The organism is Caulobacter sp. SRI_008 (genome assembly GCF_057586355.1).
Map to the genome: position 1 here is coordinate 55,283 of NZ_JBYCZS010000005.1, position 55,950 is coordinate 111,232.

Consider the following 55,950-nt stretch of genomic DNA (forward strand, 5'->3'; position numbering starts at 1 on the left):
ATGATGGCCATGGCCCTGGCGGCCGTGATCGGCGGCTCGTTCAGCCGCATGGGCTACGCCAAGCGGATCGCCGCGGTCGGCGCGGCCGCGGCGGTGGTGCGCATCCTCGGCTTCGGCGTGCAGGCGGCCTGCGACGACGCCGTGTGGCTGAACGTGCTGCAATACGCCGTGCCGATCGCCGCCACCTGGTGGGGCCTGGCCCAGATCTTCCGCCAGAAGGTCATGCGCTACGTGGCCCTCGGCGCGCATCGCGACGACCTCCAGCCGATGGGAGCCGCCTCGTGATCGGCCCGGGGATGATCGAGCGCTACGTGCTGCGCAAGACGCTGGCCTCGCTGGGCGCGGCCCTGGCCGTGCTGGGCGCGCTGGTGATGCTGATCGCCTTCGTCGACATCAGCCGCAACGTCGGCACGCGATCGGAAGACGCGGGCTTTGGCCAACTGCTGTACCTGACCCTTCTGCAGGCCCCCGCCACCCTGCTGACCCTGACGCCGTTCATCTTCCTGTTCGGCACGCTGGGCGCGTTCGTCGGCCTCAACCGCCGCAGCGAGCTGATCGCCATGCGGGCGGCGGGCGTCTCGGCCTGGCGGTTCATCCTGCCGGCGGCGTTCGCGGCCTTCGCGATGGGCGTGGTGACCGTCACCCTGCTCAACCCGCTGACCGCGGCGATGAGCGCCCGCTTCGAGACCGAGCGCGACGCCCTGCTGGCCGGCTACCTCAAGGAAGCGCCCAAGGGCGCCTGGCTGCGCCAGGGCGACACCAAGCGCCAGATCGTCATCCGAGCCCGCATGCGCGACAGCGTGGGCGGCACGGTGCGCCTGCGCGGCGTGTCGTTCTTCGTCTACGACGTCCAGCCCAACGACACCCTGATCTTCAAGGAGCGCTACGAGGCGGCCGAAGCGCGGCTGGAGCCGGGCTTTTGGCGCCTGACCGGCGTCAGCGTGGCCACGCCGGGCGTCGGCGCCATGCGCACCGAAAGCGTCACCGTGCCGTCGGACCTCGACGAGCGCACGGCGGCCGACCGCTTCAAGAACCCGCAGGCCGTAGCCTTCTGGCGCCTGCCCGAGACCATCGCCCGCACCGAAGCCGCCGGCTTCTCGGCCACGCCGTTCAAGCTGCGCCTGCAGCAGATCCTGGCCACGCCGCTGCTGTTCGCGGCGATGTCGGTGCTGGCGGCGGCCTTTTCGCTGCGCCTGATGCGCCTGGGGGGCCTGGCGGCCCTGGCCGGCTCTGGCGTCGCGCTCGGTTTCGGCTTCTTCTTCTTCAACGAACTCTGCGGCGCGCTCGGCAAGGCCGATCTCCTGGGGCCGATCCTGGCCGCCTGGACCCCGCCGGCCGCGGCGCTTTTGGCGGGGCTGACCCTGCTTTGCTATACCGAGGATGGTTGAGTCTGTGACGCCGGCATCGAGGCCCCTGATGATCGATCTAAGCCCAGCGCCCGGCGCGGCGGTTCGCAAGCTGCTGATGGCCGGCGTCGCGTGGCTGGCGTTCGCCGCCAGCGGCGCGCACGCGGCCCAGCCGTCCCTGGCGAGCGTGCCCGAGGTTCCGGCCAAGCCGGCCGCGGCCGACGACGGCCTCGGCGACGACGGCTACTATCTCGAATCCGACCTGCTGATCCGCGACGACGTGGCCCAGACCATGACCGCCCAGGGATCGGTGGAGGTGCGCTACCAGGGCCGCGTGCTGCGCGCCCAGGAAGTGATCTACGACACCAAGACCGGCGTGGTCACCGCCCACGGCAAGGTGCAGCTGATCAACGCCGACGGCACGGCCCAGTTCGCCGACGACCTGACGCTGGACAAGGACATGCGCGCCGGCTTCGCGCGCAACTTCTCCACGCGCCTGGACAAGAACGTGAAGATCGCGGCCGCCACCGCCATCCGCCGCAACGAGCAGGTCACCGAACTCAACCAGGCGATCTACACCCCCTGCGACGTCTGCGCCGAGAAGCCGACCCCCACCTGGTCGATCGAGGCCGACAAGGTGGTGCAGGATAAGTCCAAGAAGATCGTCTACTACCACGGGGCCCGCATCCGCCTGTGGGGCGCGCCGCTGCTGTACCTGCCGCTGTTCTGGCACCCGGACCCGCAGGCCGAGCGCAGCTCGGGCTTCCTGACGCCGAAGGTCGGCCTCTCGAAGAAGCGCGGCCTGTCCTACCAGCAGCCCTATCTGCAGGTCATCTCGCCGTCTTCGGATGTCGTGCTAAGCCCTCAAATCAACACGAAAATTAATCCGTTCCTCAACGTCAATTACCGCAAGCGCTTCTACTCGGGCATGCTCGAGGCGCGCATGGGGGCGACGTACGAGAAGGAGTTCGACAACAAGGGCAACCGCTTCGGCGACGCGACCACCCGCAGCTACATCCTGGCCAAGGGCGCGTTCGACATCGACGAAAATTGGAAGTGGGGCTTCAGCGCCGAGCGCGCCTCCGACGCCCTGCTGTTCGACAAGTACGACATCAACGACGTCTACGAGCAGCGCGGCCTGTTCACGAGCGAGGATCACCGCCTGACCTCGCAGATCTACGCCTCGCGGCAGGACACGCGGTCGTGGTTCTCGGTCTCGGCCGTCTCGGTGCAGGGCCTGCGGGTCGTGGGCACCGATTCCACCACGGGCCTGGGCAACAAGTTCGAGAACAGCGGGGCCTTCCCGTTCATCGGCCCGCTGGTCGAAGGCCGCTGGGAGCCGGAATCGCCGGTGCTGTTCGGCCGCCTTCGCCTGCAAGGCTCGGGCGTGGTGCTGAACCGCTCCGAATCGCAATTCGGCGAGTCGCCCTACTCCTCGGCCATGCAGACGGCCTATCGTGGCCAGAACGGCGTCGACAGCGCCCGCGGCAGCTTCCAGGCCGACTGGCGCGCCAGCGCCGTGGTCGGTCCCGGCCTGCGTATCCAGCCCTTCGCCCAAGCCCGCGCCGACGCCTACAACATCAAGGGCGTCTATCTGACGACCGCGGCCCTGGCCGCCGGCGACGACGCTGAGATCAGCTATTCGCGCACCCTGGGCGTGGCCGGCGTCGACTTGAGCCTGCCGCTCTACAAGGGCCTGAAGAACGGCGGCAGCGTCATCATCGAGCCGATCGTGCAGCTGGCGACGGGCTCGGACAGCTCGCGCGTGCCCGTGGTCGTCGCCCGCGACGGGACCACGACCTACCTCTACAACGAGGACAGTTCGGCCTTCGAGTTCGACGAGACCAACCTGTTCCGCACCAACAAGTCGCCGGGCTTCGATCTCTACGAGGGCGGCACCCGGGCCAATGTGGGTGGTCGCGCGACCTTCACCACGGCCGACGGCCGCGGCGGCAGCATCCTGATCGGCCGCAGCTTCCGCACCGAGTACGACCCGCTGCTGCCGGAACGCACCGGCCTGCAGGAAAAGTCGTCCGACTGGATCGTGGCGGCCACGGTCACGCCGGTGAAGGGCGTCAACGCCTATGTCCGCACCCGCCTGGATTCGGACACCACCGAGATCAACCGCATCGAAACCGGCATGGACGCCTCCACGGCGCGCCTGCAGGGCTCGTTCCGCTATCTGAAGGACACGGTCGACTCCAACGGCGAGCGGCAGGAAAACTTCGAGACGCGGGGCCAGCTGAAGCTGACCAGCAAGTGGGCCCTGACGGCCTTTGGCCAGCTCGACCTGGTGGCCGAAACCTGGCGTCGCCGCGACCTGGGCGTCGCCTACACGGACGATTGCATCCGCATCGACATCATCTACCAACACGAAGACCGCTATAGCTCGACGGTGACGGGCCTGAAGCTCCAGCCCGACGAGTCGATCGTGGTCCGCCTAACCCTCGCCACATTGGGTGATACAGGGTACAGCGACTGATTATTCCATCGCGCCGGGGGGCGTGCGGGGGTCCGCACGCGTCCTTGTGGCGTATCGAGGCGCGACCGCCGACAGGCAGCTGGAAGGTCGTTGCGTCTCAACGGTTTGAAATCGAGGTCGATCGGCGACGGTCGGGCTCCAGAGGAACGACACTACCCATGCGGGCTGCGCGTAGCGTGACGACTTTTGCGGCCAGCGCCGCGTCCATCCTCGCCCTGACCGTGGCGGCCATGCCGGCCCACGCGCGTCAGGCCGCGCCCACCATCGACGCCCCCGCGGCGGCCCAGCCGGAAGCTCAGGCTCGCGCCAATCCGCTGTCGGAAAGCGTCGCGGCCGTGGTCAATGACGACATCATCTCGTCCTACGACCTGATGCAGCGCATGCGCCTGCTGATGATCACCTCGGGCATGCAGCCGACCCAGGAGAACCTGCCCCAGCTGGAGCAGGAAGCCCTGCGCTCGCTGATCGACGAGCGCGTTCAGCTCCAGGAGCTGCGCCGCGTCGAGAAGGAACAGAAGATCACGATCATCTCGACCGACAAGGAAGTCGACGAGGAGATCGGCAGCATCGCCCAGGGCAACAAGATGACGGCCCAGCAACTGCTGGACCAGCTGGCCGCCCAGGGCGTCAGCGCCGACACCTGGCGCTCCCAGATCCGCGCCGAGTCGAGCTGGCAGAACTGGATCAGCGGCCGCTACGGCTCGCGCCTGCGCATCGGCGAAGACCAGATCAAGGCCTTCCAGCGCCGCCTGGCCGAGTCGGCCAGCAAGCCGCAGTACCAGGTCAGCGAAGTGTTCATCGACGCCACCCGCGTCGGCGGTCCGGACGTGGCCCTGAACGGCGCCCGCCAGCTGGTGACCCAAATCCAGCAGGGCGCGCCCTTCCCGGCCGTGGCCCGTCAGTTCTCGGCCGCGGCGACCGCGGCCAACGGCGGCGACGCCGGCTGGGTCAGCCCCGGCGAAATGCCGGCCGAGGTCGACGCGGCCCTGGAACAGCTGCGCCCCGGCCAGCTGTCGGCCCCGATTGCGGTCAAGGACGGCGTCTACATCGTCTATCTGCGCGACAAGCGCTCGGGCGCCAAGGCGACCCTGGTCGACCTGAAGCAGGTGGCCGTGGCCCTGGCCAAGGACGCTCCGGAAGCCGACGTGCAGTCGGCCACCGCCCTGCTGGCCGGCCTGAAGCCCAAGCTGACCAGCTGCCAGACCCTCGAGGCCGAAGCCGGCAAGGTGGACGGCGTCGTGGCCGGCGACCTGGGCGAAGCCGAGATCGGCGATCTGGCCCCGGCCTTCCAGGAGGCCGCCAACGCCCTCAACGTCGGCCAGATCTCGGATCCGATCCGCACCGACGCCGGCCTGCACCTGATCGCGGTGTGCGGCAAGCGCCAGTCGGGCGCCGCGGCCCCGTCGCATGACCAGATCGAGAATCGCCTGCGGGGCCAGCAACTTGCGCTGATCTCCAAACGTTACCTGCGAGACCTGCGCAACTCCGCCACCATCGAGACCCGGTGAAGACAGACACCCTGGCCCTGAGCGTCGGCGATCCCGCCGGCGTCGGGCCCGAGATCATCGCCAAGGCCTGGGCGGCCCTCCGGGAGACCGGACCCGTGTTCATGGCCGTCGGTGATCTCCAGAGTCTGGCCGCGGCCGGCGGCGGGGTGAAGGTTCGCCCCGTGACCGGTCCGGTCGAGGCCGCCAGGGTCTTCGCCGACGCCCTGCCGGTGCTGGACCTGCCGCTGCAGTCGCCGGTGATCGCCGGCCAGCCCTCCAGCGCCCACGCCGCCCAGATCATCCGCTGTATCGAGACCGGCGCGGGCCTGGCCCTGTCGGGCGCGGTGGCGGGCCTGGTCACGGCGCCGATCGCCAAGGCCCCGCTGTACGAGGCCGGCTTCAAGTTTCCCGGCCATACCGAGTTCCTCGCCGAACTGACCGCTCCGGCGCCCTACGAGGGCGCGCGCGGGCCGGTGATGATGCTGACCGCCGGCGACCTGCGCGCCACCCTGGTGACGATCCACCAGTCGGTGGGCTCGGTGCCGGCCGCGCTCAGCGTCGAACGCATCGTCGAGGCGGGCCTGGTCACCGCCCAGGCCCTGAAGACCGATTTCGGGATCGCCGCGCCGCGCCTGGCGGTGGCCGCGCTCAACCCGCACGCCGGCGAAGGCGGAGCCCTGGGCCGCGAGGAGATCGACGTGATCATCCCTGCGGTGGAAGCCCTGCGCGCCCGCGGCGTCGACGCCCGCGGCCCCTCGCCGGCCGACAGCCTGTTCCACCCCGACGCCCGACGGACCTATGACGGGGTGCTGTGCATGTACCACGACCAGGCCCTGATCCCGGTGAAGATGCTCGACTTCTGGGGCGGGGTGAACGTGACCCTGGGCCTGCCGATCGTGCGCACCTCGCCCGACCACGGCACCGGCTTCGACATCGCCGGCCGCGGGATCGCCCGCCCCGACAGCCTGATCGCCGCCATCCACCTGGCCGCCCAGATCGCCGCTCGACGTAGCGCCAGCTAGGCTTTCGCGGCGTTTCGATCTAGACGGGGACCATGACGTCCCCTTCCCTCGCCGACCTGCCGCCGCTGCGTGAAGCGCTGGAGCGCCACGGCCTGCTGGCCCGCAAGAGCTTCGGCCAGCACTTCCTGCTCGACCTCAACATCACCCGCAAGATCGCGCGCCTGGCCGAGGTGGGCGAAGGCGACACGGTGATCGAGGTGGGCCCTGGCCCCGGCGGCCTGACGCGGGCCCTGCTGGAGACCGGCGCGCGGGTGATCGCCGTCGAGAAGGACAGCCGCTTCCTGCCGCTGCTGGGCGAGCTGTCCGAAGCCGCCGAGGGCCGCCTGACCCTGGTCGAGGGCGACGCCCTGCGGGCCGACATGGCCGCCCTGGCCGGCGGTCCGGCGCACATGGTCTCCAACCTCCCCTACAATGTCGGCACCCAGCTGCTGATCGACTGGCTGACCGGGCCTTTCCGCCCCCTGTCGATGACCCTGATGTTCCAGAAGGAGGTCGCCGACCGCATCGCCGCCCAGGACGGCGACGACGCCTACGGACGCCTGGCGGTGATCTCGCAGACGGTCTGCACGGCCAAGGTGGTCATGGACCTGCCGGCCCGCGCCTTCACGCCGCCTCCCAAGGTCGCTTCGGCCGTGGTGCGGCTGGTTCCGCTCGCGCCCGCGCCGGACAAGGCGATGGTCTCGGCGCTGGAGCGGGTGACCGCCGCGGCCTTCGGCCAGCGCCGCAAGATGCTGCGCTCGAGCCTCAAGCCCCTGGGCGGCGGCGCCCTGTGCGAAGCGGCCGGGATCGATCCGGACGCCCGGGCCGAGACCATCCCCGTCGATGGGTTCCAGGACCTGGCGCGAGCCCTGATCGCCGCCGGCTGAAGCTGAAGCGCTTGCCAAGCGGCGCGAGCGGGGGAATCAATCTCTGCATGCAGGCCTCGCCCGAGCAGCAGCACCTGGTCCTGGTCGTCGACGACGACGAGCTGGTGACGGAATTCGTCCGGTTCCGCCTGGAGACCGAGGGCTTCGCCGTCGAGGTGGCGCACAACGCCGAGGACGCCCTGGCCGCGGCCGTGCGCCGCCCGCCGCACCTTCTGCTGCTCGATGTCGGCCTGCCGGAGATCAACGGCCTGACCCTGCTGCGCCGGCTGCGGGTGGAAAAGCGGCTCAAGGACGTGCCGGCGATCATGATCACCGCCTCGGCCGCGGGCGCCAACGTCAAGGCCGCCATGGAGGCCGGCGCCGTCGGCTATGTGCTCAAGCCGTTTTCAGCCGACGACCTGTTGCAAAGGGTGCGCGCGGCGACCAAGAACCAGTCTCGCGTCTGGTTATGACGCATCGCGTACGGAGCCCCGCATGACGACCCGTCCCCTGGCCCTGGTGATCGACGACGACACCCTGATGCTGGAGTTCGTGTCGAGCGCGCTGACCGACGGCGGGTTCGACGTGCGGACGGCCGAGGACGCCCAGAGCCTGCTGACCGACGTGCACGACCGCAAGCCGGCCATCGTCTTCCTGGACGTGCGGATGCCCGGCGAGACCGGGATCGAGGTGCTGCGCCGCCTGCGGGTCAGCGACTGGGGCCGCGAGGTGCCGGTGGTGATCATGACCGGCGAGCGGCGCCTGGACCGCGTGGTCGAGGCCATGAGCGCCGGCGCCACCACCTACATGATGAAGCCGTTCACGCCCGCCCAGATCGTCATGCGGGCCAAGGAACTGATCCAGCCGCGCGAGAGCGGCAGCTTTCACTACTGACCTGCCGGGTCCCGCTTTCCGGGAAGCCCTTGGTCCGCTGCTTAAACTCCCCCAACCGCTTAATCCCCGCGAAGGCGGGGACCCAAGCTGACGTTCAGGATGGGGCGCGGCCGTTGATCACCTGCAGACTTGGCTTGGATCCCCGCCTGCGCGGGGATGCTCGGAGAATGGGGCCAGGACCTCAGATATCTTCCGCCAGCAGGTCGCCGACCAGGTTGCCGATCCAGGGGTTGCGCGAGCGCTTCTGGCGTTCGGCGTGGTAGATGTGAGCGAGATCCGCGTAGGCCTTGTCGAAGTCGTCGTTGAGCACGACGTAGTCGAACTTCTCCCAGGCGGCGACCTCGTCCTTGGCGCGCGACAGGCGCCGGGCGATGACTTCCTCGCTGTCCTGGCTGCGGGCGTGCAGGCGGCGGCTCATTTCGGCCAGGGACGGCGGCAGGATGTAGACCAGCACGCTGTCGGGACCGGCCTGGGCGTGCACCTTCATGGCGCCCTGGAAGTCGATGTCGAACAGCACGCTCTCGCCCTCGTCGAGCGCGGCCAGGATCGGGGCCTTGGGGCTGCCGTAGTAGTTGCCGTAGACCTCGGCCCACTCGAAGAAGGCGTCCTGGGCGATCATCTCCTGGAACTTGTCCTTGGAGACGAAGTGGTAGTCGCGGCCGTCGTGCTCGCCGGGACGCGGCTCGCGGGTGGTGGCGCTGATCGACAGGTGCAGGTCGCCGTGGTCGGCCACCAGGCGGCGGGTCAGCGAGGTCTTGCCGACGCCCGAGGGGGCCACCACCATCAGGAGGAGGCCGCGGTGCTTGCCCCCGTGCTTCTGGGCCGGGTTATTCGACATTCTGAACCTGTTCGCGAAACTGTTCGATCGTGGCCTTGAGTTCCAGGCCATGGGCGGTCAGCGCGGTCAGCGCCGACTTGCTGCAGAGGGTGTTGGCCTCGCGCATGAATTCCTGGGACAGGAAATCCAGGCGACGGCCCGAGGCGCCGTCGCTGGACAGCAGGGTGCGGGCGGCGGCGACGTGGCCGGCCAGGCGGTCGAGCTCCTCGCGGACGTCGGCCTTGACCGCCAGGGCGGCGGCTTCCTGGACGATGCGGTCCTGAGGGGCGCTTTCGCCGAGCAGTTCGGTCATGCGGCGCTCGAAGCGCTGCTTGAGGATCGAGGGCTGGCCCTCGGCCTCGGCGGCGGCAAGGCCGGTGAGGGTTTCGATGCGGTCGACGAGGCCGGCCAGCACAGGGGCGAGCGAAGCGCCCTCCTCCTGGCGCGCGGTCTTCAGGCCGTCGAGCGCCTGGGCCAGGCTGGCGGCCATGGCGGCCTCCAGGGCGGTGCGGGCCTCGGCGTCCTCGTCGTCCTCGCGGACCTCGATGACGCCGCGCAGGGCCAGCATGCCGTCGAGCGTGGGCTTGGCGACCATGCCGGTGGCGACATAGGGGCCGCCAGCCTTCAGATAGCGCTCCAAGACCTCGACATTGACCTGCGGGGCGGCGGAAGCCTCGGCCTTGCGGGCCTGGACGTTGACCGTGAGCTGGCCGCGCTGGAAGCGGCCTTGCGCCCCGTCGCGGGCGGCGCGGTCGAGGCCTTCGAAGCCCGGCGGGCCACGAAAGCGGGTCTCGAGGTTGCGGCCGTTGACGCTGCGGGCCTCGACGGCCCAGCTCCAGTCGCCCAGAGCGCCCTCGACGCGCGCGAACCCGGTCATGCCCGACAGCGCCATGCGATCAGCCTCCCGCCAGCGGCGTCGTCGCAGCCTTGGCCTGACGCTCGATCTTGCGCCACTGGGCCACGTTACGCTCGTGCTCTTCGTAGGTCTTGGCGAAGACGTGGCCGCCGGTGCCGTCGGCGACGAAGTAGAGCTCGTCGGTCTTGGGCGGGTTCAGCACGGCCGCCAGGGCCGCGCGGCCCGGATTGGCGATCGGCGTCGGCGGCAGGCCCGGGATCTTGTAGGTGTTGTAGGGCGTGAAGGTATCCAGCTCCGACCGGCGCAGGCCCCGGCCCAGGGGCCGGCCGCGGGTGATGCCGTAGATCACGGTCGGGTCGGTATCGAGCCGCATGCCCAGGCGCAGGCGGTTGATGAACAGGGCCGCGACGCGCGGACGCTCGCTGGCCAGGCCCGTCTCCTTCTCGACGATCGAGGCCAGGGTGACGGCCTCGTCCTTGGTCTGGAACGGCAGGCCCGCCTCGCGCTCGGCCCAGAGGGCGTTCAGCACCTTGTCGCGGTCGTCCATCATGCGCTGGAGAACGGCGGCCCGCTCCTCGCCGCGCTCGACCTGATAGGTCTCGGGCAGGACGGCGCCTTCCGGCGGGGTCGGCACGTCGCCGACCAGCACGTCGGAGCGCTGCAGGATCTCGACGACCATGTCCGAGGTCATGCCCTCGGGGATGGTCACCTGGTGGCGCACCACCTTGCCGTCGCGGACCATGGCCAGCACGGTCGACAGCGAGGCGCCGGAGGGGAATTCGTACTCGCCGGCCTTCAGCTTGCGGGCCGCGCGGGTGATCTGGGCGGCGGTCAGGAACAGCGAGGACGAACGGATCGCTCCGCCGGCTTCCAGCGCGCCGGCGATCTCGGAGACGCTGGCGCCGCGGCGCAGGACCACCGAGGTGTATTCGCCGTTCTTGGCCTTGGGGCCGGGTCCGCCATAGACGAACACCGCCCCGCCGACGACGACCAGCGCCGCGACCGCGGCGACCACCAGGCCGCCGCCGGCCATGGCGGCCAGGCGACGTCCCAGGGACGCGGTCTCCCGCTTGCGGGCGCTCGACGCCCGCTTGGGCGCTTGAGCCTTCTTCTGCGGACGCGGCGGCTTGCTCACGAGACTTGGCTCACGAGATTTTACGGAACACGACGGAGGCGTTGGTGCCGCCGAAGCCGAAGCTGTTGGACACGGCCACGTCGATCTTCTTCGGCACGGCCTTGTTGGGCGCCAGGTTCATCGGCACGTCGACGTCGGGATTGTCGAGGTTGATGGTCGGCGGGCAGATCTGGTCGCGGATGGCCAGGATCGAGAAGATCGACTCGATGGCGCCGGCCGCGCCCAGAAGGTGGCCGGTCATCGACTTGGTCGAGGACATCACCACGTTCTTGGCGTGATCGCCCAGGAAGCGGGCGACGGCGCCGGCTTCCAGGCCGTCGGCCATGGTCGAGGTGCCGTGGGCGTTGATGTAGTCGATGTCCGAGGGCTGGAGGCCCGCGTCCTTGACCGCCGCCGCCAGGGCCCGACCGCCGCCTTCGCCGTCATCGGCCGGGGCGGTGATGTGGTAGGCGTCGCCCGACAGGCCGTAGCCGACCACTTCGGCGTAGATCTTGGCGCCGCGCGCCTTGGCGTGCTCGTACTCTTCGAGAACCACGACACCGGCGCCCTCGCCCATGACGAAGCCGTCACGGTCCTTGTCGTAGGGGCGCGAGGCCTTTTCCGGGGTCTCGTTGAAGGCGGTGGCCACGGCGCGGCAGGCGATGAAGCCGGCGATACCGAGCTTGCAGACGGCCGCTTCGGCGCCGCCGGCGATCATCACGTCGGCGTCGCCGTACTTGATCAGGCGCGCGGCGTCGCCGATGGCGTGGGCGCCGGTGGCGCAGGCCGTCACGACCGCGTGGTTGGGGCCCTTGAAGCCGTACTTGATCGAGACCTGGCCCGAGATCAGGTTGATCAGGGCCGAGGAGATGAAGAACGGGCTGACGCGGCGCGGGCCCTTGGCTTCCAGCTCCAGGGCGGTGTCGGCGATCGTCGACAGGCCGCCGATGCCCGAACCCAGGATGACGCCGGTGCGCCACTTCTGCTCGTCGGTCTCGGGAACCCAGCCCGAATCCTTCACGGCTTCGTCCGCCGCGGCGATGCCGTAGAGGATGAAGTCGTCGACGCGCTTCTGGTCGCGCGGGCTCATGGTCTTGTCGGGGTCGAACGAGCCCTCGACGTCCGGACCGCCGCCGCCGCGACCATCGACCCGCGGCACCTCGCAGGCGACCTGACAGGCATAGTCGGTCGGGTCGAAAGCTGTGATGCGGCCCGCGCCCGATTTACCGGCCACGATGTTCTTCCAGGACACTTCGACGCCCTGGCCCAGAGGAGTCAGCAGGCCCAGCCCGGTGACGACGACTCTACGCATGGATTGCTCCCAACCTTCCGACGCGCCGTTCTCGGACGATAAGGCGAACCCCTACCGGCCGGTTGCGGCGCGAATCTTGGCCACATACGAAAACCGCCGCGCGCACGATGGCAAGAGCCCGTGCTGCGCGGCGGCTGATAGTCCTGTTCGCCCGCGAGGGTACGAACCCGACGCCCTTAGGCGCCGGTCTTTTCCGTGATGAACTTCACGGCGTCGCCAACCGTCTGGATGTGCTCGGCGGCGTCGTCCGGAATTTCGATGTCGAATTCTTCTTCGAACGCCATCACCAGCTCAACGTTGTCGAGGCTGTCGGCGCCCAGGTCGTCGATGAAGCTAGCCTTCTCGGTGACCTTCTCGGGATCGGCATCCAGGTGTTCGATGACGATCTTACGCACGCGCTCGAGAATGTCGGACATTCTGTTAGTCCCTCGTTTTGAAATCTGTTTGTCCCGCGGCCGGTTTGAAAACTATTCACCGTCCGCGAGATGTCGGGTCACCGCCTATCACGTTCCTTTTCGGGTGACCAGCGGGTCAGCCGCGAAGAAGCGGGGCCATTTAAAGCCCAAGGCGGCGTTCGCCTAGATCATGGCCATGCCGCCGTTGACGTGCAAGGTCTGACCGGTGACGTAACCGCCCTGATCGCTGGCCAGGTAAACGCAGGCGGCGGCGATATCGCTCCCCTCGCCCAGCTTTCCGGCCGGAATGGTCGACAGGATGCCGGCCTTCTGGGCGTCGTTCAGGGCGTCGGTCATCGGGCTGGCGATGAAGCCGGGGGCGACGCAGTTGACGGTCACGCCGCGGCTGGCCAGTTCCTGGGCCAAGGCCTTGGAAAACCCGATCATTCCGGCCTTGGAGGCCGCGTAATTGGTCTGGCCGGGGTTGCCGGTGACGCCCACGACCGAGGTGATGCCGATGATGCGGCCGGCGCGGCGCTTCATCATGCCCTTGGCGGCGGCGCGGGCCAGGCGGAAGTAGCCTTCCAGGTTGACCTTGATGACGGTTTCCCAGTCCTCGTCCTTCATCCGCACGATCAAGCCGTCGCGGGTGATGCCGGCGTTGGCGATGACGATGTCGAGCGGGGCGCCGGCGGCTTCCTCGGCCTTGGCGACCAGGCCGTCGACCTGTTCGGCGTCCGACAGATTCGCCACGACGAACGAGGCGCGCTCGCCCAGCTCGGTCTTCAGCTCGGTCAGGGCCGATTCGCGGGTGCCCGAGAGCACGACGTGGGCGCCCTGGCCGTGCAGGGCCCGGGCGATGGCGCCGCCGATGCCGCCGGTCGCGCCGGTGACGAGGGCGGTCTTGCCGGTAAGGTCGAACATTTTTCGTTCTCCGTTTCGGAGGGATTGAGAGTGAAAACCCCGTCCTTCGACAAGCTCAGGATGAGGTTTTCAAACGGATCGCCGCGCCAGTTGTCCTCATCCTGAGCTTGTCGAAGGACGAGGACGTGGCAAGGCGGAAGATCAGAGCGACTTGCTCAAAGCGATTGGGCGAAGGCTTCCAGGTCGGCCGGGGTGTTCAGCGGCGTGGCCTCGGCGTCCGGGGCGATGCGCTTGGCCATGCCCGACAGCACCTTGCCGGCGCCGGCTTCGGCGAAGCGGGTGACTCCGCCCTCGCCGGCCAGCCAGGTCATGCTCTCGCGCCAGCGGACGCGGCCGGTGACCTGCTCGACCAGCAGCTTGCGGATGACGTCCGGGTCGTGGACCGGCGAGGCGGTGACGTTGGCCAGCAGCGGGGCCTTCGGCGCCAGGATGGTGGTGGCGGCCAGGGCGGCGGCCATCTCGTCGGCGGCCGGCTGCATCAGCGGGCAGTGGAACGGCGCCGAGACGTTCAGCGGAATGGCGCGGGCGCCCAGTTCCTTGGCCTTCTCGATGGCCCGGTCGACGGCGGCCTTGGCGCCGGAGATCACGACGTTGCCGTTGTTGTTGTCGTTGGCCACGACGCAGACGCCGATTTCCGAGCCGGCGGCGGCGGCGGCTTCGGCCAGGGCCAGATCGGTCTTGGGGCCGATCAGCGAGGCCATCGCGCCCTCGCCCACCGGCACGGCGCGCTGCATGGCCTGGCCGCGCAGCTTCAGCAGGCGGGCGGTATCCGACAGGCTGATGGCGCCGGCGGCGGCCAGGGCCGAGTATTCGCCAAGGCTGTGACCGGCCACGAAGGCGGCGCGCTCGATGCCGATCCCGAACTCCTTCTCCAGGGTGCGGGTCACGGCCAGGCTGACGGCCATCAGGGCCGGCTGGGCGTTCTCGGTCAGGGTGAGATCACCCTCGGGACCTTCGCGCATCAGCTGGGAGAGTTTCTGGCCCAGGGCGTCGTCGACTTCCTGGAACACTTCGCGGGCGGACGCGAAGGCCTCCGCCAGCTCGACGCCCATGCCGACCGATTGGCTGCCCTGCCCCGGGAAGATGAAGGCGATGCTCATGGCGGCCCGCTCCTCTGTAATTCAATGTCTTGGGGGCGGAGGGTTAGGGGAAACACAAGGCCTGGGCAAGCCGGACCGATGTTTTGCCTGTGCTTGCTTTCCGCAGGGGCGCGTCCACATTGCTCGCCGTTCCGTATCTGAACGCGCCACGCTTCCCCCGCCCTATCGGAGTCGCCAAGATGAAACGCCTCGCCCTCGCCGCCTCGCTGGCCGCCTTCAGCCTGCTGGCCGCCGCCCCCGCCCTGGCGGCGCTGAAGCCCGGCGACAAGGCCCCCGACTTCACCGCCCCGGCCGCCCTGGCCGGCAAGGACTTCGAATTCAAGCTGAGCAAGGCCCTGAAGAAGGGTCCGGTGGTGCTGTACTTCTTCCCGGCCGCCTACACCTCGGGCTGCACCGCCGAAGCGCACGAGTTCGCCGAGGCCACGCCCGAGTTCGAGAAGCTGGGCGCGACCGTCATCGGCGTCACCGGCGGCAATGTCGACCGGATCAAGGACTTCTCGAAGGAGCACTGCCGCGACAAGTTCGCGGTGGCGGCCGCCAACCCGGCCCTGATCAAGGACTACGACGTCAAGCTGCCGCTGAAGGACAACATGTCCAACCGCACCTCCTATGTCATCGCCCCCGATGGCAAGGTGCTGCTGGCCTACAGCGACTTCAACTTCCAGGGCCACGTGACCAAGACCATGGACGCGGTGAAGGCGTATAAGAAGAAGTAGGGGCGGCTTCCCGCCTTCCCTTCAATCGTCATCCCGGCCGTAGCGAAGCGAAGAGCCGGGACCCAGGGGCGGCGGAAATGCGCCAGCGAGCGCTTTGGGCGCTTGATCCGCCCGCCGCGCCCAGTCCCCTGGGTCCCGGATAGCCGCTGCGCGGCTTCCGGGATGACGAAGCTAGGGGTCCTAGAACTTCACCTTCACCCCAGCGCTCCACATCGCCGGTTCGTCGGCCAGGCGGTAGACGATCAGGCCGGGGATGAAGACCGCGCCCGAGACGTAGTCCTTGGCGTCGAGGACGTTGCGGCCCTGCACGAAAACCCGCCAAGCGGCCGAGGGCGATTCCCAGGCGACGCCGGCGTTGACGCGATCGACCGCGCCGATGCGGCCGGCCTGCGCATTGGTCGCCTCGGCGTAGCGCGGGCCGCGGTGGCTGTAGTCGGCCGAGACGATGATCGCCCCGCCCTTCAGCACCTCCGGCTCGATGCGCCAGGTTCCGCCGACCTGGGCCTGGACCTTGGAGACCAGCGGCAGGGTCTTGGCCCCGGCCTGGGCGGCGGCGGTGGAGGCGTCGAGCTTCTCGTACTCGGCGTCGGTCAGGGCCAGCGAGGCGAAGAGGTCAAGCCCCTTCACCGGCGTGGCGGCCGCCTCGAGCTCCAGGCCGGCGATCCGGGCCTCGGCGGCGTTCTGGGTCAGGATCGAGCCGTTGCTGATGACGTTCTGCTGCAGGTCCTTCAGCTGTTCGACGTAGGCGGCCAGGTTGAGGCGGGCGCGATGCTCGAAGGCCTCGATCTTGGCGCCGGCCTCGTAGGACCAGACGGTCTCGGGGTCATAGGCCTTGGTGAAGATCGAGGGCTCGGCGATCGACAGGGCCACGAACCCGCCGGCGCGGTAGCCCCGCGCGATCGTGCCGTAGACCATGACGTCGTCGGAGACGTCGTACTGAAGATTGAACTTCGGGGTCCAGACCTTCCACTCGCCCTCGTTGGATCGGCTGGTCAGGCTGGCCGGATAGGCGGCCAGGCCGTTCTGGATCGCGCCGGCGATGGTCTTTTCGTCCTTGGTCCAGCGCAGGCCGGCCGAGCCCTTCAGGCGGTCGGTGAAGCGCCATTCCAGCTGGCCGTAGGCGGCGACGCTTTCCGAGGTGGCGTGGATGGTCGTCGGCAGCAGCGGCACGGCGTAGGACCCGTAGATGCCCGCGCCGATGGTGTCGGACAGCACCTGGCTTCCGGTCTCCTTGAACCAGAACAGGCCGCCGATCCATTGCAGGCGGCCGTCGAAGGACTCGCCCAGGGCCTGGAACTCCTGGCTGGACTGCTCCTGCTCGGTCTGGCTGCCGCGCAGGAAGCCGGCGACGAGGCCGGCGCCGGCCACAAGGCCGCCCGAGAAGTCGAGCGTCCAGCGGTCGTCGAGGCGCTGATAGGCGGTGATCGACTTCAGCTGCACGGCGCCGAGGTCGTAGCCGAGGTGGAGGGCCAGGCTCTTCTGCTCGGTCTTGGTGTCGGTGTTGAGCGGCGAGCGGGTCGAGCCGAAGTCGCCGCCGGCCAGGGGCTTCAGCGTGACCGGGTCGAGCGGCGAGAAGTGCTGGCCGTCGGTGTCGGTGCGGGCGTAGGCGGCCGAGACCGTCGCGCTGAACGGGCCGGTGTCGACGAGGCCCAGCGCCAGGCGGACCCCGGCGTCGCGGCGGGCGCCGACCTTCTTGTTGAGGGCGGTGTTCTCCTGCCAGCCATCGCGTTCGGAGAACAGGGCCGAGACCGTGGCGCCGACATGGTCGGTGATCGCCCCGCCGGCGCTGGCCTTGTAGCGCTGCAGGCCGTAGTCGCCCCACGAGGCCTCCAGCGCGCCGCCGGCCGCGTCGCCGGGCTGGCGGGTCACGTATTTCAGCGCGCCGGTCATCGAGTTGCGGCCATAGAGCGTGCCCTGCGGCCCGCGCAGCACCTCCACCCGGGTGACGTCGGCCAGGTCGAGGTTCGCGACCGACAGGCGGGCCTGGTAGACGTCGTCGACATAGATGCCGACGGGCGGCTCGGAGGTGATCATGCCGCCGGTCTGGTCCAGCGCCCCGCGCAGGGCGACCTGGATGGTCGAGGGCGAAGCGCTGATCTGCGAGACGTAGAGGCTGGGCACGGCCGCGCCCAGGGTCTCGACCTTGGTGATCTGCAGCTGGTCCAGCGCCTTGGCCCCGAAAGCGCTGACGGCGACGGGCGCGTCCTGCAGCTTCTGCTCGCGCCGCTGGGCGGTGACGACCAGGTCCTCGACCGTGGTCGGGTTTTCCTGAGCCAAGGCCGGCGTGACCCCGGCCAGGATGGCGCCGATGGCGGCCGCGCCGCATAGAACCGATTTTCGCATTTCCGCTCCCCCTCTGGTGGAGCGGTCAGGAGGGAAAGACGCGAGCCTGCGCGCAAACCCGCCCTGCGCGGCGCCCGATGGTCGGACAGCGGCGCGGGTCGGCGGCGACGGATTGTCAGGAAAGCGGCGCGGCTGCGCCGGAGGCTACCAGTTGGCCTTGACCAGCTTGACCATGAAGCGGCCGTCCTGGACGCGTTCGTCCTCGGCGCGGACGCTGACCGAGAACTCGGCCGGGATGTCGAACGGACGGATCAGGCTGAAGTCGACGCCCTCGTCGCCCATGGTGCCGCCGCCGAAGCCGATGGCGACGACCTGGCGGCCGTCCAGCGTCAGGGCCGAGCGCAGGTTGGCGCGGGCCAGCGGGATGGCGGCCGGCACGATCATCGAGCGCGTGGCGTTCATGTCGACCGACAGGCTGACATAGTTCGACTTGGGCAGGTCGCCGAAACCGAACAGGCGCGACATCGACGAGCGGAAGCCGGCCTCGCGCTTGTTGAGCGAGGCGCCCAGGGCCATGGCGTGCGGGCTGGGGCCCTGCTCGGCCTTGGCCGTCAGGTTCAGGTTCACGTCGTAGGTGGGCTGCTCGATATTGCCCGCCACCTTGGCCGTGAAGTCGACGCGCTCGGCGTCGGTCGACAGGTCCATCGGCAGGGCGGCCGAATAGCCCGTGAAGCGGCCGTCGTTGGAAGACACCGACAGGTCGGGCTTCTTCAGCAGGGTCTGGGCGAAGGTCGGGGCGGCCGACATCATGAGCGCAAAAGCGCCGCCGACGATCAGGCTCTTGAGAATGCTGCCCCGCATGCCTCTTCCCTAGCCACCGAAGGTGTTAACGGCAAGCTGACTTCCGCAACGAAAGCCTGTTTCGAGGTCGAAATCGACACGAAGGTTTCGGAAGGACACAGACCCGCGCCGCCGCGCACGCATTTCGGGCGCCATAGTATAAGGCCTCCACGGGGCTTCCATTGGGCCTCCACCGGGCCTCCACCGGGCCTCCACCGGGCCTGGACCCGGTGGAGGTGCACCAGTTTCAAGTCGGGAGTTAGAAAACCGAAAGGAAGCCCACTTCCTCAACGTGTCTTCTCGGTGTGACATAGCAAGCACGTACACCGAGATCGGCGGTGGGGCGTGATTGGGGTGTCGGTGCTTGGGGTGTCGGTGCTTGGGGTGCTGCTGGCGCTAGGTGGGGCTGGTGGTCAGAAAAAACTTGATGGCTTCGGCCTCAACCTCATCCCCCTGGGGTCCGAAGTATCGGATTTCGTAAGCCCACGGCGTGTAATGGACCTGCCCGGTGATGTCGGAAAGATACTCCACGTACCCGGCGACAAGCGCCATGTGCCCGCGCTTATGGACCTCGTAGGCACGACCCAAGGGCGCCGTCTCGCCAGGGAAGATCGAGATGCCGATGGTCGGCATTCCTCCGTGTTCGATTTTGGCGTCGCGGTCCTCTCGGATCAGTCTATCGGCAACGCTAAGAGCGTAAGGCTCGTCATGGGTCACGCCTTCGCCGTTGATCGCCACGCCAGTAGCTGGGCTGTTTCCGACGTTGGAAAGCTCAAACTGGATGTTGGCATATCCGCTTTCGTGGTCCGCGATCAGAACCTTAACGGTCTTGATGGATATGTTTACCCACGGTCGCAGTTCAGCTTGAGACACACGTTCGGATTGCTTCAGAGCTTCACGAGTGGCTTGGAGCGTTTTGTTGTCCGCATCGGCACTATCGCGAGCAGCGAGCCACGCTCGCCGCGCATAAATGATCGTGGCGGCAAGTCCTGTAATGCCCGCTACATTCAGAACCGTTTGCCAGAGGCCTATGCGGACTGCGTCCTCAGCGGTCGTGATGCTCCGGGCGCTATTCACTCTACTTTCGCAGCGATCTGTGTGGCTATCGGTGCGGCAATTGCTGGCAGCATTGCGGGACACCTCTTGGCCGTTCATGATTTTGATCATGTCCGACGCCCCAAAGAGAAGGGACATCGCAACGACAAGGAAGGCGGCCATTCCTAGCAGTTTGCGGAGATCGCTCCTGTCCTTCGCTAATCGAGCCTCAAGCTCGTCACTTCCATCACGCTTAGGGTCGCCATTAGAAGTCATGCTGGAAATGCCCTCCAGTTAGTCGTGACCTGGCAGCAGCGACAGCGTGCCTTGGTTCGCCTCCGCCCAAGGCAACCACGTCAACGGGTCTGCCTGGACCATCGGTCGCCTCCTCGTTGCAGCTAAGCTTATTCAACTCGATTAGGCGAGACGCATCTGGGATGACGTTGCCGGTCTCATCGTCCACCACCCAGATTCCGGTACTCCCCCAGGCACATCGAGCAAACCGACGCGCTCCCCGGCTCCATCTCCTCCGCAGCGGCCTGGGCATCTTCGAGGCGATAAAACGGGGTCCAGGTTCCAGCGGCTGATCCACCGCCGCCCTTCTTTCCCACGCCATCACGGCAATTCGAGCACCCAGCGGTTCCCGTCTATAGAGCCGATGTAGCGCGCCGCGCCGTTCCCGAATTCACAGCCGATCGAAAGTTGCTGCGCGCCCCGGCTCAGGTGGATGATGTCGGTTCGGTGGTGCATGGCGACCTCCTTGGTTTCGCCTAGCCACACCGCGCGCCGAGTAGGCGCTTAATTCAACGGCCTATCTCAAACTGGTGCACCACCAACCCGATCCTCGCCTTGCCTCCTGGCCCTGTTTCCTGTAATAGCGCGCGCTCTCACGGAAGGCGGTCTTGCGCGAACCCTTCATTGGGCCGGGATTTTCCCGCTCGTCGCACAGGATCCATCGTGGCCGTCGGACTTCCGTCGCCGACCACGCCGCCTTCCTCAACGGAAGAAGGAAAACATGTCGTTCTACGAACACGTGGTCATCGCGCGGCAGGACATTTCGCCGCAACAGGCCGAAGCTCTCAACGAGCAAATCAAGACCCTGATCGAAGAAGGTGGTGGTCACATCGCCAAGATCGAATACTGGGGTCTGCGTAACCTCACCTATCGCATCAAGAAGAACCGCAAGGGCCACTACTCCCTGCTCGCCATCGACGCCCCGGCGCCGGCGGTGAAGGAACTGGAGCGCCAGCTGTCGATCAACGAAGACGTGCTGCGTTTCCTGACCATCCGCGTGGAAGAGCTGGACCTGGAACTGTCGCCGGTTCTGGCCCGTCGCGACCGTGAGCGCAGCGATCGCCCCGAGCGTTCGGACCGCCCTGAGCGTTCTGAGCGTCCGCGCGAAGACTTCGCCCCGCAAGCGTAAGGGAGAAATAGATCATGACCGATACGACTGCTCCCGAAGCCGCGGCTCCGGCCGCCGCCGCTGGCGGCGCCCGCCGCCCGTTCTTCCGTCGCCGCAAGGTTTGCCCGTTCTCGGGCGCCAACGCGCCGAAGATCGACTACAAGGACGTGAAGCTGCTGCAGCGTTACGTTTCCGAACGCGGCAAGATCGTGCCGTCGCGCATCACCGCGGTGTCGGCCAAGAAGCAACGCGAACTGGCCAAGGCCATCAAGCGCGCCCGCTTCCTGGCTCTGCTCCCCTACGTCGTGAAGTAAGGGAGACGCCACGATGAAAGTGATCCTGCTCGAACGAGTCGAAGGCAAGGGCGTCCTGGGCGACGTGGTGACGGTGAAGGACGGCTACGCCCGTAACTTCCTGCTGCCGCGCCAGAAGGCTCTCCGCGCCAACTCGAACAACCTGAAGGCTTTCGAAGCGCAACGCGCCGAGATCGAAGCCCGCAACGTCCGCAACCGCGAAGCCGCCGGCAAGTCCGGTGAGTCGCTGGACGGCACGCAGTACGTCCTGATCCGTCAAGCTGGCGAAAGCGGCCAGCTGTACGGTTCGGTCGCGGGCCGCGACGTCGCCGACGCCATCAAGGCCGAAGGCGGCAAGGTCGACCGCTCGATGATCGTGCTGGATAAGCCGATCAAGACGCTGGGCGTCCACGAAGTGAAGGTGAAGCTGCACGCCGATGTGACCGTCACGGTCACCCTCAACATCGCGCGCAGCCAAGACGAAGCCGATCGCCAAGCGCGCGGCGAAAACGTCATCGCCTCGCAATTCGAAGAAGATCGCGCTGCCGACGCCGAAGCCGCCCAGGACATGCTGGAAGGTGGCGCCGGTTCGCACGAAGGCGACCACTACGAAGCCTGATCCGTCAGGTCATTCGCAGACTGATGAAAACGGCGCGGAGCAATCCGCGCCGTTTTTTTCTGCGCCAACGGCTAGAATTGCTCAGATTGTAAGCTGCGCCCCGGTCAACCAAGTTCGTGTCCGTCTATCCACCTGTCGGATACAAGAGCCGCATCCATGCGACCCCGCCCGACAGAGTTCGAGAGGGGTTATCTCATGCGTTCCAAACTGCTTCTGCTCGCCGCCGCGTCGGCGTCCGCCCTGGCCTTCTCGGCCCACGCCCAGACCGCGCCCGACGACCAGACCACGGTCGAGGAACTGGTCGTCACCGGCACCCGCACCGCCGGCCGCTCGCGCCTCGACACGGTCTCGCCGGTCGACGTGGTCGACAGCAAGGCCCTGACCCGCCAGGGCTCGACCGAACTGGCCCAGGCGCTGTCGACCCTGGCGCCGTCGCTGAACTTCCCGCGCCCGTCGGCCGTGGACGGCACCGACTCGGTGCGTCCGGCCACCCTGCGGGGCCTTGCCCCCGACCAGACCCTGGTGCTGCTGAACGGCAAGCGCGGCCACGCCGCCGCCCTGGTCAACATCAACGGCGCGGTCGGCCGCGGCTCGGCCGCCTTCGACCTCAACACCATTCCGACCGCCGCCCTCGACCGCGTCGAGATCCTGCGTGAAGGCGCCGCCGCCCAGTACGGCTCGGACGCCATCGCCGGCGTCGTCAACCTGCGCCTGCGCGAAGCCCGCACCGGCGGCGGCGCCACGGCCAGCTACGGCCTCTACGACACCGAGGTGAAGACCGCCCGCGACACCGACGGCCGCAAGGCCCATGACGGCGTCACCTACACCGCCTCGATCTGGCAGGGCTTCACCCTGCCCAACGACGGCTTTTTGACGCTCACCGGCGACTGGTCCAAGCGCAACCCGACCAACCGCAGCGACGTCTCGTCGGCCTTCAGCCCGGGCGTCGTGACCGGCCGCTACGGCGACGCCGAGGTCGAGAGCAAGTCGATCTTCGCCAACGCCGGCCTGCCGCTGAACGAGACCTGGAGCCTCTACGGCTGGGCCGGCTACCAGAAGCGCGAGGGCGAGAGCGCGGCCTTCCCGCGCCTGGCCAACAACGCCAATAACATCGCCTCGATCTATCCGAACGGCTTCCTGCCGAAGATCACCACCGACATCGACGACTACAACTTCGCCTTCGGCACCAAGGGCGAGCTGGGCGCCTACACGATCGACGCCAGCGTCACCTACGGCGAGAACGACATCGACTATGGCGTGAAGGACAGCCTGAACGCCTCGTACGGCCCGACCTCGCCGACCTCGTTCTACGCCGGCTCGATGAAGTACCGGCAGACGGTGGCCTCGCTGGACATCACCCGTCCGCTGGAGATCGCCGCCTTCGCCCAGCCCTCGACCCTGGCGTTCGGCGCGGAGTACCGCAAGGAAGGCTATGAGATCGTGGCCGGTGAGACCGCCTCGTGGGCCAATGGCGGCTACAACAACCTGGCCGCCGGCGCGCAGGGCTTCCCGGGCTTCCGCCCGAGCAACGAGGTCGACGTCACCCGCGACAACTACAGCCTCTATATCGACCTCGACAGCCAGATCACCGACAAGCTGGACATCGACGTCGCCGCCCGCTTCGAGGACTATTCCGACTTCGGCTCGACCACGACCGGCAAGATCGCCGCGCGCTACGACTTCACCGACAGCTTCGCCCTGCGCGGCGCGGTGTCGACCGGCTTCCGCGCTCCGGCCCTGCAGCAGCAGTACTTCACCGCCACCTCGACCAACATCATCAGCGGCGCGGCGACCGAAGTCGGCACCTTCCCGGCCACCAGCGCCGTGTCGCAGGTGCTGGGCGCCAAGGCCCTGGAGCCTGAAGAGAGCACCAACTACTCGCTGGGCCTGGTCTATCGCCGCGGCCCGCTGGAAGTGACGGTCGACGCCTACCAGATCGATATCGACAACCGCATCGTGCTTTCGGAGAACATCCAGGGCAGCGCCACCGGCACGGCGACCCAGCAGGCGATCTACACCCTGCTCCAGCCCTACGGCGTGACCACCGCGCGGTTCTTCATCAACGGCGTCGACACCACCACCAAGGGCGTCGACGTGGTGGTGCGCTACCGCCTGGACGCCGAAGAAGCCGGTCGCTTCGACCTGACCCTGGCGGGCAACTACAACGAGACCGAGGTCACCCGCCTGCCGACGACCAACACCCTGTCGTCGCTGCCGGTCCCGCCGACCCTGTTCGGTCGGGTCAACGTCCTGACCTTCGAGCGGGGCACGCCGCGCACCAAGTTCGTCGCCAGCGGTGACTGGAGCAACGGCCCCTGGGGCGCGACCTTGAAGCTGACCGGTTACGGCACCGTGCTGCAGCCAAACGCCACGGCCTCGCTCGACTACTGGACCGGCCGCAAGGCGGTGATCGACCTGGAAGCCCGCCGCGCCTTCGGCGAGAACCTGACCTGGGCCGTCGGCGCCAACAACCTGTTCGACGAGTATCCCAACCGCACCCCGGCGGCCGTCAACAGCACCAGCGGCGTGGTCGGTTTCCCCAACTACTCGCCGTTCGGCTTCAACGGCCGGTTCCTCTACACCCGGGTCAGCTACAACTGGTGAAACCTGACCTGACGTAAGGCGCGAGGGGGACGTAGCGGGAACGCCACGTCCCCTTCTGTCGTAAGCGAAAGTTATGCACAGAACTGTCCCCGTTCATCTTCGCCGTTGACCACGCTCGACGCGGGCATCCAGACGGCGTTCGCGTTAACTTATGGCGATGTCTCTGGTCCCTGCCCTCGATCTGCGCCCTCCGGCGCAGGACGCCCCCACTATCGCTGTCGCCCCGCACAACCTGGAAGCCGAGCAGGCGCTGCTGGGCGTGCTGCTGTACGACAACTCGGCCTATGAGCGGCTGACCGACAGCCTGCAGGGGCGCCACTTCTACGAGCCCTTCCACCAGCGGCTGTTCAGCTCGATCGAGACGCACATCCGCAAGGGCCAGCTGGCCGAGCCGATCCTGCTGGCCGACGAGTTCAAGCACGACACGGCGTTCCAGGAGCTGGGCGGCATCCGCTACCTGGCCGACCTGGTGGACCGCGCCCCGCCGGCCGCCAATGTCGGCGACTACGCCCGGGCGGTGTTCGACCTGGCCCTGCGCCGCGACCTGATCCGCATCGGCGGCGAGATCGCCGCGGCCGCCCACGGCCATGGCGACGAGAAGCGCCCGGCCCGCGACCAGATCGAGTCCGCCGAACAGCAGCTCTACACCCTGGCCGAAAGCGGCACGGCCAGCTCCGGCTTCGTCAGCTTCGGCGACGCCCTGCGCGGCGCCGTCGAGATGACCGCCGAGGCCTTCCAGCGCGACGGCGGCATGTCGGGCCTGGCCTCGGACCTGATCGACCTCGACCAGAAGATCGGCGGTCTGCACCCTTCCGACTTGATCGTGCTGGCCGGCCGCCCGTCGATGGGCAAGACCGCGCTGGCGACCAACATCGCCTTCAACGTCGCCAAGAAATACGCCTGGGAGCCCCAGCCGGACGGCAGCCGCAAGACCGTCAGCGGCGGGGTGGTGGCCTTCTACTCGCTGGAAATGAGCGCCGAGCAGCTGGCCCTGCGTATGCTGGCCGACGCCTCGGGCGTGTCGGGCGACAAGCTCCGCAAGGGCGAGATCGACGCTTCGGAGTTCGGCCGGGTGCGCGACGCGGCCATGGAGCTGCAGGAAGCGCCGCTCTATATCGACGCCACCGGTGGTATCTCCATCGCCAAGCTGACCGCCCGGGCGCGACGCCTGAAGCGCCAGGTCGGCCTCGACCTCGTCGTCGTCGACTATCTCCAGCTGGTCACCGGCTCGGACCTGGGGTCCAACGCCAGCCGCGTGCAGGAAGTCTCGCAGATCACCATGGGCCTCAAGGCCCTGGCCAAGGAACTGGCCTGTCCGGTCATCGCCCTGTCACAGCTGTCGCGTCAGGTCGAAAGCCGCGAGGACAAGCGGCCGCAGCTGTCGGACCTTCGTGAATCCGGCTCGATCGAGCAGGACGCCGACATGGTCTGGTTCGTGTTCCGCGAAAGCTACTATGTCGGCCGGGCCGAGCCGCGCGAGGGCACGCCCGAACACCTGACCTGGCAGGAAGAGATGGACAAGCTGCAAGGCTTGGCCGAGGTGATCATCGCCAAGCAGCGTCACGGTCCCATCGGCACGGTGCGCCTGTCGTTCAACAGCGACACCACTCGCTTCGGCAACCTGTCGCGCGACCACTATTTCCACCAGATGCGGTCGGGCAGCGACGAATAGCGTTTCCTTCCGGACGCGCGCCGGGCGAGGCTCGGCGCGCGATTCAGGAAGAGGCCTCGCTCGATGGACTTCAGCCCCCTGCCCGTCACGACCTTCGTCGGGGCGTTCCTGCTGGCCTTCCCGGCCCTGTTCTCGATCGTCAATCCTGTCGGGGCGGCGCTGATCTTCCACCAGATGCTGGCCGACCATCCGGCCGAGACGCGCCGGCGCCTGGCGCCGACCATCGCGCTCTACGCCTTCTGCATCCTGCTGGGCTCGCTGCTGCTGGGCGGCTACGTGCTGAACTTCTTCGGGGTCAGCCTGGGGGCGCTGCGGGTGGCCGGCGGCCTCGTCGTGGCGATCCGCGCCTGGGCGCTCCTGATGACCCCGGAAGAGCACGAAGAGCGCAAGGCCGACCAGGCAGCCTCGCCCGCCAAGGGCCGGGCCGAGGACATGGCCTTCTTCCCGCTGACCATGCCGTTCACGACGGGACCGGGCGCGATCTCGGTGGCCATCGCCCTCTCCTCCCAGCGCCCAGCCGAGGGCCATTCGGTCGCGCCGTTCTTCCTGGGCGCCAGCCTGGCCGTCGCCGTCATCGCCCTGATGGTCTGGGCGTTCTACCGCGCCTCGGACCGGGTTCTGGCCCTGCTGGGCGTCAACGGCGCGCGGGTGATGTCGCGGCTGATGGCGTTCCTGCTGATGTGCATCGGCGTGCAGATCGTCGCCAGCGGCGTCGAGGCCCTGGTGACGCAGTTCCTGGCCACCCGGTGATCCGGGCGCGCCGGGACGCATCTCCACAGGATCTGCACTGGCCTTGGCGACGCGGGTCGGCTACCTCCGCAGCCGTGACCGAAGCTCGCCTGACCCTCGACCTGGACGCCCTCGCGGCCAACTACGCGACCCTCAAGGCGCAGGCCGGCGGGACCGAGCTCGCGCCGGCGGTGAAGGCCGACGGCTACGGCCTGGGCGCGGGCCTGGTCGCCCGCCGTCTGTGGGACGAAGGGGCGCGGGCCTTCTATGTCGCGCGGCTTTCGGAAGGCGTGGCCCTGCGCAAGGCCCTGGGCGAGCGCGAGGCGGCGATCCACGTGCTGGACGGGGCGACGCCGGGCTCTGGGCCGACGCTGGTGCAGGCCGGCTTGATCCCCGTGCTCAACAGCCTGCCGCAGGTCGAGGCCTGGAACAGCCAGGCCGGCAAGGAAACGCTGGAAGCGGCGATCCACATCGACACCGGCATGAACCGCCTGGGCCTGCGCCACGAGGAGGCCGCGGTGCTGACGGCCTCGATGGATCGCCTCAAGCATCTGAACGTGTCGCTGGTGATCAGCCACCTGGCCTGCGGCGGCGAGCCGGAGCATCCGCTCAACGGCCGCCAGCTGACCCGCTTCACCGACGCGGCCGCCCTGTTTCCCAACGCCCGCCGGAGCCTGGCCAATTCGGCCGGGATCTTCCTGGGCGAGGCGTATCGCTTCGACCAGTGCCGGCCGGGGATCAGCCTCTATGGCGGCGGGCCGCGCGACGTGGCCGACGACCGGATCAAGGCCGTGGCGACGCTCGAAGCGCCGATCCTGCAGGTGCGGGTGGTGCCGCGCGGCGAGTCGATCGGCTATGGCGCGGCTTTCACCGCGACCGAGACCACCCGCGTGGCGATCCTGGCCTGCGGCTATGCCGACGGCGTGCTGCGCTCGACCAGCCCCGCCGGTCATGTGTGGTTCGACGGCGCGCGCCGACGGATCCTGGGTCGCGTGTCGATGGACCTGATCGCGGTGGAGATCACCGACTGCGACGCCGCCCGCCCCGGCGCGATGGTGGAGCTGTTCGGCCCCAACCTGCCGGTGGACGACGCGGCCGCCGCGGCGGGCACGACCAGCTACGAGCTGCTGGTGCGTCTGGCCGGCCGCGCGCGCCGGGTGGTGCTGGGCGAGGCCTGAGGCCCCGCCCTTTTCCCTTACTTCGCCAGGCCTTCGAGCCGGCCCGCATCGACCGAGGCCACGGCCTTCTTGAGGTCGTCGACGCTGTCGGCCTCGCCATTGGCCTCGATCGTGAAGCGGTTGCCCACGACGATGCTGTAGCTGCCGGACTTGGCCTCGCGGTCCCACTTTTCAGAGACCAGGCGGCCGCCAGCGGTGCTGGTCTTCTCGTAGCCGGTGGCGGTTTCGGTCGAGGTCTGGGCGTTCATGGCCGAGGCCATGGCCGTCAGCCCCGCCAGCGCACCCAGATCGGTGACGGCCAGGCTGAAGCGGCGGCCGTCCTTCTCGTAGTCGCCCTGGGCCGAGGCCATGCCCGCGCCGTCGGCGCCGGCCGAGTGGGCCTCGAGCGTGGTGCGCGCGAAACCGCCCGACGAGGCCGGCAGGAAGCCCTTGAGCACGTCGGTCGAGGTCAGCGGCTTGCCCTTGCCGGCTTCGGCCGAGGCGGCGGCGGCTTCCAGCTGCTTGGAGGCGGCCTGCATCTTGCCGAGATCGACCGTGTTGCCGCCGACCGTCAGCGAGCCGCCGTCGCCGGAGACCTTGGAACTGGCCGCATAGCTGCCGAGCGCGAGCGCGCCCGCGATCGTGCTGGTGACCAGGGCCACGGCGAAGAACAGCGCGATGGCGCAGATCACCGTCACGGCGGTGTAGCCGAGTGACTTCTCCTTGGATGACTTCATCAGCCGCGGCAGGCCGGTATAGAGCAGATAGAGACCGTAGAGGCCCAGCAGGCCGCCGATGATCCCCAGCGCCGGGAAGATGCTGAAAATCCCGGCCACCCAGCCCGCGGTGTTGGAATAGGCGGCGACCTTGAAGGCCTGGAGCCTGTTCTTCTGGCCATCGAAGGACGGCGCCAGGGCGTCGATGATCAGCGCCAGCAGGAACACCGACAGCAGCGACAGGCCATAGGCCACGACCGTGCCGATGATGGCCGGGATCGGCGCGGGCTTGATGACGGCCAGGCCGGGGATCCCATTGCCGAAGACCAGGCTGCCCACCAGGCCCGCGATCGCCGGAATAGCCGCCAGGATGCAGACGTATCCGACGTAGAGCCCCTTGATGGTGGCGGGTTCCGGGTCGATCCGCTCCCACTCGGCGGATGGAGAAAGTAGAAGCCGCTTCACGCGGCTTACGAGATCGGACGAAACAACTCCGGGTTCGACCACGGACATTTAGGCGCCTCCAGAAAGATCCTGAGTCTGCGCCCCCCGGTGTCTATCTATACGCAACGCGCGCAAAACGGGAACAAGGTTCGGCGACAGGCTGGGCCGATGCAGCTGCGTCCGGCTTTGGCGCAGGGACGCTCCAGCCTGTAGTCTCCACCCATTCGAGAATCAGGAAGACCCCATGGCCCGCGACGGCGCCGTCTACGCCTGCCAGTCCTGCGGGGCGGTCCAGACCAAGTGGGCCGGGCAATGCCCCGCCTGCCAGAGCTGGAACACCCTCGTCGAGGAGGTCGGCGTCCGCGCGCCCGGCAGCCTGTCGGCCACCAAGGCCACGCGCAACCGCGGCCTCCAGTTCACGGGTCTCGAAAGCGACACCCCCGCCCCGCCCCGCATCCTGACCGGCGTCGACGAGTTCGACCGGGTCTGCGGCGGCGGCGTGGTGCCGGGCTCGGCGATCCTGATCGGCGGCGACCCGGGCGTGGGCAAATCGACTCTGCTGCTGCAGGTCTGCGCCAACGCCTCGAGCCGCGGCGTGTCCTGCGCCTACATCTCGGGCGAGGAGGCCGTGGAGCAGATCCGCGGCCGCGCCGACCGCATGGGCCTGGCCGGCGCGCCGGTGAAGCTGGCGGCCGAGAGCAGCCTGCGCGACATCCTAGACGGGCTGAAGCGCGACAAGTTCGACCTGGTGGTCATCGACTCGATCCAGACCATGTGGAGCGACGCCCACGAGGCCGGCCCCGGCACGGTCACCCAGGTGCGGGCATGCGCCACCGAACTGGTGCGCCTGGCCAAGAAACAGGGCGTGGCGATCCTGCTGGTCGGCCACGTCACCAAGGACGGCCAGATCGCCGGCCCGCGCGTGGTCGAGCACCTGGTCGACGCCGTGCTGAGCTTCGAGGGCGAGCGCGGCTATCCGTTCCGCATCCTGCGCGGGGCCAAGAACCGTTTCGGGGCCACCGACGAGATCGGCGTCTTCGAGATGGGCGACATCGGCCTGCGCGAAGTGAAGAACCCCTCGGCCCTGTTCCTCAACGAAGGCGGCGAGCGCGCGGCCGGGGCGGCGGTGTTCGCCGGCATCGAGGGCTCGCGCCCGGTTCTGGTGGAATTCCAGGCCCTGGTGGCCCCGTCCGCCTACGGAACGCCCAGACGCGCCGTGGTCGGATGGGATTCCGGACGCCTGGCCATGGTGCTCGCCGTGCTTGAATCGCGGTGCGGCCTTGGTTTTGGCGACAAGGACGTCTATCTGAACGTCGCCGGCGGGCTGAGGATCACCGAACCCGCCGCCGACCTCGCGGCGGCGGCCGCTCTGGCCTCTTCGGCCATGGATGTCGCCCTGCCGCAGGACTGCGTGGTGTTCGGCGAGGTCAGCCTCTCCGGCGAGATCCGGCCCGTGAGCCGAATGGAGTCGCGTTTGAAGGAAGCCGCCAAGCTGGGGTTCGGCCGCGCGCTGGGACCGCTGTCGGGCCTGCCCGAAGGCGGCGGCGCCCTGCCGGTGGCCGGCGCGGCGCGACTGGCCGACGCGGTCCGTAGAATCGAGAACGACATCTGGAGCTCGCACGCGTGACGCCGTTCGACATCATCGCCGGACTGATCCTGCTGGTTTCCGGCGCCGTGGGTTTTTTTCGCGGCGCCTCGCGCGAGCTGACCTCGGCGCTGTCGTTCATCGTCGCCGCTGTCATCGCCCTGCTGGGCCTGCGCCTGACCGGCCCCCTCTTCCGCGAATTGATGGACCCGGACTGGGCGGCCACGGCCGCCGCGATCCTGGTCACCTTCGTCGTCGCCTTCGTGACCTTGCGCTTCATCGGCGGCCAACTGACCAAGACCCTGCACGCCGACGGCGCGCTGGGCATGCTGGATCGCCTGGTGGGCCTGGGCTTTGGCCTGCTGCGCGCCCTCGTCGTTCTGGGCGTCTTCAACCTCGTGTTCCACATGGCCACGCCGCGCGACCGCGTGCCGGCCTGGGTGTCGGACTCGATCTTCTATCCGCTGTCCAACGCCAGCGCCCGGGTGCTGAAGGTGTTCGCCCCAAAGGGCGCCGGACTTGCCGGCAAGCTGGCCCCCGCCATCGAGGACGCGGTCCGCGACGGCGCCAGCGACAAACCGTCCGACGCCGACCGTGGCGAAGAAGGCTATGATAAGGACCAGCGTCGAAAGTCCGACGATCTGGTGGAGAAATCGCGATGACGTCTTTCGGCCAGTCGACCGACCGCTTCTCGTCCATGCCCTGGCGTGATCCCGAGGATGACACCCTGCGCCTGGAGTGCGGCGTGTTCGGCGTGTTCGGCGCGCGGGACGCCTCGGCCATCGCGGCGCTGGGCCTGCACGCCCTGCAGCACCGGGGGCAAGAGGCCTGCGGCATCGCCGCCTTCGACGGCCAGCGCTTCCACACCGAACGACACATGGGCCACGTGGGCGACGCCTTCACCGGCGCCGACCTCGTCCAGCGCCTGCCGGGCCACATGGCCATCGGCCACACCCGCTACTCCACGGCCGGCGGCAGCGGCATCCGCAACGTCCAGCCGATGTTCGCCGACCTGGAGACGGGCGGCCTGGCCCTGGCCCACAACGGCAACCTGACCAACTTCCTGACCCTGCGCGAGCGCCTGGTGCAGGAAGGCGCGATCTTCCAGTCGACCTCGGACAGCGAGGTGATCCTTCACCTGATCGCCCGTTCGCGTAAGGCCCGCATCGTCGATCGCTTCATCGACGCCATCGGCCAGATCGAAGGCGGCTACGCCCTGGTGGCCATCACCAACAAGAAGATGATCGGCGTGCGCGACCCGCTGGGCATCCGCCCGCTGGTGCTGGGCGACCTGGACGGCAAGCCCGTCCTGGCCTCGGAAACCTGCGCCCTCGACATGATCGGCGCCCGCTTCGTGCGCGACGTCGAGCACGGCGAGATGGTGGTGATCAGCGACACCGGCGTGAAGTCGCTGCGGCCGTTCGCGGCCCCGGCCGCCCGCCCCTGCGTGTTCGAATATGTCTACTTCGCCCGTCCCGACAGCGTCGTGAACGGCCGCTCGGTCTATGAAGTGCGCAAGCGCATGGGCCGCCGCCTGGCCATCGAGACCGGCGTCGAGGCCGACGTCGTGGTGCCGGTGCCCGACAGCGGCGTGCCGGCGGCGATCGGCTACGCGGCCGAGAGCGGCCTGCCCTTCGACCTGGGCATCATCCGCAACCACTATGTGGGCCGCACCTTCATCCAGCCGACCCAGGGCGTGCGCGAACTGGGCGTGCGCATGAAGCACAGCCCCAACCGCGCCGTGCTGGAAGGCAAGCGCGTCATCCTGATCGACGACTCGATCGTGCGCGGCACCACCTCGCTGAAGATCGTCCGCATGGTCCGCGAGGCCGGCGCCAAGGAAGTGCACCTGCGCTCGGCCAGCCCGCCGATCAAGTGGCCCGACTTCTACGGCATCGACATGCCCGAGCGCGAACAGTTGCTGGCGGCGACCAAATCGCTGGAAGAGATGGCCAAGTTCCTGGAAGTGGACAGCCTGGGCTTCCTGTCGGTCGAAGGCCTGTACGAGGCCCTGGACTGCGCCCCGCGCGATCCGGCCGCCCCGCAGTTCACCGACCACTACTTCACCGGCGACTACCCCACGCGCCTGACCGATCGCGAGATCGCCGAGGGCCGCAACGACCAGGTCGAAAAGCAGCTGTCGCTGCTCAGCGCCTGACGCCAGCCTTTCGGGTCCTTCGGCTTGTTCGAAGGACCCAAGCTGCGCTAACCCGGTATACGGCCAATCCGCTTTGATCTTCCGGCCGCTCGGGTCGCCCGCCAACGCCGGGCGACGACCTTTGTGAGAGTCGCCCCTTGGCCAATCCCGTCTCCGCCGTCCTCTCCAAGCTGAAGATCGACGCCTACATCATCGCGCTGTTCAGCATGGTGGTGCTGGCCTCGTTCCTGCCGGTGCGGGGCCAGGCGGCCGAGATCACCGGCTGGGTGGTGAAGGTCGCCATCGCGCTGCTGTTCTTCCTGCACGGCGCCAAGCTGTCGCGCGAGGCCGTGGTCGCCGGGATCACCCACTGGCGGCTGCACCTGACGATCCTGGCCTTCACCTTCCTGCTGTTCCCGGTCCTGGGACTGGCGATCAGCAAGGCTGGCGTGCTGTCGCCGACCATGGCCGCGGGGATGGTGTTCCTGGCCTGCCTGCCGTCCACCGTGCAGTCTTCGATCGCCTTCACCTCGATCGGTCGCGGCAACGTCGCCGCCGCCGTCTGCGCGGCCTCGGCCTCGAACCTGTTCGGGATCTTCCTGACGCCGGTGCTGGTGGGCCTCTTGATGAACGCCCACGGCGATGTCGGCGGCTGGGAGTCGATCCAGTCGATCGTCGTCCAGCTGCTGCTGCCGTTCGTGGCCGGCCAGTTGGCGCGGCCGCTGGCCGGCAAGTGGATCGAGAAGCACAAGACCCTGGTCGGGCGCGTGGATCGCGGCTCGATCCTGCTGGTGGTCTATTCGGCCTTCAGCGCCGCCGTGGTCGAGGGTCTCTGGCACAAGGTTTCGCCGCTGGAGCTGATCGTGCTGCTGCTGGTGTGCGGCGTGCTGCTCACGCTCGTCATGCTGGCCACGATGTTCGGCGCCCGGGCGCTGGGCTTCTCCAAGGCCGACGAGGTGGCCATCGTGTTCTGCGGCTCCAAGAAGAGCCTGGCCACCGGCGTGCCGATGGCCGGCATCCTGTTCCCCGGCGCGACGGCCGGGGTGCTGGTGCTGCCGCTGATGATCTTCCACCAGATCCAGCTGATGGCCTGTTCGGTGCTGGCGCAGCGCTACGGCGCGCGGCCCGCCGACGAGGCCTAAGACCTTCAATATCGCCCGTCAGAGGCGCAGGAAACGTTCATGACCACCACCGACACGCCGCTGGCCGGCCGCATCGCCCTCGTCACCGGCGCCACGCGCGGTATCGGCCGCGCCATCGCGCTGGGCCTGGCGCAGGCCGGCGCCCATGTCGTGGCCCTGGGCCGCACCCAGGGCGCGCTGGAGGCCCTGGACGACGCGATCCTGGCCGCCACCGGCGAACACGCCACCCTGGTCCCGCTGGACCTGCGCGAGGCCGACGGCCTGGATCACCTGGGCGCGGCCCTGCACCAGCGCTTCGGCAAGCTCGACATCCTGGTCGGCGCCGCCGGCGTGCTGGGCGCCCTGACGCCGGTAGGACACCTGGACCCCAAGGGCTGGGACATGATCCTGTCGACCAACCTGACGGCCAACTGGCGGCTGATCCGGGCCATGGACCCGCTGCTGCGCGCCTCCGACGCCGGCCGGGCCATCTTCCTGACCAGCAGCGTCGCCAAGAGCCACCGGGCCTTCTGGGGCGCCTACGCCGCTTCCAAGGCCGGGCTGGAGGCCATCGTCGACTGCTATGCCGACGAGATGGAGAACACCGCCGTGCGGGCCTTCTGCATCGACCCGGGCGCCATGCGCACCAAGATGCGGGCGCTCGCCTTCCCGGGCGAGGATCAGGCCACCGTGCAGGATCCCGCCGAGATCGCGCCCTTCGTCGTCGACCTGTCTCGCCCTGGGCGCGAGCCTCCGCGAGGCGTCATTCGCTTCAAGGAACGCGGCCAGGAAGCCGCCAGTCTCGGCTGAACGAATGGCTGTTAAGCAATCCCAGGTGCAGATTACGTATTCCAAGTAAAATCAGGATATCAGAAATCGCGGATTTCGCCGGATCGTCTACGATCTGCAATAGGCCACTAAGTCGACAATGGGACTTAAGGCGTTGAAATTGTTGTTCGCGTCAATCCGACGCACCTGACGCAAGATTTCGAAGAACGTTGTTAAGCGGGAGATAACGGATCAAAGCTCACCCTTGGGTCGTGGCGGAACTCGCCGCTGCCTCCGGCGGAGCTCGGATCCGAATGTCTTTCCTGTCGTTCAAGCGCGGTCGCGACACCGCCGACCAGCGCCTCGCCGAGCTCGAGGCCACCGTCGCGGCGATCCATCGCTCGCAGGCGGTCATCGAGTTCGAACTCGACGGCACGATCCTAACGGCCAACACCAACTTCCTGAAAACGGTGGGCTATTCGCTGGAAGAGATCCGCGGCCGCCACCACAGCATGTTCGCCGATCCGGAGTTCGCCCGCAGCGACGAGTACAAGCAGTTCTGGCTGAACCTGGGCCGCGGCGAGTTCTTCGCCGGCAAGTTCCAGCGCCAGGGCAAGGGCGGCGTCGAGATCTGGATCCAGGGCGCCTACAACCCCGTGTTCGACGCGGACGGCAAGCCCTGCAAGGTCATCAAGTTCTGCACCGACATCACCCAGGCCGAGCATGAGCGGCTGGCCAACGAGACGCTGCGTAAGACCGAGGCCGAGCAAGGCGCCGTGGTGCTGACCCTGGCCGACAACCTCAAGCGCCTGGCCGCCGGCGACCTGACCGCCGAGATCACGGCCGCCTTCGAGGGCCGCTTCGCCTCGATCAAGAGCGACTACAATCTGGCGCTGGGCGCCATGCGCAAGGCAATGAACTCCATCGCCAACTCGGCCAATGGCGTGCGCAGCGGCTCCAACGAGATCACCATCGCCTCGGAGGACCTCTCCAAGCGCACCGAACAGCAGGCCGCCAGCCTGGAAGAGACGGCCGCCGCCCTCGACGAGATCACCGCCACCGTGCGCCGCAGCGCCGACGGCGCCAAGTCCGCCTCGACCGCCGCCTCGACCACGCGCCAGGAAGTGACCCGCTCGGGCGAGATCATGCGCGACGCCATCGCGGCGATGGGCGAGATCGAGCAGAGCTCGGGCAAGATCGGCCAGATCATCGGGGTGATCGACGAGATCGCCTTCCAGACCAATCTGCTGGCGCTGAACGCCGGCGTGGAGGCCGCCCGGGCTGGCGAGGCGGGCCGCGGCTTCGCCGTCGTCGCCCAGGAAGTGCGGGCCCTGGCCCAGCGCTCGGCCGAGGCCGCCAAGGAGATCAAGACCCTGATCGCCAACAGCAGCGCCCAGGTCGACCGCGGCGCCAAGCTGGTGAGCGACACCGGCCAGTCGCTGAACGGCATCGTCGGGCGGATCGCCGAGATCGACACCCTGATTTCCGAGATCGCCCAGTCGGCCCACGAGCAGGCCGGCGGCCTCAACCAGGTCAACACCGCCATCAACCAGATGGACCAGGTGACCCAACGCAACGCCGCCATGGTGGAGGAAGCCACCGCCGCCGCCGCCAGCCTGCGCAACGAGGCCTCGGCCCTGTCGGAACTGGTCTCGCTGTTCGACATCGGGGCCGAGGAGGCCGAGCCGGTCGCCCGCCCTGCTCCGGCCCCGCGACCGGCGTCCAACCCGGTCGCCGCGGCTCAGAGCCGCATCGCCCAGTCGTTCAATGCTGGTTCGGGCCGCCCCGGCTCGGGCTCCGCCGCCGCCGCGGTCAGCCAGGACTGGGAGGAGTTCTAGGCTCCTCCCAACCTTGAACTAGCGCCCCTTGGGCTTGCCGCCGGGCGTCTTGTTGCCGCGCACCACGCGCGAACCGGCCACCGGACGACGCGGACCGCCGGCCTTGCCGCCCGCGGCCTTCGTCCCGACCTTGTAGCTCGGGGTGGTCGAAACCTTCTTCTGGGCCTTGGGGCCCTGCGGCTTCACCGACTTGACCGCCGCCTTGCCGGTATCGGCCTTGACGGGCGCTTCGCCCTTGGCGGCGTCGCCCTTGATGGCCCCAGCGCGCTTGCCAGAAGCGGGCTTGCTGGAAACGGCCTTGGTCGGGACAGGCTTGCTGGGCGCAGCCGCGCTGTCGTCCGCCGGCGCTTCGGCCAGGATCGCCGCCCTCTGGGCCGACTTCTTGACCGTGTTGCGCGAGGCCTTCAGGCGCGCCTTCTCGGCTTCCTTCTTCTCGAAGGCGCGTTTCCCGCGAACCACATGCCCCTGCTCGGGCTCGGCATAGGGATTGGCGCCCGACTTGATGGTGATGCGCAGCGGCACGCCCGGCAGGTCGAAGCTTTCCCGCAGGCTGTTCACCAGATAGCGCCGATAGTGATCGGGCATCTGGTCGGCGCGGCTGGAGAACAGCACGAAGGTCGGCGGACGGGCCTTGGTCTGGGCCATGTACTTCGGCTTCACGCGCTTACCGCCGATCGAGGGCGGCGGGTGGCGTTGCATGGCCAGTTGCAGCCAGTCGTTCAGGTCGCGGGTCTTGACCTTGGTCGACCAGTCGCGGTGCGTTTTGATCACCGCCGGCATCAGGCGCTCGACGCCACGGCCGGTCTCGCCCGACAGGGCCACGACGGGCGCGCCGCGCAGCTGAGGCAGCATGCGCTCGGCGTGCTCGTTGAATTCCTTCAGGATCTGGCCCGGATCCTCGATCAGGTCCCACTTGGCCAGCACGAAGACGACGCAGCGCCCTTCCCGCTCGGCCAGGTCGGCGATCTGCAGGTCCTGGGTCTCGAACGGGTGGGTGGCGTCCATCACCAGCAGCACGACCTCGGCGAAGGTCAGCGAGCGGATGGTGTCCTGGGTGGAAAGCTTCTCGAGCTTCTCGTTGACCTTGGCCTTTTTGCGCAGGCCGGCGGTGTCGACGAGGCGGATCTTGCGGCCGTCCCAGGTCCAGTCGACCGAGATCGAATCGCGGGTGATGCCGGCCTCGGGGCCGGTCAGCAGGCGCTGCTCGCCGATCAGGCGGTTGACCAGGGTCGACTTGCCGGCGTTCGGACGGCCGATGATGGCGATCTTGATCGGCTTGCTGTCGTCGTCGTAGTCCTCGAACTCTTCCTGCAGCTCGTCGGGCGTCACCGCCAGCAGCGCCGCATAGAGGTCGGCCATGCCCTCGCCGTGCTCGCCGCTGATCGGGATCGGCTCGCCCAGGCCCAGGCGGTGGGCCTCGGCGGCGCCGGCCTCGGCCTGCTTGCCTTCCGACTTGTTGGCGGCGACCACCACCGGCTTGTTCCGGCGGCGCAGCATCTCGGCGAAGATCTTGTCGAGCGGCGTCAGGCCCTCGCGGGCGTCGAACACGAAGAGCGCGACATCGGCTTCGTCGATGGCGAGCTCGGTCTGGGCGCGCATGCGCGCTTCCAGGCTCTCGTCGGTGACGTCCTCGAAGCCGGCGGTGTCGATCAGCTCCAGATCGAGGTCGCCGAGGCGGCCGTGCGCGAAGCGGCGGTCACGCGTGACCCCCGGCTGATCGTCGACCAGGGCCAGCTTCCTGCCGGCCAGACGGTTGAACAGCGTGGACTTGCCCACATTGGGGCGGCCGACGATGGCGAGTTTCAAAGGCATAGGCGGTCAGTAGTCGATTTTTCCGGTCCCGGCAAAGCAACAAGCCCGGGCCGGCGTTTCCGCCAGCCCGGGCCCGGGACGATTTGTGTTGCGCCGGGCCCCGAAGGGAGCCCGGAAAGTATCAGCGGATCGCGATCAGCTGGGCCTCGTCGGTCACCAGATAGACCTTGTCGCCGACCGCGATCGGCGACAGCAGGACCGGCGAACCGATCTTCAGGGTCTTTTCCTTTTCACCGGTCTTGGCGTTCAGGGCCACGGCCTCGCCGTAGCTCGACACCGTGATCAGGCGGCCCGAAGCCAGGATCGGGCTGGACCAGATGCGCGGGTGCTTGGCCAGCTTCTTCTTCTGCTTCTTGCTGAGCTTGTCGCTCTCGTTGAGGTCGCGGATCCAGTGAACCTGGCCGCCGTCACGAGAGACGCAGATCACCTGGCCGGCCTTGTCGACCACATAGACCACGTCGCCGGCCGCCCAGGGGGTGGTGATGGCGGTGACCGGCAGGCTCCAGCGGGCCTGGCCCGTGCGCAGGTCGGTGGCCGAGAACACGCCCGAGTGGCTGACGGCGTAGACGTCGCCCTTGTAGATCACCGGACGGCCGGCGATGTCGCGGATTTCCGACAGGGCGTTGGTGCGGCTAGCGCGGCTGAGGGCCTCGCTCCACAGGTCGTTGCCGTTGCCGGCGCGCAGGGCCACCAGTTCGCCCGAGGCGAAGCCGGCGACGACGGTGTCGCCGCTGACCGCGGGGCTCGAGGCGGCCAAGATGCGGGCCGGCTCGATCAGGGCCTGATAGGTCCAGCCCGGCGTGCCGTCGGCCGCCGCGAAGGTCAGCAGTTCGTTGTCGGTCGAGACCACGAACACGCGGCCGTCGACCACGGTCGGGGCGGCGTGGACCGGCGTGCTGGTCGGCTGGCGCCAGTTTTCCTTGCCGTTGGCCGCGTCGATCTGAGCCACGAAGCGGAAGCCCGACGAGACGTAGAGCTTGCCGTCGGCATAGGCGATGCCGCCGCCGAAGCCCTCGGTGTCGCCCTTGTCGCCGCCGATGCCGAAGAAGCCGCGCTTGCCCGGCTGGGCGGCCGGACGCAGGTCCTTGCGCCACAGGGTCTCGCCGGTGTTCGCGTCAAGCGCCGAGACCTTGGCCTCGCCGTCCATGACGAAGATCTTGCCTTCGGCCGAGACCGGGGTCGCGGTGATGTGGAAGGTGCGGTTGGCCTTTTGGCCAAAGCCCTTGCGCCAGGCGATCTCGACGTCCTTGGCGGCGGCGACGTGCTCGACCGACTGCTCGGGCGAGCCGCCCGGCAGGCGCCAGTCGGCCTTGGGCTGGGCTTCCGGCAGGAAGAAGTCGACGCCCTTCAGGCCGTCGGCGGCCTCGACCTTCTGGTCGAAGGCGATGACCGAGATCCGCTGGCCTTGCGTGGCCTGGGCCTTGTTCTTCTCGTCCTTGCCGAACGGATTGAGTTTCGAAACCGTCGAGCAACCGGTCACCGACACTGCGGCCGACATCATCGCGGCGAGCAGCAGGGAGCGCTTCAAAGTCATGGGTCGGCGGCTCATCGAGCTTGGGGTTGCAGGCCCGGCGGCAGCTGGCCGGGCGCGAGTTGGATCGGCGGCGGCAGAGCGACGGCGGCCTTGACGGCGGCCGGCAGCGACTTGGCCGAGCCGGAGTCGATCATCTGGATAGCGGCCTGGGCCCGCTGGCGCGTGTCGTCGGACGCATCCGACAGCAGCGACAGCACGACGAAGTCGCCGCGCGCGTCGGCGCTCTTGCCCGCCTGCAGCTTCGCGAAGGCCAAGGCCTCCTTGGCTTGCACGCGGTAAGGGCTCTTCTCGCCGGTCAACGGGGTCAGCCTCGACTCGATCTCCTGATAGGGAGCCGTGTCCATGAGCGCGAAGGCGGATTTGAGGCGAGCTATGTCACCCATGACAGGATCGGGAGCAATCTTGGCCGCTTCGTCGAAATAACCGACAGCTTCGGCGGTCTTGCGCTCGTCCAGGCGGATGCCGCCCATCTGCATGAGGGCCAGGGCGCGGTAGCCCGCATTGCCTTCCTTCGACAGCTTTTCGAACTCGCCGAAGGCCTTGGCCGGGCCTTCCTTCTCGTAGGATTCGAGGGTCGCCTGGACGGCTTCCGACGCCTTGTTGGCGCGGTTGGTCTCGTACGTCGTCCAGCCCCACCAGCCGCCGACGCCCAGGACCGCGACCGCGGCGACCGCGCCCAGGACGGGCAGCGACTTCAGCGCGAAGGTCTTGTAGCGGTCGGAGCGAAGCTGCTCTTCGACCTCGTCAAACACATCGACCACGAACGAGGCTCCGATACGGGCGCGGGAAGCGCCGGGGCGTCGAGAACCGGAAGGGTTTCCGGACGACGCAAGGTTGAACATCAAGTCGCCACGGCCCCTGGCCGCGACGCAGGCGGCGAACCTATAGCGTGTCCGCCGCCGCCGCAACGGCGGGTCTAGACTGTCTAGACTTCCGGACGGTCCTTGCCGCTTTTGCGGAAGAAAGCATTCGCCGCCTCTGAACCTTCCCAGGCGGCCCCACCCCCGTAAAATCCCCGCGAAAGCGGGGACCTAGGCTTTTTCTGACACGTGGGGCGCTCGACGATAAAACGCCTGGGTCCCCGCTTTCGCGGGGATTTTACGGAAGAATGGGTCAGCGCCCGCTTCCCGTTCCTAGTCCTTCTTGGCGTAGTACGTCTCGGCCGCGCCGGGGAAGCTGCGGTCCTTGACGTCGCGGGCGTAGTCGGCGGCGGCCTTTTCGATCTGGCCCTTCAGGTCAGCGTAGCGGCGCACGAACTTGGGCGTCCAGTCGAACAGGCCCAGCATGTCGTCGCTGACCAGCACCTGGCCGTCGCAGCCGGCCGAGGCGCCAATGCCGATGGTCGGCGGGGCGATCGTCTCGGTGATCTCGCGGGCCAGGGCCTCGGCGACGCCCTCGACCACCACGGCGAAGGCGCCGGCCTCGGCGGTGGCGCGGGCCTCGGCCAGGATCTTCTGGCGGCCTTCCTCGTCGCGGCCCTTGGCCTTGAAGCCGCCGTCGACCAGCACCGCCTGCGGGCGCAGGCCCACATGGCCCATCACCGGCACGCCGCGATCGACGAGGTAGCGGATGGTCTGGGGCACGGTGGGGCCGCTCTCGACCTTCACGGCCTGGGCCCCGGTTTCCTTCATGATGCGGACGGCGTTGGCGTAGGCCTCTTCCGGCGCGCCCTCGTAGGAGCCGAAGGGCATGTCGACGACGACCATGGCCTTGCGGGAGCCGCGCATGACCGCCTGGCCGTGCAGGATCATCATCTCCATGGTCACGCCGACCGTGTTGGGCAGGCCGTGGACGACCATGCCCAGCGAATCGCCGACCAGCAGCACGTCGCAGGCGTCGTCGAGGGCGGCCGCCACCGGGGCGGTGTAGGCGGTGAGGCAGACGATCGGAACGCCGCCCTTGCGGGCGGCGATATCGGGGGCGGCGAGACGGCGGACCGTCTCCTGACGATGGGCGGACAAGACTCGCTCCGGCTCTCTTCGATGACCGGAGCGCGACGGGGGCCGCCCTCCGGAATTAGAACTCTTCGACCAGTCGGGTGACGGCGAAGGCCAGAGCGATAGCCGCAAGCGCCGCGCCAAGCCACAGGGTTTCGACGCTGGCCGGCGTGGCGACGAACTGGTCGATCCGCCCCATCAGCTTGTCGACGCCCATGTCCATGCTGGTGACGCCCTGCGCGGAAGCGTGCTGCAGGTCCGAGGCGAAGCGGCTGGTGATCAGCTGGCCGACCGCCACCACTCCGGCGACGGCGCCGGCCGCGCCGATCAGCAGGCGACGCATGGCCCAGCCGCGATCGAGCCGCCGCTCGACCTTGGCCTGAAAGGCTTCGGCGTCGGAAAAGGCCGGCGGGGCGGCGAACAGCCGCGAAAGCTGGGCGTCGAAGTCGCGATCAACCATGACCTTCCCTCCGCGCAGATGAGTCCGGTGACGGGGCCAGTCTGGCCCGGAGCTTATCGAGACCACGTTTGACATGGGATTTGACCGTCCCGATCGGGATATTCAAGGCCTCCGCCGCCTCGGCGTGCGACCAGTCGGCACCGTAGCACAGCGAGACGCACAGCTGCTCGCCGCGCGACAGGCCCTTGAGGGCCTCGTCCAGGTCGAGCCGGTCGCCCGGCGAGGCGCTGGTCGCGGGCGAAGGATCCTCCGGCGTCTCGTCCGAGAAGATCAGGCGCGAGTCGCGCTTGACCTTGCGCAGATAGAGCCGCGCGGCGGTCTTCTTGATCCAGCCGCCGAAGGAGCCCTCGCCGCGATATTCGGCGATCTGCTCGAAGCCGACCAGGAAGGCGTCCTGGGCGACGTCGTCGGCCGTGGCCGGATCGGCGCCGAGGCGACGCAGCAGCCCCCGTACGGCCGAGCCGTGCCTGCGCACGAGCTCCCCGAAGGCGGCGCGGTCGCCGGTGGCGGCGAGGGCCGCCAGCTCGACGTCGTGACCGGTGGTTGGCGGGCGTTGAACACCCATGATGAAAAGTCCCCTCTTCCCCAGCGGACAGCCTCAGTTCAGAGGCCGCGCGCCCTTGTTGGGGTTGAAGAAGCTCAGGACCACATAGGCGACGCCGATCAGGGCCGGGATGGCGGCGACGCCGAGAATCGGGTGCAGCGCCTCGTTCTCGACCTGGCCGAGCATGAAGCCCAGCACGGCGAGACCGCCGCCGACGGCGATCAGGATCACGCCCACGCGCATGTCGCGCAGGGCCGAGGATTCCTTCGGCGGTTTGACTTCCTTGCTCAGCGCCTCGATCAACTCGGGCGGCAGCGCCTGGCCCTTCTCGATGGCGGCGCGGACGGTGGCCTGCATCTCCCGGCGCTCGCGGCTCTTCAGCCACATCGGGATGCAGACGATGCAGACGACCATGATGAACGGCGCCAGCGGCACCAGGATGCCAAGTTCCATGACTCGTTCCCCTCGGAATGTTTTCGACGAGAGCCTGTCGCTTTCGTCTCGTATAGGGAAGAGGCTTTGGCGGCGCCGTTTGGAGGCGCCTAGCGAGATGAAACTTTCGTAAGGCGGATCAGGCCGTTGCGACGGCCGCGGCGGTCCGTTGCGGCGCGAGGCTGGCGACGATGTCCTCGACGGCGTCGAGCAGCACGGTCGGGGTGTGGTCGACCAGCAGTTGGCGAGTGGCGTAGCCCCAGGTGACGGCGCCGGAGGCCAGTCCAAGAGCGTTGGCCGCGTCGATGTCGCGGGTCTCGTCGCCGATGGAGATCACCCGGCCGGGCCGCACGCCGGCGGTCTTGATCACCTTGAGGAACTTCTTGGCCTTGCCGAACAGCGAGGCGCCGCAGCCGTAGTGGTCGATCAGCTTGGCGAGGTCGGGACCCAGCACGGTGCGGATCGTGGCTTCGCTGTTGGAGCTGACCACGGCTAGGCGCACGCCGCCTGCCGACAGGGCGCGCAGCATGTCCGGAACGCCCGGGAACAGTCCGATCGAGCCGATCTCGGCGGCCATCAGCTTTTTGCCGTGGGCGGCGATGATCGGGATCTTCCAGGCCGAGACGCCCAGGTACTTGATGATCTCGCGATTGGGACGACCACGGAGCATCTCGACTTCCTCGTCGGTGACGCTCTTGAAGCCGTAGATCCTGGCCATCGGATTGACGAGCTTCAGCACCACGGCGCCGCTGTCGGCCAGCGTGCCGTCGAAATCGAAGATCGCCAGATCGTAAGGAAGCCCCGAAGTCACGCCCACTCAATCATCCTGTCGCCGCCGCCCCTTCATGAAGGGAGTCCGGCCGTTTCCCAAAGACTTAGCCGCTGTTTGCCGCGGTTGTCGCCCCAAAGTTCGCCAACTCGCGTATTTCGTGCAAGCCCTGTTTCGCGCTTCAGGCGAGAACCGCCGCATAGGCCTCGGGCTTGAAGCCGGCCAGCAGCTTGCCGTCGATATCGAGGATCGGGCGCTTGATCATCGACGGCTGGGCCAGCATCAGGTCGACGGCTTTCGCCGCGTCGATCCCGGTCTTGTCGGCGTCGGGCAGCTTGCGGAAGGTCGTGCCGGCGCGGTTCAGCACCGTCTCCCAGCCCAGCTGCGCGACCCAGCCCTCGACGCTGACGCGGTCGATCCCGGCGACCTTGTAGTCGTGGAAGGCGTAGGCCACGCCGCGCTCGTCGAGCCAGGTCCGGGCCTTCTTCATCGTGTCGCAGGCCTTGATGCCGTAGATCGTCACCGTCACCGGACGCGCTCCAGAACTTCGCCCGCGAGTCGGGCTCTTCCCCGACGGATTAGCATTTTCGCCAAAGTGCGCGGCGGATTTGATCCAGAGCAGTTGCGTCTCAATCGCGAGGGGGCGACATTCACCGTATGAACGCCATGACCGATCTCGCCAACGCTGAAAGCCTGGCCAAGCGCCTGAAGGCCGGAACGACCCAGACCCACGAGCGGCTCGACAAGAGCATCATGGCCGACCGGCCGTTCGAGGATCGCGAGCGCTATGGCCGCTTCCTCGAGGTGCAGCAGCGCTTTCATCGCGACATCGACGGCCTCTACCAGCGGCCCGAACTGGCCCAGCGCCTGCCGGACCTGGACGGGCGTCGGCGCCTCGCGGCGATCGAGGCCGACCGCGCGGATCTTGGCCTGCCCGCCCTGGAGGACCTGCCGCCGCCGGCCTTCACGGCCGACGCGGAGCCGGACCTGGCGACGGCGCTGGGCTGGCTCTACGTCGCCGAGGGTTCGAACCTGGGCGCGGCGTTCCTGTTCAAGGCGGCCGCCAAGCTGGGACTGGACGAGACCTTTGGCGCGCGCCACCTGGCCGGCCATCCCGACGGCCGCGCCGCCCACTGGCGCCAGTTCACCGCCGCGCTGGACGCGGCCAATCTCGACGCGGCCGGCGAGGCCCGCGCCATAGCCGGGGCGAAAGCCGCCTTTTCGCAGGTGCAGGCCTATGTCGACGCCGCCTTCCGCTGAAGCCCCCGCCGTGGAACTCCCCTCCACGGGGCTCGAGGCCGTGAGCGCGCCCGCCACGTCGCGCGGGGTGCGCATCGGCTATCTCGTGGCCGGCTTCGCCTTCACGGCGTTGGGCATCATCGGGGCGTTCTTGCCGCTGATGCCGACGACGGTGTTCCTGATCCTGGCCGCTGGCTGTTTCGGCAAGTCCTCGCCGAAGCTGGAAGCCTGGCTGCTGAACCACCCGAAGTTCGGCCCCTCGGTGCGCGCCTGGAGGGCCAACAAGGCCATCCCCCGCAAAGCCAAGATCGCCGCATGCCTGGGGATGGCGGGCGGCATGGCGGTGTTCCTGCTGGCGGCGCGGCCCAAGCCCTGGCTGGGCCTGCTGGTGGGGGCGATCATGGCCGCCTGCGCGGCCTTCGTGGTGTCGAGGCCGGAGCCGCCGGCCGCCTGATACGCGCGCTCACCCCTTGAGGGGCCATCGCCCGAGCACGATGTGCCGGGTCTGGCCCAGCAGGCTGTGGATCAGCACGAACTCGGAGACCGGCCACGACACCGGCTCCACCGCCGTCTCGGGCGCAAGGCCGCGGTCGTAGAGCAGCGTCACGTGCGGATTGAACTGGCGGGCGACCTGCTTGCCGAGGCCGGCATGGGCCATGGCCAGGCCCAGCGCCTTCTGGAAGACGTGCAGCTCGGCCAGCCCCTCCCCGCCTTGCAGGACGAACGGGTTGTTGCCGCGATTGTTGAAGCTGGCGGCCTTGTCGAAGGTCACGTCGAACGGCGCCGAGGTAGCGGCGACAGCCGCGCCGGCCTCCAGGGCCTGGGCGACGATGCCGCGCGGCAGGCCGGCGTAGTCGCCGATGTGATGCAGGGTGACGTGGAAGCGGTCGGGCGTCAGCGGCGCGCCGGAGAGGTTCAAGCGGCCCTTCAGGTCGCGCGCCCGGCCGGCGATGGCCTCGGCGACCGACGGCTCGGGGAAGATCCCGAAGAACAGGCGGTCGGACGGCGGAACGTCGAGTTCGGGAAAGAGCGACATGCCCGTTTTCTTGGGCGGAATCGGCGGTCGTTGAAAGGGCGGACAGCTCTGGCCGCCCGCCCCTTCACTGAACTTACGAACGCGCCGGAATGTTGAGGCCGCGCTGCACGGCAGGACGGGCTAGGCCCCGCTCCAGCCAGGCCGGGACGTTCTTCAGGCTCTTGTAGTCGACCAGATCGGCCGCCTCGTAGAAGCCTACGAGGTTGCGCACCCAGCCGAGGGTGGCGATGTCGGCGATGGTGTAGTCGTCGCCCATGATCCAGTCGCGGCCTTCCAGGCGGGTCTCCAGCACGCCCAGCAGACGCTGGCTCTCGGCGCGATAGCGCTCCAGCGGACGCTTGTCCTCGTATTCGCGGCCGGCGAACTTATGGAAGAAGCCCAGCTGGCCGAACATCGGGCCGACGGCGGCCATCTGGAAGAACACCCACTGCAGGGTCTCGTAGCGGGCGGCCGGATCGGCCGGCAGCAGCTTGCCGGTCTTCTCGGCCAGATAGACGAGGATCGCGCCGCTCTCGAACAGGCCAAAGGGCTTTCCGCCCGGGCCGTCGGGATCGATGATCGCCGGGATCTTGCCGTTGGGGTTGAGGCTGAGGAATTCCGGGGTCCAGGTCTCGTTCTTGCCGATGTCGATCAGGTGCGGCTCGTAGGGCAGGCCCAGCTCTTCCAGGATGATCGACACCTTCACGCCGTTGGGCGTGGGCAGCGAATAGAGCTGGATGCGGTCGGGATGGGCGGCGGGCCAGCGGCTGGCGATCGGGAAGGCCGAGAGGTCGGACATGGGAGCTCCTGGGAAGGGTCCCGGTCGATATAGGCGCCGCAGGGGCCAACCCCAGCCCCCTATCGCAACTTTATTGGTTTCAGTTCGGGTTTCAGCTCTTGGCGGCGGTGCGCAGGATGAAGCCCAGGATCTCGGCCACGGCGACGTAGAGCGCCTCGGGGATCTCCTCCTCCATCGGGATGGTCGAGAGGGCCTGGGCCAGGGCCGGGTTCTCCTCTAGCGGCACCCCGTGCTCGCGGGCGGTCTCGACGATCTTGTCGCCCACCCAGCCGCGGCCGCTGGCGACCACGCGCGGGGCGTCGGGCGCGTCGTAGCGCAGGGCGACGGCGATGCGGGGACCGGAAACGCGGGTCATGTGGCGCGGTCCACGAAGCGGCCAGGCGCTGGCGGCGCGGCGACCGGCGCCGGCGAGGCGTGGAAGGCCACTTCCGGCTCCAGGGCGGCCTCGCGCAGGGCGGCGTCGAGGATTTCCTGGCCGCCGCGTAGGCGGGTCATGGTCTCGGTCCGTTCGGCCCACAGCGACACGCGGGCCCGCTCGCCGGTCAGGGCCAGCTGGGCGTCGATGCGGCCCATGGGCTCGACGTCGAGCGAGAAGCGAACCTTCCAGGTGCGGGCCTCGTCCGGACCGCCGGCGGCCCCGCCGCCACCGCCGTCGCGGCTGATCTCGAACTGGGCGACGGACGAGCCCTGGGGCGTGGCGAAGGGCACGTCGAACACCCAGCGGGGGCCGGTCTTCTCCTCGACGGCGCGGCCATCGAGGGGCTGAGCGGCCCTGGCGGTGTCGGTGCGCTCGGGCAGCGAGGCGGCCTGCATCAGCTCCTGCCGGGCCAGGGCGGCGTCGACGCCCTTGGACAGTTGATGAGCAACCGTGGCGGGCGGCGCATCGTGGGCTAGGGTCGAGGTCACTGCGGCCTGTGCGACGACCGGCCCGCCGGCGAACGGTGGCGGCGGTCCCTTGCCCGGCGGCGTCAGGGGCGTCTGGGCCAGCGGCTGGCGCACCACCGGTTCCTCGAAGCCCGCGGCGGCCTCCTGGGCCAGGACAAACAGGGCGGCCGCCGGCTGGGCGGCCTGCTGCGGCGTCGGGCGCGGGCCGACGGCGGCCAGGAAGCGGGCGACGGGGGTCTCGGCGGCTTCGTCGGGCGCGGCTGGAGCGGGAGGCGCCGTCTCGGGCTCGACGGACGTGGCGGAGGCCGACGCAGGACGCGCTAGCGGTGGCGGAGCCCCCTCCTCCGCTAGCGCAGGCTGTGCAGGCGCGCCGGCCGTCTGGATGGTCGAGGTAGAGACCGGATCAGCTTGCGCCTCGACCGGGGCGGGCAAGGCCGGCGACGTCGCGGCGGCGGAGGCGGTAGATCCGGAGGCCGACGGTGTCTGCGAGGGTGTTGCGGAAGCCGCCGTGGACGACGGTCCGGCCGGGCCCGTCTGGGCGCTCCAGCTGGCGACGGCGGCGCGTAGCACCAGCATGGCGGCCTTGAGGTCCTTTGCCGCCAGAGGCGCGGCGCCGGGCTCGGCCTCCTCGGCCAGGCGCTGCTCCATGAACAGGCCCGAACGGCTGAAGGCCTGGCGGATTTCGCCGGCGGTCACCGCGCCGTCGATCGGCGAGCGCAGGGCCAGCATATTGGCGGCGGCCTGGCGGACGACGGCGGGCGCGTCCGGCGAGGTCGAGACCCGCTCCAGGTCGGCCAGCAGCGGCGCCATGCCGCCCTGAGCGGGCGCGGCGCGACCGACGAGGTCGGAGACGGCCTTGGCCTGCGCCGTGGGGCTGGACAGCAGGATCTCCCGGGCCTGGCCGGTGGCGCCGCCCTTGAGCAGGCTCTCGACGGTGTCGCCGGTCTGGGGCTCGGCCTGGGCGCCGGCCTCGGTCGCGATCCGTCCAAGGGTCTCGGCGGCTTCTGCCAGGGCCTTCTGGGCCAGCATGGCCGGCGGCGGCAGGCCCGGCTGCCCGGTCTGGCCGCCTTGCGGACCGGCGGGCGCGACCATCGCCGTCGGCATGACCGAGGCGGACGTCGGGACAGCGGGTCCAAGCGGTTGAACCGACACGGCGGGCTCCACGAGCGCGCGATGCGCGCAGGGTTTCCGCAAGATTAATCCACAGGCGTGAAGCGGGTCTTAAGCCCGCCCAGCGCCTCGACTTTGGGCGGCTCGGCTTTCGAGGAAATCGAGCATGGCGTCGGCGGCGGCTTCGGCCGGATCGGGCAGACCGCGACCCAGCTTGTCGAGGGCCGCGTATTGCTCGGCCACCTGGCGCTGGCGCAGGGCCGGGTCGTCCAATCGCCTGGCCAGTTCAGCCGCCAGGCGCTCGCCGGTGCAGTCGTGCTGCAGCAATTCGGGCGCGACCTCGCGGTCGGCGGCGATGTTGAACAGGGTCACCCAGCGCGGCGTCATCAGCCGCTTGAGGAGCGCGTAGCTGATCGCGCCAATCTTGTAGCCGACCACCATCGGCGCGCCGGCCAGGGCCAGCTCGATGGTCACCGTGCCCGAACAGGCCAGGGCCACGGTGGCGGCCTTCATGGCGTCGTCCTTGGCCTGGTCGTCCTCGATGACGTGGGCGCGGAACGGCCAGCCCGCGACGCGCGCCTTGACGGCGGCGACCACGGTCGAGGCGGCGGGCACCACGACGTGCAGGCCCGGTCGTTCGGCCTTGAGCAGGCGCACGGCGTCCTCGAAGGCCGGCAGCACGCGCTCGATCTCGGACGGACGGCTGCCCGGCAGGACGGCGAGGATCGGATCGTCCGGCCCCGCCCCGATCGCGGCGCGGGTGCGGGCGGCGTCGGCGCCGCTGAAGTCGCGGGCCAGGGCCGGATTGCCGACGAAGACGCTGGGTAGGCCCACGGCGCCGAAGAACGGCTTGTCCATCGGCTGGGTGGCCAGCAGCAGGTCGACAGCCTGGGCCAGGGTCGCCGCGCGGCCCGGACGCGAGGCCCAGACCTGGGGGGCGACGTACTTGATCAAGGCGATCGACGGGTCGAGCGCGCGCAGGCGCTTGGCCAGGCGGATGTTGAAGCCCCAGGAGTCGATCAGCACGGCGACGTCGGGCTTTTCGCGCACCGCCACGGCCTCAACGTCCTTGAGACGGCGCAGGACGCGCGGATAGGCCTTCAGCCCCTCGAACAGGCCCAGGATCGACAGCTCGGCGATATCGAACGAGCTCTGCACCCCTTCGGCCGCCATGCGCGCGCCGCCCAAGCCGACGAAGCGGACCTGACCGCCCAGGCGCGCCCGCAGGACCCGGGCCAGGCCCGCGCCGAGATTGTCGCCCGAGGCCTCGGCCGCGACCAGCATGACCGTCAGCGGTCGAGCGCTGGAGACCTCGGCGGTCATCAGCCCGGCTCGACGCCGTAGACGAAGAGGCCAAGGTCGTCGGCGCAGGCGATGACCTGCTCGCGATCGACGATCAGCAGGCGGCCAGCCTCGCCGACCACGCCGGCCAGGCCCGCGCGCGCGGCGCGCTGGATGGTGGCGACGCCGATGGTCGGCAGGTCGACCTTGGTCTCCTGAATCGGCTTGGGCGCCTTGGCCAGAACGCCCTTGGGCGCCTCGGGACAGCCGCGGATCGCCTGGGGCAGGTCGGCCACCCGGCGCAGCATGGCGTCGGTGCCCTCCTGGGCCTCGACGGCCAGGACGAGGCCGTCGCAGACCACGGTCCCCTGCCCCACGTCGAGCCCGCCGATGGCGCGGGCGACGGTCAGGGCGCGGTCGATGTCGGCGCCGTGCTCGGCGCGCGGGGCGTAGCGGCCCAGCGGTCCGGACGGCAGGGTCATCTCGCCGCGCACCTCGTGGGCGCCTTCGATGACGAAGCCTTCCTTCTCGAACTCGGTCAGCACGCGGCGCAGCAGGGCGTCGTCGCCCTCGCGCGCAGCCTTGATCAGGCCGGGCAGCACCTTCACGCCCCGGAAGTCGGGGATCAGGGCCGAGAAGTCGGGGCGATCGACCGTGCCGGCGAAGCAGACGGCCTCGCAGCCCTCTTCCTTCAGCGCCTTGAAGGCCTTGCCGAATTCGGCCAGGCCGACCTCGATGCCGGCGTACTGCTCCAGCGTCGCGTCGGCGAAGCCCTTGAGCCGCATGACGGCGAACGGACGGGCAGCGCGCTCGCAGTGGGCGGCCAGTTCGATCGGCAGGGCCCCGCCGCCGGCGATCAGTCCGAGCTTGCGCAAGGCTAGACCTCGCGCTCGGGCAGGCAGAGCGGGCGGTTGCCCTCGTCGCGGATGAACGCGATGATTTCCATCACCTCGGGAATGGAGGCGTAGGTCTCGGCCGCGTCGTCCAGGCGCTCCTGGAAGGTGCCTTCGTCGGCGAACATCATGCGGTAGGCCGAACGCAGGGCGTTGATCGCCTCGCGCGAGAAGCCACGGCGCTTGAGGCCCACCAGATTCAGGCCCTCGAGGTGGGCGTGGTTGCCCCACACCGAACCGTAGGGGATGACGTCCTTGGTCACGGCGGCCAGGCCGCCGATGAAGCTGTAGCGGCCGACGCGCGAGAACTGGTGGATGGCCGCCAGGCCGCCCACGAACACGAAGTTGCCGACGTCGACATGGCCGCCCAGGGTCGCGCCCTTGGCCAACACGACATTGTCGCCGACCGTGCAGTCGTGGGCCACGTGGGCCTCGGCCATGAAGAAGCCGTCGGCGCCGATGGTAGTCACGCCGCGGCCCGAGGCCGTGCCGGTGTTCATCGTCACCTGCTCGCGGATCGTGTTGCGCGGACCGATGACCAGCTGGGTGCGCTCGCCCTTGTAGCCCAGGTGCTGCGGCGGACCGCCCAGGGCCGAGAAGGCGTGGACCACGGTGTCCTCGCCGATGGTGGTGACGCCATCGACCACCACATGCGACAGCAGGCGCACGCGGTCGCCCAGGGTCACGTCGGGGCCGACAATGCAGAACGGCCCGATTTCGACGTCCTCGCCCAGCTTGGCGGCGGCGTCGACGATGGCGGTCGGATGGACTTTGGTCATTTCGTCGGGGTCTCCACGACCATGGCGGCGAACTCGACCTCGGCGGCGACCTTGTCGCCGATCTTGGCCACGCCCTTGAACTTGAAGATGGTCGAACGCGCGCGCAGCACCTCGACCTCCATGCGCAGGACGTCGCCCGGGCGCACGGGGTTGCGGAAGCGGGCGTTGTCGACCGACATGAAGAAGATCGTCTTGCCCTCGGTGTCGACTTCCAGCGACTTGCTCATCAGCACCGCGCCGGTCTGGGCCAGGGCCTCGATGATCAGCACGCCGGGCATCACCGGATTGCCCGGGAAGTGGCCCTGGAAGAACGGCTCGTTGACGGTCACGCACTTGATGCCGACGATCGACTGGTGCGGGACATAGGCTTCGGCGCGGTCGACCAGCAGGAACGGATAGCGGTGCGGGATCCGGTTGAGGATCTCGGCGATGTCGATGTCGGTCTGCGGGGCCGCGGTTTCGGTCTGGCTCATGCCTCGTCTTTCATCCCCCGACTGCGCGCGCTGCGCGACAGCCATGCCGTTTCCCTCAGCCACCGCTTGATGGGGCGCGCGGGAAACCCTGTCCATGTCTCGCCGGCCGGCACGCTCTTGAACACCGAGGCCGAGGCCCCGATGCTGGCGCCGGCGCCGATCGTCAAGTGGTCGGCGACGCCGGCCTTGCCGCCGAAGGCGACGCCGTCGCCGACGACCGTGCTGCCCGACAGCCCTGTGTAGGCCGCCAGCAGGCAGTTTCGGCCAAGCTGCACGTTGTGCGCAACGTGGACCAGATTATCGATCTTGGTGTTCTCGCCCACCGTGGTGTCGTCGAACGCCCCGCGATCGATGCAGCTGTTGGCGCCCAGGGTGACGCCGTCCTGCAGGACCACGCGGCCCAGTTGCGGCAAGTCGACGACTCCCTTGGGGCCGCCGGCCGCGCCGAAGCCGGCCTCGCCCACCGCCGAGCCGGCGTGCAGGCTGACACGGTCGCCGATCAGGGCGAAGCCGACCACGGCGTTGGCGCCGATCACGCAGTCGCGGCCGATGGCGACGCCGGGACCGATCACCGCGCCGGGACCGATCACCGTATTGCGGCCGATGCGGACGTCCTGACCGATCACCGCGCCGGGCGACAGGCGCACGCCCTCCTCCAGCACGGCGGACGGATGGATGGCGGCCGAGCCCGGCTCATGGCGGCGCGGCGCGTAGAGGCGCGCGACGGCGGCGGCCCAGGCGGCCTGCGGATGGGGAGTGAGCAGCGCGGCGCAGCCTTCCGGCGCGAACTCGCGATGCTGCGGCTTCATGAAGATCGCGCCCGCCTTGCAGGCCGACAGGCCGGCGGCCCGGCGCGGATCGGAAAGGAAGGAGACGGCGTCCGGCCCGGCGCCGTCCAGCGGCGCCACGGTGGCGATCAGACGCTCGCCCAGGGTCGGATCGGCAAGCTCGGCGCCGCCGGCCAGGGCCAGATCGGACACGGAAACCGGACCCAGGGTCTCGAAAAAGCGGGGGTCCGGCATGGAAACCTCTCGACGACGGCCGTCCCGGGAATCGCCCGATACGGACGAAGTGTAGGCGGCCGAAAGCCGTCCCGAGTCAATGCCGTAACGGAAGGCGCCCGCCCGGCGAGAAGCCGGGCGGGGCCCTCTTAGTCCTTAGTTCCGCTGCAGTTCGGCGGCCAGCTGGGCGGCCTGCTGCGGGGTCAGCTTGGTGCGTTCCAGGGCCTGGAACGACGTGGCCTTGCCACGGGCGTCCAGCAGGCTGACGACCTGCGGGGTGATGTCCATGGCCGGGTTGAAGATGGCCACGGCGTTGCGCTCGACCAGCAGGCCGCAGGCCTTTTGCTGGTAGGCGGCGATCACGGCCGGCTGCAGTTCCACTTGGTACTGCTGCTGGGCGGTGTTGGCCGTGGCGACCAGTTCCATCTGGGTGTGGGCGGCGTCGCGCTGCAGGGCGCTCTGCTCCAGTTCCAGGTCCGACTTCTGCTTTTCGCGAGCGGTGATGTCGGCGGCCGGGGTCTTGGCGGCGGCGTTGAAGGCGTCGATCTTGGTCTGCAGGGCCTTTTCACGGGCGGCCAGCGGCGACTCGGCCGTGGTCTGCAGGGCCTTCAGGCGGGCGTCTAGCGCCTTGCCGGTGGCCGAGGTGCCGCGAACGGCGCCGGCCGAGAACACGCACAGGCTCGGGATCGCCGCGCCGTGGGTGATCGGCGGAGCGGCCGGGGCGGCCGGAGCCTTGGCGAGCGGAGCGGCGGCTTGCGCGAAAGCGCCGGAAGCCACGGCGAGCGCGGCCAGGCCCGAAGCGGCCGCGGCGAAGAACTTGGAGGACATGCTGTCAGGAGCCTTGTGGAGATTAGAAACGGGTTGAAGTGGAGAAGCGGAAGGTTTCCGTCCGGTCGTAGTCTTCCTTCTTCAGGATCTGGCTGATGTCGAACCGGATGGGACCCATGGGCGACTTCCAGTCGATGCTGATGCCGGCGGAAGCCCGCAGACCGAGGTTGTCCCGGATGTTTTCGTCGAAGACTCCGGTCGAACTTTGGCGATCGACGTCATCCAACTGACCGGCGGTGCCGAAGTCGGTGAACAGGGCGGCCTTGATGCCGTACTGCTCAGGCAGGAAGGTCGGGATGCTCAGCTCCAGCGAGCCGATGGCGTACAGCTTGGCGCCCAAGGCGCTGCTGTCGGTCGAAGTGTCGCGCGGGCCGATACCGGCGGTCTCGAAGCCGCGGAAGCTGGAACCGCCCTTGTAGAAGCGGTCGTTGATGCGGACGCTGTCGCCGCCCCAGCCCTCGATGTAGCCGGCCGAACCAGTGGCCTGCAGGACGAAGTCCTTGTTGAAGCCCCAGTACCAGCCGCCGTCCACCTCGGTCTTGAGGTAGTTCACGTCGCCGCCGAAGCCGGCCAGGTCCTGGTTCAGGTCGGCGAAGAAGCCGCGGGTCGGACGCAGCGGATCGTTCCGCTTGTCCAGGCGCAGGCCGTAGCCGACCAGCGAGGTCATGTAGGCGCCGCGCTGCAGGCAGAGGATCGCCGAAACGGTGCCGGCGGTGCAGTAGCTGTCGGCCACGTCCACCTCGTCCTGGCGCAGGGTGTAGCGCAGGCTCATCGAGGTGTTCTGAGTCAGGCCGAAGCCCAGGGTGAAGCCGCCGCCGATCGACTTGGTGTCGTAGGCCGCGTAGTCGCTGAGGTCGTAGCGGTACGAATAGAGGTTCACGCCGGCGGCCAGGTTGCGGCCCAGGAAGCGCGGCTCGGTGAAGGCGAAGTCGACCTGCTGACGCAGCGAGCCGACCGAGACGCGGGCGCGCAGGTTCTGGCCGCGGCCGCGGAAGTTCCGCTCGGTGACGCCGACGTCGAGCACCAGCTGATCGACCGAGCTGTAGCCGGCGCTGAACGACAGTTCGCCCGTCGGCTGCTCCTCGACCTTCACGCGCAGGGCGGTGCGGTCGGGGGCGCTGCTCGGCACTTCCTCGATGTTGACGTCCTTGAAGAAGCCCAGGCGGCGCATGTTGTTGCGCGACCGGTCGACCAGCACGCGGTTGTAGGCGTCGCCTTCGGCGACTTCCATTTCGCGGCGCAGGACGTAGTCGAGGGTGCGGGTGTTGCCGACGATGTCGATGCGATCGACGTAGACGCGCGGGCCTTCACGCACCTGGAACACCACATCGACCGTCTGGGTCTCGCGGTTGGGCACGTAGCGCGGACGCACGTCCACGAAGGCGAAGCCGGCCGCGCCCGCCGCGAAGGTCAGCGCGTCGGTGGCCTGCTCGATGCGCTCGTCTTCATAGATCTGACCGGTCTTGATCGGCAGGATCTGGGCCAGCAGGTTGCCGTCGAGCTTCTTCAGCTCGGTTTCGACGGTGACCTTGCCGAACTTGTACTTGGGGCCTTCGTCGATCGTGTAGGTGACCGCGAAGCCGTTCTTGTCGGTGGCCAGCTCGGC

At 68.7% G+C, this 55,950-nt stretch carries 56 protein-coding genes (2 of these 56 only partly in view); 24 read left to right on the forward strand and 32 right to left on the reverse strand.

Annotated elements, in window-relative coordinates; genetic code table 11:
* From lptF to AC2YHT_RS06195, 8 genes are all read left to right on the forward strand, one after another.
* Positions 1–285 carry the final stretch of an LPS export ABC transporter permease LptF gene (gene lptF / locus AC2YHT_RS06160; protein WP_487288701.1) on the forward strand. Its footprint begins 858 nt before the window's first position, so the window shows 285 of its 1,143 coding nt (coding positions 859–1,143); its start codon lies beyond the left edge, outside the window; its stop codon occupies positions 283–285.
* Positions 282–1,388, forward strand: a complete 1,107-nt coding sequence (gene lptG, locus AC2YHT_RS06165; RefSeq protein ID WP_487288702.1) for an LPS export ABC transporter permease LptG — start codon at positions 282–284, stop codon at positions 1,386–1,388. Before lptF ends, lptG begins: the two co-directional genes overlap by 4 nt.
* Before the next feature lie 28 nt (positions 1,389–1,416).
* Entirely contained in the window at positions 1,417–3,828 is a 2,412-nt protein-coding gene (locus tag AC2YHT_RS06170) for an LPS-assembly protein LptD (protein ID WP_487288703.1), read from the forward strand.
* Between the two features lie 176 nt (positions 3,829–4,004).
* Entirely contained in the window at positions 4,005–5,336 is a 1,332-nt protein-coding gene (locus AC2YHT_RS06175) for a peptidylprolyl isomerase (RefSeq protein WP_487288705.1), read from the forward strand.
* Positions 5,333–6,337, forward strand: a complete 1,005-nt coding sequence (gene pdxA / locus AC2YHT_RS06180; RefSeq protein ID WP_487288706.1) for a 4-hydroxythreonine-4-phosphate dehydrogenase PdxA — start codon at positions 5,333–5,335, stop codon at positions 6,335–6,337. Before AC2YHT_RS06175 ends, pdxA begins: the two co-directional genes overlap by 4 nt.
* A 32-nt stretch (positions 6,338–6,369) precedes the next feature.
* Complete coding sequence (rsmA, locus tag AC2YHT_RS06185) at positions 6,370–7,203, forward strand: 16S rRNA (adenine(1518)-N(6)/adenine(1519)-N(6))-dimethyltransferase RsmA (RefSeq protein ID WP_487288707.1); 834 nt, start codon at positions 6,370–6,372, stop codon at positions 7,201–7,203.
* Between the two features lie 47 nt (positions 7,204–7,250).
* Entirely contained in the window at positions 7,251–7,655 is a 405-nt protein-coding gene (locus AC2YHT_RS06190) for a response regulator transcription factor (protein ID WP_110117838.1), read from the forward strand.
* A 22-nt stretch (positions 7,656–7,677) separates the two neighbouring features.
* Complete coding sequence (locus AC2YHT_RS06195) at positions 7,678–8,076, forward strand: response regulator (protein ID WP_487288708.1); 399 nt, start codon at positions 7,678–7,680, stop codon at positions 8,074–8,076.
* Positions 8,077–8,257: 181 nt separating this feature from the next.
* Here AC2YHT_RS06195 and gmk read toward each other — a convergent pair whose 3' ends face one another.
* The 7 genes from gmk to fabD form a co-directional block, all read right to left on the reverse strand.
* Positions 8,258–8,914 carry a guanylate kinase gene (gene gmk / locus AC2YHT_RS06200; RefSeq protein ID WP_487288709.1) on the reverse strand — a complete coding sequence of 219 codons (657 nt, stop codon included), beginning with the start codon at positions 8,912–8,914 and terminating at the stop codon, positions 8,258–8,260.
* Positions 8,904–9,785 carry a YicC/YloC family endoribonuclease gene (locus AC2YHT_RS06205; RefSeq protein WP_487288710.1) on the reverse strand — a complete coding sequence of 294 codons (882 nt, stop codon included), beginning with the start codon at positions 9,783–9,785 and terminating at the stop codon, positions 8,904–8,906. Before AC2YHT_RS06205 ends, gmk begins: the two co-directional genes overlap by 11 nt.
* A gap of 4 nt (positions 9,786–9,789) precedes the next feature.
* Positions 9,790–10,884, reverse strand: a complete 1,095-nt coding sequence (mltG, locus tag AC2YHT_RS06210) for an endolytic transglycosylase MltG (RefSeq protein ID WP_487288711.1) — start codon at positions 10,882–10,884, stop codon at positions 9,790–9,792.
* Positions 10,885–10,894: 10 nt separating this feature from the next.
* Entirely contained in the window at positions 10,895–12,175 is a 1,281-nt protein-coding gene (gene fabF / locus AC2YHT_RS06215) for a beta-ketoacyl-ACP synthase II (protein WP_487288712.1), read from the reverse strand.
* A gap of 176 nt (positions 12,176–12,351) precedes the next feature.
* Entirely contained in the window at positions 12,352–12,591 is a 240-nt protein-coding gene (locus tag AC2YHT_RS06220; RefSeq protein WP_007672577.1) for an acyl carrier protein, read from the reverse strand.
* A gap of 162 nt (positions 12,592–12,753) precedes the next feature.
* On the reverse strand, positions 12,754–13,494 hold the full coding sequence (fabG, locus tag AC2YHT_RS06225) for a 3-oxoacyl-[acyl-carrier-protein] reductase (protein ID WP_487288714.1): 741 nt from the start codon (positions 13,492–13,494) through the stop codon (positions 12,754–12,756).
* A 155-nt stretch (positions 13,495–13,649) separates the two neighbouring features.
* Positions 13,650–14,594: an ACP S-malonyltransferase gene (gene fabD / locus AC2YHT_RS06230; protein ID WP_487288715.1), complete on the reverse strand. Its 945-nt coding sequence runs from the start codon at positions 14,592–14,594 to the stop codon at positions 13,650–13,652.
* Between the two features lie 179 nt (positions 14,595–14,773).
* Here fabD and AC2YHT_RS06235 point away from each other — a divergent pair, with 179 nt between their 5' ends.
* Positions 14,774–15,310 carry a peroxiredoxin gene (locus tag AC2YHT_RS06235; protein ID WP_487288716.1) on the forward strand — a complete coding sequence of 179 codons (537 nt, stop codon included), beginning with the start codon at positions 14,774–14,776 and terminating at the stop codon, positions 15,308–15,310.
* Positions 15,311–15,490: 180 nt separating this feature from the next.
* On the opposite strand, the gene AC2YHT_RS06240 is transcribed toward AC2YHT_RS06235, so the two are convergent.
* The 4 genes from AC2YHT_RS06240 to AC2YHT_RS06255 form a co-directional block, all read right to left on the reverse strand.
* Positions 15,491–17,653 (reverse strand): TonB-dependent receptor, encoded by a 2,163-nt coding sequence (locus AC2YHT_RS06240; protein ID WP_487288717.1) that lies wholly within the window; start codon positions 17,651–17,653, stop codon positions 15,491–15,493.
* Between the two features lie 144 nt (positions 17,654–17,797).
* Entirely contained in the window at positions 17,798–18,454 is a 657-nt protein-coding gene (locus AC2YHT_RS06245; protein ID WP_487288718.1) for a hypothetical protein, read from the reverse strand.
* A 375-nt stretch (positions 18,455–18,829) separates the two neighbouring features.
* Positions 18,830–19,600 carry a hypothetical protein gene (locus tag AC2YHT_RS06250; protein WP_487288719.1) on the reverse strand — a complete coding sequence of 257 codons (771 nt, stop codon included), beginning with the start codon at positions 19,598–19,600 and terminating at the stop codon, positions 18,830–18,832.
* A gap of 483 nt (positions 19,601–20,083) precedes the next feature.
* Entirely contained in the window at positions 20,084–20,218 is a 135-nt protein-coding gene (locus AC2YHT_RS06255) for a hypothetical protein (protein WP_487288720.1), read from the reverse strand.
* 265 nt (positions 20,219–20,483) lie between these two features.
* On the opposite strand from AC2YHT_RS06255, the gene rpsF reads away from it, so the two are divergent.
* The 7 genes from rpsF to alr all read left to right on the forward strand — a co-directional run bounded on the left by rpsF (position 20,484) and on the right by alr (position 27,965).
* Positions 20,484–20,891 carry a 30S ribosomal protein S6 gene (gene rpsF / locus AC2YHT_RS06260; RefSeq protein WP_110117828.1) on the forward strand — a complete coding sequence of 136 codons (408 nt, stop codon included), beginning with the start codon at positions 20,484–20,486 and terminating at the stop codon, positions 20,889–20,891.
* Positions 20,892–20,905: 14 nt separating this feature from the next.
* Positions 20,906–21,184: a 30S ribosomal protein S18 gene (rpsR, locus tag AC2YHT_RS06265; protein WP_058346420.1), complete on the forward strand. Its 279-nt coding sequence runs from the start codon at positions 20,906–20,908 to the stop codon at positions 21,182–21,184.
* A 13-nt stretch (positions 21,185–21,197) separates the two neighbouring features.
* Positions 21,198–21,782 (forward strand): 50S ribosomal protein L9, encoded by a 585-nt coding sequence (gene rplI / locus AC2YHT_RS06270; RefSeq protein WP_487288722.1) that lies wholly within the window; start codon positions 21,198–21,200, stop codon positions 21,780–21,782.
* Between the two features lie 195 nt (positions 21,783–21,977).
* Positions 21,978–24,386, forward strand: coding sequence for a TonB-dependent receptor plug domain-containing protein (locus AC2YHT_RS06275; protein ID WP_487288724.1), 2,409 nt, complete (start codon positions 21,978–21,980; stop codon positions 24,384–24,386).
* A gap of 151 nt (positions 24,387–24,537) precedes the next feature.
* Positions 24,538–26,058, forward strand: a complete 1,521-nt coding sequence (locus AC2YHT_RS06280; RefSeq protein WP_487288725.1) for a replicative DNA helicase — start codon at positions 24,538–24,540, stop codon at positions 26,056–26,058.
* 63 nt (positions 26,059–26,121) lie between these two features.
* Positions 26,122–26,808, forward strand: coding sequence for a MarC family protein (locus AC2YHT_RS06285; RefSeq protein WP_487288726.1), 687 nt, complete (start codon positions 26,122–26,124; stop codon positions 26,806–26,808).
* Between the two features lie 74 nt (positions 26,809–26,882).
* On the forward strand, positions 26,883–27,965 hold the full coding sequence (gene alr, locus AC2YHT_RS06290) for an alanine racemase (RefSeq protein WP_487288727.1): 1,083 nt from the start codon (positions 26,883–26,885) through the stop codon (positions 27,963–27,965).
* A gap of 17 nt (positions 27,966–27,982) precedes the next feature.
* Here the strand turns inward: alr and AC2YHT_RS06295 are convergent, their stop codons facing one another.
* The gene (locus tag AC2YHT_RS06295; protein WP_487288728.1) at positions 27,983–29,125 is read right to left on the reverse strand and encodes a Yip1 family protein; all 1,143 of its coding nucleotides are present in this window, start codon (positions 29,123–29,125) and stop codon (positions 27,983–27,985) included.
* A 223-nt stretch (positions 29,126–29,348) separates the two neighbouring features.
* On the opposite strand from AC2YHT_RS06295, the gene radA reads away from it, so the two are divergent.
* The 6 genes from radA (at position 29,349) to AC2YHT_RS06325 (ending at position 36,553) form a co-directional block, all read left to right on the forward strand.
* Positions 29,349–30,731: a DNA repair protein RadA gene (gene radA / locus AC2YHT_RS06300; RefSeq protein WP_487288729.1), complete on the forward strand. Its 1,383-nt coding sequence runs from the start codon at positions 29,349–29,351 to the stop codon at positions 30,729–30,731.
* On the forward strand, positions 30,728–31,351 hold the full coding sequence (locus AC2YHT_RS06305; protein WP_487288730.1) for a CvpA family protein: 624 nt from the start codon (positions 30,728–30,730) through the stop codon (positions 31,349–31,351). The genes radA and AC2YHT_RS06305 overlap by 4 nt, the downstream gene beginning before the upstream one ends.
* A complete protein-coding gene (purF, locus tag AC2YHT_RS06310; RefSeq protein ID WP_487288731.1) occupies positions 31,348–32,847 on the forward strand; it encodes an amidophosphoribosyltransferase in 1,500 nt (499 codons plus the stop codon). The genes AC2YHT_RS06305 and purF overlap by 4 nt, the downstream gene beginning before the upstream one ends.
* A gap of 137 nt (positions 32,848–32,984) precedes the next feature.
* Positions 32,985–33,968 carry a bile acid:sodium symporter family protein gene (locus AC2YHT_RS06315; protein WP_487288732.1) on the forward strand — a complete coding sequence of 328 codons (984 nt, stop codon included), beginning with the start codon at positions 32,985–32,987 and terminating at the stop codon, positions 33,966–33,968.
* A gap of 39 nt (positions 33,969–34,007) precedes the next feature.
* Positions 34,008–34,757: an SDR family NAD(P)-dependent oxidoreductase gene (locus tag AC2YHT_RS06320; RefSeq protein WP_487288734.1), complete on the forward strand. Its 750-nt coding sequence runs from the start codon at positions 34,008–34,010 to the stop codon at positions 34,755–34,757.
* 272 nt (positions 34,758–35,029) lie between these two features.
* Positions 35,030–36,553: a methyl-accepting chemotaxis protein gene (locus AC2YHT_RS06325; protein WP_487288736.1), complete on the forward strand. Its 1,524-nt coding sequence runs from the start codon at positions 35,030–35,032 to the stop codon at positions 36,551–36,553.
* Between the two features lie 18 nt (positions 36,554–36,571).
* Here AC2YHT_RS06325 and der read toward each other — a convergent pair whose 3' ends face one another.
* The 9 genes from der to AC2YHT_RS06370 all read right to left on the reverse strand — a co-directional run bounded on the left by der (position 36,572) and on the right by AC2YHT_RS06370 (position 44,570).
* Positions 36,572–38,365 (reverse strand): ribosome biogenesis GTPase Der, encoded by a 1,794-nt coding sequence (der, locus tag AC2YHT_RS06330; RefSeq protein ID WP_487288737.1) that lies wholly within the window; start codon positions 38,363–38,365, stop codon positions 36,572–36,574.
* Positions 38,366–38,486: 121 nt separating this feature from the next.
* Positions 38,487–39,899, reverse strand: coding sequence for a PQQ-like beta-propeller repeat protein (locus AC2YHT_RS06335; RefSeq protein WP_487288738.1), 1,413 nt, complete (start codon positions 39,897–39,899; stop codon positions 38,487–38,489).
* 11 nt (positions 39,900–39,910) lie between these two features.
* On the reverse strand, positions 39,911–40,660 hold the full coding sequence (locus AC2YHT_RS06340) for a tetratricopeptide repeat protein (protein ID WP_110117811.1): 750 nt from the start codon (positions 40,658–40,660) through the stop codon (positions 39,911–39,913).
* 372 nt (positions 40,661–41,032) lie between these two features.
* Positions 41,033–41,860: a 3-methyl-2-oxobutanoate hydroxymethyltransferase gene (gene panB, locus AC2YHT_RS06345; protein WP_487288739.1), complete on the reverse strand. Its 828-nt coding sequence runs from the start codon at positions 41,858–41,860 to the stop codon at positions 41,033–41,035.
* A gap of 55 nt (positions 41,861–41,915) precedes the next feature.
* Positions 41,916–42,296, reverse strand: coding sequence for a hypothetical protein (locus AC2YHT_RS06350; RefSeq protein WP_487288740.1), 381 nt, complete (start codon positions 42,294–42,296; stop codon positions 41,916–41,918).
* On the reverse strand, positions 42,289–42,861 hold the full coding sequence (locus AC2YHT_RS06355) for an RNA polymerase sigma factor (protein WP_487288742.1): 573 nt from the start codon (positions 42,859–42,861) through the stop codon (positions 42,289–42,291). The genes AC2YHT_RS06350 and AC2YHT_RS06355 overlap by 8 nt, the downstream gene beginning before the upstream one ends.
* A gap of 33 nt (positions 42,862–42,894) precedes the next feature.
* Positions 42,895–43,293, reverse strand: a complete 399-nt coding sequence (locus AC2YHT_RS06360) for a DUF6249 domain-containing protein (protein WP_487288743.1) — start codon at positions 43,291–43,293, stop codon at positions 42,895–42,897.
* A gap of 118 nt (positions 43,294–43,411) precedes the next feature.
* Positions 43,412–44,089, reverse strand: coding sequence for an HAD hydrolase-like protein (locus AC2YHT_RS06365; protein ID WP_487288744.1), 678 nt, complete (start codon positions 44,087–44,089; stop codon positions 43,412–43,414).
* Positions 44,090–44,222: 133 nt separating this feature from the next.
* A complete protein-coding gene (locus AC2YHT_RS06370; RefSeq protein ID WP_487288746.1) occupies positions 44,223–44,570 on the reverse strand; it encodes an ArsC family reductase in 348 nt (115 codons plus the stop codon).
* A 137-nt stretch (positions 44,571–44,707) separates the two neighbouring features.
* Between AC2YHT_RS06370 and AC2YHT_RS06375 the strand changes: the two genes are divergently transcribed.
* Both AC2YHT_RS06375 and AC2YHT_RS06380 read left to right on the forward strand, forming a co-directional pair.
* The gene (locus AC2YHT_RS06375; protein ID WP_487288747.1) at positions 44,708–45,301 is read left to right on the forward strand and encodes a biliverdin-producing heme oxygenase; all 594 of its coding nucleotides are present in this window, start codon (positions 44,708–44,710) and stop codon (positions 45,299–45,301) included.
* A gap of 40 nt (positions 45,302–45,341) precedes the next feature.
* Entirely contained in the window at positions 45,342–45,734 is a 393-nt protein-coding gene (locus tag AC2YHT_RS06380) for a YbaN family protein (RefSeq protein WP_487288748.1), read from the forward strand.
* 9 nt (positions 45,735–45,743) lie between these two features.
* Here AC2YHT_RS06380 and AC2YHT_RS06385 read toward each other — a convergent pair whose 3' ends face one another.
* The 11 genes from AC2YHT_RS06385 to bamA all read right to left on the reverse strand — a co-directional run.
* Entirely contained in the window at positions 45,744–46,316 is a 573-nt protein-coding gene (locus AC2YHT_RS06385) for a 2'-5' RNA ligase family protein (RefSeq protein ID WP_487288749.1), read from the reverse strand.
* Positions 46,317–46,389: 73 nt separating this feature from the next.
* Positions 46,390–47,094 (reverse strand): glutathione S-transferase N-terminal domain-containing protein, encoded by a 705-nt coding sequence (locus AC2YHT_RS06390; protein WP_487288750.1) that lies wholly within the window; start codon positions 47,092–47,094, stop codon positions 46,390–46,392.
* 91 nt (positions 47,095–47,185) lie between these two features.
* Positions 47,186–47,449, reverse strand: coding sequence for an EscU/YscU/HrcU family type III secretion system export apparatus switch protein (locus AC2YHT_RS06395; RefSeq protein WP_110117814.1), 264 nt, complete (start codon positions 47,447–47,449; stop codon positions 47,186–47,188).
* Positions 47,446–49,131 (reverse strand): flagellar hook-length control protein FliK, encoded by a 1,686-nt coding sequence (gene fliK, locus AC2YHT_RS06400; RefSeq protein ID WP_487288752.1) that lies wholly within the window; start codon positions 49,129–49,131, stop codon positions 47,446–47,448. The genes AC2YHT_RS06395 and fliK overlap by 4 nt, the downstream gene beginning before the upstream one ends.
* Before the next feature lie 69 nt (positions 49,132–49,200).
* On the reverse strand, positions 49,201–50,412 hold the full coding sequence (gene lpxB / locus AC2YHT_RS06405; RefSeq protein WP_487288753.1) for a lipid-A-disaccharide synthase: 1,212 nt from the start codon (positions 50,410–50,412) through the stop codon (positions 49,201–49,203).
* The gene (lpxI, locus tag AC2YHT_RS06410; protein ID WP_487288754.1) at positions 50,412–51,245 is read right to left on the reverse strand and encodes a UDP-2,3-diacylglucosamine diphosphatase; all 834 of its coding nucleotides are present in this window, start codon (positions 51,243–51,245) and stop codon (positions 50,412–50,414) included. The genes lpxB and lpxI overlap by 1 nt, the downstream gene beginning before the upstream one ends.
* Before the next feature lie 2 nt (positions 51,246–51,247).
* Positions 51,248–52,042 (reverse strand): acyl-ACP--UDP-N-acetylglucosamine O-acyltransferase, encoded by a 795-nt coding sequence (gene lpxA, locus AC2YHT_RS06415; RefSeq protein WP_487288755.1) that lies wholly within the window; start codon positions 52,040–52,042, stop codon positions 51,248–51,250.
* Positions 52,039–52,515 (reverse strand): 3-hydroxyacyl-ACP dehydratase FabZ, encoded by a 477-nt coding sequence (gene fabZ / locus AC2YHT_RS06420; protein ID WP_487288756.1) that lies wholly within the window; start codon positions 52,513–52,515, stop codon positions 52,039–52,041. The genes lpxA and fabZ overlap by 4 nt, the downstream gene beginning before the upstream one ends.
* Entirely contained in the window at positions 52,512–53,537 is a 1,026-nt protein-coding gene (gene lpxD, locus AC2YHT_RS06425) for a UDP-3-O-(3-hydroxymyristoyl)glucosamine N-acyltransferase (protein ID WP_487288757.1), read from the reverse strand. The genes fabZ and lpxD overlap by 4 nt, the downstream gene beginning before the upstream one ends.
* Positions 53,538–53,672: 135 nt before the next feature.
* Entirely contained in the window at positions 53,673–54,344 is a 672-nt protein-coding gene (locus AC2YHT_RS06430; RefSeq protein WP_110117793.1) for an OmpH family outer membrane protein, read from the reverse strand.
* Between the two features lie 22 nt (positions 54,345–54,366).
* Positions 54,367–55,950, reverse strand: partial view of an outer membrane protein assembly factor BamA gene (gene bamA / locus AC2YHT_RS06435; protein ID WP_110117794.1) — the 3' portion only. Its footprint extends 777 nt past the window's final position; the window shows 1,584 of its 2,361 coding nt (coding positions 778–2,361); the start codon falls outside the window, past its right edge — the gene reads right to left on this strand; it ends in the stop codon at positions 54,367–54,369.

Excerpts from the sequence above, each read along its gene's own strand:
- AC2YHT_RS06170 (WP_487288703.1), top strand. The coding sequence starts at position 1,417 with ATGATCGATCTAAGCCCAGCGCCCGGCGCGGCGGTTCGCAAGCTGCTG.
- rsmA (WP_487288707.1), top strand. The coding sequence starts at position 6,370 with ATGACGTCCCCTTCCCTCGCCGACCTGCCGCCGCTGCGTGAAGCGCTG.
- AC2YHT_RS06190 (WP_110117838.1), top strand. The coding sequence starts at position 7,251 with ATGCAGGCCTCGCCCGAGCAGCAGCACCTGGTCCTGGTCGTCGACGAC.
- AC2YHT_RS06195 (WP_487288708.1), top strand. The coding sequence starts at position 7,678 with ATGACGACCCGTCCCCTGGCCCTGGTGATCGACGACGACACCCTGATG.
- gmk (WP_487288709.1), bottom strand. The coding sequence starts at position 8,914 with ATGTCGAATAACCCGGCCCAGAAGCACGGGGGCAAGCACCGCGGCCTC.
- AC2YHT_RS06205 (WP_487288710.1), bottom strand. The coding sequence starts at position 9,785 with ATGGCGCTGTCGGGCATGACCGGGTTCGCGCGCGTCGAGGGCGCTCTG.
- fabF (WP_487288712.1), bottom strand. The coding sequence starts at position 12,175 with ATGCGTAGAGTCGTCGTCACCGGGCTGGGCCTGCTGACTCCTCTGGGC.
- AC2YHT_RS06220 (WP_007672577.1), bottom strand. The coding sequence starts at position 12,591 with ATGTCCGACATTCTCGAGCGCGTGCGTAAGATCGTCATCGAACACCTG.
- fabG (WP_487288714.1), bottom strand. The coding sequence starts at position 13,494 with ATGTTCGACCTTACCGGCAAGACCGCCCTCGTCACCGGCGCGACCGGC.
- fabD (WP_487288715.1), bottom strand. The coding sequence starts at position 14,594 with ATGAGCATCGCCTTCATCTTCCCGGGGCAGGGCAGCCAATCGGTCGGC.
- AC2YHT_RS06235 (WP_487288716.1), top strand. The coding sequence starts at position 14,774 with ATGAAACGCCTCGCCCTCGCCGCCTCGCTGGCCGCCTTCAGCCTGCTG.
- AC2YHT_RS06240 (WP_487288717.1), bottom strand. The coding sequence starts at position 17,653 with ATGCGAAAATCGGTTCTATGCGGCGCGGCCGCCATCGGCGCCATCCTG.
- AC2YHT_RS06245 (WP_487288718.1), bottom strand. The coding sequence starts at position 18,454 with ATGCGGGGCAGCATTCTCAAGAGCCTGATCGTCGGCGGCGCTTTTGCG.
- AC2YHT_RS06250 (WP_487288719.1), bottom strand. The coding sequence starts at position 19,600 with ATGATCAAAATCATGAACGGCCAAGAGGTGTCCCGCAATGCTGCCAGC.
- AC2YHT_RS06255 (WP_487288720.1), bottom strand. The coding sequence starts at position 20,218 with ATGCACCACCGAACCGACATCATCCACCTGAGCCGGGGCGCGCAGCAA.
- rpsF (WP_110117828.1), top strand. The coding sequence starts at position 20,484 with ATGTCGTTCTACGAACACGTGGTCATCGCGCGGCAGGACATTTCGCCG.
- rpsR (WP_058346420.1), top strand. The coding sequence starts at position 20,906 with ATGACCGATACGACTGCTCCCGAAGCCGCGGCTCCGGCCGCCGCCGCT.
- rplI (WP_487288722.1), top strand. The coding sequence starts at position 21,198 with ATGAAAGTGATCCTGCTCGAACGAGTCGAAGGCAAGGGCGTCCTGGGC.
- AC2YHT_RS06275 (WP_487288724.1), top strand. The coding sequence starts at position 21,978 with ATGCGTTCCAAACTGCTTCTGCTCGCCGCCGCGTCGGCGTCCGCCCTG.
- AC2YHT_RS06280 (WP_487288725.1), top strand. The coding sequence starts at position 24,538 with ATGGCGATGTCTCTGGTCCCTGCCCTCGATCTGCGCCCTCCGGCGCAG.
- AC2YHT_RS06285 (WP_487288726.1), top strand. The coding sequence starts at position 26,122 with ATGGACTTCAGCCCCCTGCCCGTCACGACCTTCGTCGGGGCGTTCCTG.
- radA (WP_487288729.1), top strand. The coding sequence starts at position 29,349 with ATGGCCCGCGACGGCGCCGTCTACGCCTGCCAGTCCTGCGGGGCGGTC.
- purF (WP_487288731.1), top strand. The coding sequence starts at position 31,348 with ATGACGTCTTTCGGCCAGTCGACCGACCGCTTCTCGTCCATGCCCTGG.
- AC2YHT_RS06320 (WP_487288734.1), top strand. The coding sequence starts at position 34,008 with ATGACCACCACCGACACGCCGCTGGCCGGCCGCATCGCCCTCGTCACC.
- AC2YHT_RS06325 (WP_487288736.1), top strand. The coding sequence starts at position 35,030 with ATGTCTTTCCTGTCGTTCAAGCGCGGTCGCGACACCGCCGACCAGCGC.
- der (WP_487288737.1), bottom strand. The coding sequence starts at position 38,365 with ATGCCTTTGAAACTCGCCATCGTCGGCCGCCCCAATGTGGGCAAGTCC.
- AC2YHT_RS06335 (WP_487288738.1), bottom strand. The coding sequence starts at position 39,899 with ATGACTTTGAAGCGCTCCCTGCTGCTCGCCGCGATGATGTCGGCCGCA.
- AC2YHT_RS06350 (WP_487288740.1), bottom strand. The coding sequence starts at position 42,296 with ATGGTTGATCGCGACTTCGACGCCCAGCTTTCGCGGCTGTTCGCCGCC.
- AC2YHT_RS06355 (WP_487288742.1), bottom strand. The coding sequence starts at position 42,861 with ATGGGTGTTCAACGCCCGCCAACCACCGGTCACGACGTCGAGCTGGCG.
- AC2YHT_RS06360 (WP_487288743.1), bottom strand. The coding sequence starts at position 43,293 with ATGGAACTTGGCATCCTGGTGCCGCTGGCGCCGTTCATCATGGTCGTC.
- AC2YHT_RS06375 (WP_487288747.1), top strand. The coding sequence starts at position 44,708 with ATGACCGATCTCGCCAACGCTGAAAGCCTGGCCAAGCGCCTGAAGGCC.
- AC2YHT_RS06385 (WP_487288749.1), bottom strand. The coding sequence starts at position 46,316 with ATGTCGCTCTTTCCCGAACTCGACGTTCCGCCGTCCGACCGCCTGTTC.
- AC2YHT_RS06390 (WP_487288750.1), bottom strand. The coding sequence starts at position 47,094 with ATGTCCGACCTCTCGGCCTTCCCGATCGCCAGCCGCTGGCCCGCCGCC.
- AC2YHT_RS06395 (WP_110117814.1), bottom strand. The coding sequence starts at position 47,449 with ATGACCCGCGTTTCCGGTCCCCGCATCGCCGTCGCCCTGCGCTACGAC.
- lpxB (WP_487288753.1), bottom strand. The coding sequence starts at position 50,412 with ATGACCGCCGAGGTCTCCAGCGCTCGACCGCTGACGGTCATGCTGGTC.
- lpxA (WP_487288755.1), bottom strand. The coding sequence starts at position 52,042 with ATGACCAAAGTCCATCCGACCGCCATCGTCGACGCCGCCGCCAAGCTG.
- fabZ (WP_487288756.1), bottom strand. The coding sequence starts at position 52,515 with ATGAGCCAGACCGAAACCGCGGCCCCGCAGACCGACATCGACATCGCC.
- lpxD (WP_487288757.1), bottom strand. The coding sequence starts at position 53,537 with ATGCCGGACCCCCGCTTTTTCGAGACCCTGGGTCCGGTTTCCGTGTCC.
- AC2YHT_RS06430 (WP_110117793.1), bottom strand. The coding sequence starts at position 54,344 with ATGTCCTCCAAGTTCTTCGCCGCGGCCGCTTCGGGCCTGGCCGCGCTC.